At 53.2% G+C, this 56071-nt stretch carries 45 protein-coding genes and 2 pseudogenes; 17 read left to right on the forward strand and 30 right to left on the reverse strand.

Features of this window, described 5'->3' with window-relative positions; genetic code table 11:
* From D3D01_RS19705 to D3D01_RS19720, 3 genes are all read right to left on the reverse strand, one after another.
* A partial coding sequence (locus D3D01_RS19705; protein ID WP_199725495.1) for a PKD domain-containing protein occupies positions 1-1219 on the reverse strand: 1219 nt, incomplete at its 3' end.
* Between the two features lie 927 nt (positions 1220-2146).
* Complete coding sequence (locus D3D01_RS19715; RefSeq protein ID WP_199725497.1) at positions 2147-2776, reverse strand: hypothetical protein; 630 nt, start codon at positions 2774-2776, stop codon at positions 2147-2149.
* A complete protein-coding gene (locus D3D01_RS19720; RefSeq protein ID WP_121513447.1) occupies positions 2770-3267 on the reverse strand; it encodes a hypothetical protein in 498 nt (165 codons plus the stop codon). Before D3D01_RS19720 ends, D3D01_RS19715 begins: the two co-directional genes overlap by 7 nt.
* A 339-nt stretch (positions 3268-3606) precedes the next feature.
* Here D3D01_RS19720 and D3D01_RS19725 point away from each other — a divergent pair, with 339 nt between their 5' ends.
* Positions 3607-3879 carry a type IV pilin gene (locus D3D01_RS19725; RefSeq protein WP_394343410.1) on the forward strand — a complete coding sequence of 91 codons (273 nt, stop codon included), beginning with the start codon at positions 3607-3609 and terminating at the stop codon, positions 3877-3879.
* Between the two features lie 299 nt (positions 3880-4178).
* On the opposite strand, the pseudogene D3D01_RS19730 reads toward D3D01_RS19725, so the two are convergent.
* Both D3D01_RS19730 and D3D01_RS19735 read right to left on the reverse strand, forming a co-directional pair.
* Positions 4179-5140, reverse strand: a pseudogene (locus D3D01_RS19730) (transposase).
* A gap of 540 nt (positions 5141-5680) precedes the next feature.
* Positions 5681-6412, reverse strand: coding sequence for a type IV pilin (locus tag D3D01_RS19735; protein WP_199725501.1), 732 nt, complete (start codon positions 6410-6412; stop codon positions 5681-5683).
* 543 nt (positions 6413-6955) lie between these two features.
* Between D3D01_RS19735 and D3D01_RS19740 the strand changes: the two genes are divergently transcribed.
* Positions 6956-7201: a hypothetical protein gene (locus D3D01_RS19740; RefSeq protein ID WP_199725502.1), complete on the forward strand. Its 246-nt coding sequence runs from the start codon at positions 6956-6958 to the stop codon at positions 7199-7201.
* 253 nt (positions 7202-7454) lie between these two features.
* Positions 7455-8879 (forward strand): HAMP domain-containing sensor histidine kinase, encoded by a 1425-nt coding sequence (locus tag D3D01_RS19745; RefSeq protein ID WP_121513450.1) that lies wholly within the window; start codon positions 7455-7457, stop codon positions 8877-8879.
* A gap of 959 nt (positions 8880-9838) precedes the next feature.
* On the opposite strand, the gene D3D01_RS19755 is transcribed toward D3D01_RS19745, so the two are convergent.
* The 3 genes from D3D01_RS19755 to D3D01_RS19765 form a co-directional block, all read right to left on the reverse strand.
* Positions 9839-10729 carry an ABC transporter permease gene (locus D3D01_RS19755; protein WP_121513451.1) on the reverse strand — a complete coding sequence of 297 codons (891 nt, stop codon included), beginning with the start codon at positions 10727-10729 and terminating at the stop codon, positions 9839-9841.
* A complete protein-coding gene (locus D3D01_RS19760) occupies positions 10726-11763 on the reverse strand; it encodes an ATP-binding cassette domain-containing protein (protein WP_121513452.1) in 1038 nt (345 codons plus the stop codon). The genes D3D01_RS19755 and D3D01_RS19760 overlap by 4 nt, the downstream gene beginning before the upstream one ends.
* Before the next feature lie 109 nt (positions 11764-11872).
* Positions 11873-12280 carry a helix-turn-helix domain-containing protein gene (locus D3D01_RS19765; protein WP_121513453.1) on the reverse strand — a complete coding sequence of 136 codons (408 nt, stop codon included), beginning with the start codon at positions 12278-12280 and terminating at the stop codon, positions 11873-11875.
* Between the two features lie 117 nt (positions 12281-12397).
* Here D3D01_RS19765 and D3D01_RS19770 point away from each other — a divergent pair, with 117 nt between their 5' ends.
* The gene (locus tag D3D01_RS19770) at positions 12398-13054 is read left to right on the forward strand and encodes an NAD(P)-dependent oxidoreductase (protein WP_121513454.1); all 657 of its coding nucleotides are present in this window, start codon (positions 12398-12400) and stop codon (positions 13052-13054) included.
* A complete protein-coding gene (locus tag D3D01_RS19775) occupies positions 13051-13926 on the forward strand; it encodes an SDR family oxidoreductase (RefSeq protein ID WP_121513455.1) in 876 nt (291 codons plus the stop codon). The genes D3D01_RS19770 and D3D01_RS19775 overlap by 4 nt, the downstream gene beginning before the upstream one ends.
* A gap of 449 nt (positions 13927-14375) precedes the next feature.
* Here the strand turns inward: D3D01_RS19775 and D3D01_RS19780 are convergent, their stop codons facing one another.
* On the reverse strand, positions 14376-15542 hold the full coding sequence (locus tag D3D01_RS19780) for an ISH3 family transposase (RefSeq protein WP_121513456.1): 1167 nt from the start codon (positions 15540-15542) through the stop codon (positions 14376-14378).
* Between the two features lie 1821 nt (positions 15543-17363).
* On the opposite strand from D3D01_RS19780, the gene D3D01_RS19795 reads away from it, so the two are divergent.
* The gene (locus D3D01_RS19795; protein WP_121513459.1) at positions 17364-18593 is read left to right on the forward strand and encodes a Cdc6/Cdc18 family protein; all 1230 of its coding nucleotides are present in this window, start codon (positions 17364-17366) and stop codon (positions 18591-18593) included.
* A gap of 818 nt (positions 18594-19411) precedes the next feature.
* Here the strand turns inward: D3D01_RS19795 and D3D01_RS23800 are convergent.
* Positions 19412-19645 (reverse strand): hypothetical protein, encoded by a 234-nt coding sequence (locus tag D3D01_RS23800; RefSeq protein ID WP_158600518.1) that lies wholly within the window; start codon positions 19643-19645, stop codon positions 19412-19414.
* Between the two features lie 837 nt (positions 19646-20482).
* Here D3D01_RS23800 and D3D01_RS19810 point away from each other — a divergent pair.
* Complete coding sequence (locus tag D3D01_RS19810; protein WP_199725504.1) at positions 20483-20728, forward strand: class I SAM-dependent methyltransferase; 246 nt, start codon at positions 20483-20485, stop codon at positions 20726-20728.
* 145 nt (positions 20729-20873) lie between these two features.
* Here the strand turns inward: D3D01_RS19810 and D3D01_RS23550 are convergent, their stop codons facing one another.
* Positions 20874-22040: a hypothetical protein gene (locus D3D01_RS23550; RefSeq protein WP_147439955.1), complete on the reverse strand. Its 1167-nt coding sequence runs from the start codon at positions 22038-22040 to the stop codon at positions 20874-20876.
* 154 nt (positions 22041-22194) lie between these two features.
* Here D3D01_RS23550 and D3D01_RS19820 point away from each other — a divergent pair, with 154 nt between their 5' ends.
* Positions 22195-23985: a recombinase family protein gene (locus tag D3D01_RS19820; protein ID WP_121513463.1), complete on the forward strand. Its 1791-nt coding sequence runs from the start codon at positions 22195-22197 to the stop codon at positions 23983-23985.
* Positions 23986-23999: 14 nt separating this feature from the next.
* Here D3D01_RS19820 and D3D01_RS19825 read toward each other — a convergent pair whose 3' ends face one another.
* The 3 genes from D3D01_RS19825 to D3D01_RS19835 are packed head-to-tail and all read right to left on the reverse strand — an operon-like array spanning position 24000 to position 26821.
* Positions 24000-24767, reverse strand: coding sequence for a hypothetical protein (locus D3D01_RS19825; protein ID WP_158600520.1), 768 nt, complete (start codon positions 24765-24767; stop codon positions 24000-24002).
* Positions 24764-25708 carry a recombinase family protein gene (locus tag D3D01_RS19830; RefSeq protein ID WP_121513465.1) on the reverse strand — a complete coding sequence of 315 codons (945 nt, stop codon included), beginning with the start codon at positions 25706-25708 and terminating at the stop codon, positions 24764-24766. The genes D3D01_RS19825 and D3D01_RS19830 overlap by 4 nt, the downstream gene beginning before the upstream one ends.
* Entirely contained in the window at positions 25709-26821 is a 1113-nt protein-coding gene (locus D3D01_RS19835; protein WP_121513466.1) for a PD-(D/E)XK nuclease family protein, read from the reverse strand.
* Positions 26822-27435: 614 nt separating this feature from the next.
* Here D3D01_RS19835 and D3D01_RS19845 point away from each other — a divergent pair.
* The gene (locus D3D01_RS19845) at positions 27436-27681 is read left to right on the forward strand and encodes a winged helix-turn-helix domain-containing protein (RefSeq protein ID WP_199725506.1); all 246 of its coding nucleotides are present in this window, start codon (positions 27436-27438) and stop codon (positions 27679-27681) included.
* A gap of 377 nt (positions 27682-28058) precedes the next feature.
* On the opposite strand, the gene D3D01_RS19850 is transcribed toward D3D01_RS19845, so the two are convergent.
* From D3D01_RS19850 to D3D01_RS19860, 4 genes are all read right to left on the reverse strand, one after another.
* The gene (locus D3D01_RS19850) at positions 28059-29234 is read right to left on the reverse strand and encodes a Fic family protein (RefSeq protein ID WP_121513469.1); all 1176 of its coding nucleotides are present in this window, start codon (positions 29232-29234) and stop codon (positions 28059-28061) included.
* Between the two features lie 275 nt (positions 29235-29509).
* Positions 29510-29944: a hypothetical protein gene (locus D3D01_RS23555; protein ID WP_147439956.1), complete on the reverse strand. Its 435-nt coding sequence runs from the start codon at positions 29942-29944 to the stop codon at positions 29510-29512.
* Positions 29941-30750: a ParA family protein gene (locus D3D01_RS19855; RefSeq protein ID WP_304999833.1), complete on the reverse strand. Its 810-nt coding sequence runs from the start codon at positions 30748-30750 to the stop codon at positions 29941-29943. Before D3D01_RS19855 ends, D3D01_RS23555 begins: the two co-directional genes overlap by 4 nt.
* A gap of 331 nt (positions 30751-31081) precedes the next feature.
* The gene (locus D3D01_RS19860; protein WP_121513471.1) at positions 31082-32302 is read right to left on the reverse strand and encodes a phage integrase SAM-like domain-containing protein; all 1221 of its coding nucleotides are present in this window, start codon (positions 32300-32302) and stop codon (positions 31082-31084) included.
* 437 nt (positions 32303-32739) lie between these two features.
* On the opposite strand from D3D01_RS19860, the gene D3D01_RS19865 reads away from it, so the two are divergent.
* The 3 genes from D3D01_RS19865 to D3D01_RS24660 all read left to right on the forward strand — a co-directional run bounded on the left by D3D01_RS19865 (position 32740) and on the right by D3D01_RS24660 (position 38245).
* Complete coding sequence (locus D3D01_RS19865; protein ID WP_121513472.1) at positions 32740-33744, forward strand: Cdc6/Cdc18 family protein; 1005 nt, start codon at positions 32740-32742, stop codon at positions 33742-33744.
* A 570-nt stretch (positions 33745-34314) separates the two neighbouring features.
* A complete protein-coding gene (locus tag D3D01_RS19870; RefSeq protein ID WP_199725507.1) occupies positions 34315-37395 on the forward strand; it encodes an Eco57I restriction-modification methylase domain-containing protein in 3081 nt (1026 codons plus the stop codon).
* A gap of 202 nt (positions 37396-37597) precedes the next feature.
* Positions 37598-38245 carry a hypothetical protein gene (locus D3D01_RS24660; protein ID WP_121513474.1) on the forward strand — a complete coding sequence of 216 codons (648 nt, stop codon included), beginning with the start codon at positions 37598-37600 and terminating at the stop codon, positions 38243-38245.
* 17 nt (positions 38246-38262) lie between these two features.
* Here the strand turns inward: D3D01_RS24660 and D3D01_RS19880 are convergent, their stop codons facing one another.
* Positions 38263-38793 (reverse strand): hypothetical protein, encoded by a 531-nt coding sequence (locus D3D01_RS19880; RefSeq protein WP_121513475.1) that lies wholly within the window; start codon positions 38791-38793, stop codon positions 38263-38265.
* Between the two features lie 216 nt (positions 38794-39009).
* Between D3D01_RS19880 and D3D01_RS19885 the strand changes: the two genes are divergently transcribed.
* Positions 39010-40728 carry a transposase gene (locus D3D01_RS19885; RefSeq protein ID WP_121513476.1) on the forward strand — a complete coding sequence of 573 codons (1719 nt, stop codon included), beginning with the start codon at positions 39010-39012 and terminating at the stop codon, positions 40726-40728.
* Positions 40729-41118: 390 nt separating this feature from the next.
* Here D3D01_RS19885 and D3D01_RS19890 read toward each other — a convergent pair whose 3' ends face one another.
* From D3D01_RS19890 to D3D01_RS19915, 6 genes are all read right to left on the reverse strand, one after another.
* Positions 41119-42795, reverse strand: a complete 1677-nt coding sequence (locus D3D01_RS19890; RefSeq protein WP_121513477.1) for a transposase — start codon at positions 42793-42795, stop codon at positions 41119-41121.
* Positions 42796-42896: 101 nt separating this feature from the next.
* Complete coding sequence (locus tag D3D01_RS19895) at positions 42897-43103, reverse strand: zinc-binding dehydrogenase (protein WP_147439957.1); 207 nt, start codon at positions 43101-43103, stop codon at positions 42897-42899.
* Between the two features lie 20 nt (positions 43104-43123).
* A complete protein-coding gene (locus D3D01_RS19900) occupies positions 43124-43585 on the reverse strand; it encodes an ester cyclase (RefSeq protein ID WP_158600522.1) in 462 nt (153 codons plus the stop codon).
* 214 nt (positions 43586-43799) lie between these two features.
* On the reverse strand, positions 43800-44384 hold the full coding sequence (locus D3D01_RS19905; RefSeq protein ID WP_233563515.1) for a YdeI family protein: 585 nt from the start codon (positions 44382-44384) through the stop codon (positions 43800-43802).
* A 294-nt stretch (positions 44385-44678) separates the two neighbouring features.
* Entirely contained in the window at positions 44679-45413 is a 735-nt protein-coding gene (locus D3D01_RS19910) for a DUF4386 family protein (RefSeq protein WP_199725508.1), read from the reverse strand.
* 176 nt (positions 45414-45589) lie between these two features.
* Positions 45590-46138, reverse strand: coding sequence for a cupin domain-containing protein (locus tag D3D01_RS19915; protein WP_158600524.1), 549 nt, complete (start codon positions 46136-46138; stop codon positions 45590-45592).
* A 416-nt stretch (positions 46139-46554) separates the two neighbouring features.
* On the opposite strand from D3D01_RS19915, the gene D3D01_RS19920 reads away from it, so the two are divergent.
* The gene (locus tag D3D01_RS19920; RefSeq protein ID WP_121513481.1) at positions 46555-47232 is read left to right on the forward strand and encodes a LiaF domain-containing protein; all 678 of its coding nucleotides are present in this window, start codon (positions 46555-46557) and stop codon (positions 47230-47232) included.
* Positions 47233-48535: 1303 nt separating this feature from the next.
* Positions 48536-49252, forward strand: a complete 717-nt coding sequence (locus D3D01_RS19930) for a DUF4386 domain-containing protein (RefSeq protein ID WP_121513482.1) — start codon at positions 48536-48538, stop codon at positions 49250-49252.
* A gap of 35 nt (positions 49253-49287) precedes the next feature.
* Here D3D01_RS19930 and D3D01_RS19935 read toward each other — a convergent pair whose 3' ends face one another.
* The 3 genes from D3D01_RS19935 to D3D01_RS19945 form a co-directional block, all read right to left on the reverse strand.
* Positions 49288-49644: a hypothetical protein gene (locus tag D3D01_RS19935; protein WP_121513483.1), complete on the reverse strand. Its 357-nt coding sequence runs from the start codon at positions 49642-49644 to the stop codon at positions 49288-49290.
* Between the two features lie 137 nt (positions 49645-49781).
* Positions 49782-50336 (reverse strand): DUF4188 domain-containing protein, encoded by a 555-nt coding sequence (locus D3D01_RS19940; RefSeq protein WP_121513484.1) that lies wholly within the window; start codon positions 50334-50336, stop codon positions 49782-49784.
* A gap of 311 nt (positions 50337-50647) precedes the next feature.
* Entirely contained in the window at positions 50648-51667 is a 1020-nt protein-coding gene (locus tag D3D01_RS19945; RefSeq protein WP_233563517.1) for an NAD(P)-dependent alcohol dehydrogenase, read from the reverse strand.
* A 511-nt stretch (positions 51668-52178) separates the two neighbouring features.
* On the opposite strand from D3D01_RS19945, the gene D3D01_RS19950 reads away from it, so the two are divergent.
* Entirely contained in the window at positions 52179-52976 is a 798-nt protein-coding gene (locus D3D01_RS19950) for a DUF4386 domain-containing protein (protein ID WP_121513485.1), read from the forward strand.
* Between the two features lie 130 nt (positions 52977-53106).
* Here D3D01_RS19950 and D3D01_RS19955 read toward each other — a convergent pair.
* Positions 53107-53187 (reverse strand): annotated as a pseudogene (locus tag D3D01_RS19955) (IS6 family transposase); the annotation flags it as partial.
* Between the two features lie 408 nt (positions 53188-53595).
* On the opposite strand from D3D01_RS19955, the gene D3D01_RS19960 reads away from it, so the two are divergent.
* A complete protein-coding gene (locus D3D01_RS19960) occupies positions 53596-53952 on the forward strand; it encodes a YbjQ family protein (RefSeq protein WP_121513486.1) in 357 nt (118 codons plus the stop codon).
* Between the two features lie 263 nt (positions 53953-54215).
* On the opposite strand, the gene D3D01_RS19965 is transcribed toward D3D01_RS19960, so the two are convergent.
* The gene (locus D3D01_RS19965; protein ID WP_121513487.1) at positions 54216-55886 is read right to left on the reverse strand and encodes a transposase; all 1671 of its coding nucleotides are present in this window, start codon (positions 55884-55886) and stop codon (positions 54216-54218) included.
* Positions 55887-56071 lie beyond the last annotated feature (185 nt).

The following is a 56071-nucleotide window of genomic DNA, read 5'->3' on the forward strand; positions in this document are numbered from 1 at the left end:
CAACAACGTCCTCGAAGCGCGTTGAGTTTGTCCGACCTCCGATATTGTACTTGAGGCCAATACGGACACGCTTTCCGTTCATATTGACCGCCGTGCTGTCTTCGAAATCTCCAATCTCGATTGTTGCCGTTGATCCATCAGATAGTGTTGCGGAATCGTCGAGTTCAACGATTCGGCCACTATCATAAAGAGCGAAACTGTCGTCCAGCTCACCATCCTGATCGTCAGCATCGATATCGATTTCATTTCCACCATCGATACTGTCGATGCTATCATCAGCCGGATCGACGAGAACGTGCGTAATCTCGACTTCTCTCCCGACGTTGTTCGTGACGGTGAACGTAATCGTCGCGTCGTCACTCCCTACTGCAGTCATATCACGGTTATACTCCAGACCGCTAACATCGATGAACTGCGAGCGTGGCGTATTCGCGCTCTCGTCGTCCTCGACCGTGAGAGTGACATTATAGCCGCCGCCGTTCGAGAATGTATGTGTCGCCGTAGGGTCAGTCGTCACTTGATCGACCGCTCCATCACCGTCCCAGTCCCATCGGTACTCAGTCACGGAACCGTCAGGATCGAAAGAATCGTTGGCGTTGAACGTGACGGGCTGGCGAGACCACGGTGAAGCCGGTTCGAAGTCGAAACTCGCGACCGGCGGTCTGTTGCCGACGCCGCCAACGAGAGAAAGTGTATCACGGCTCACGTCTTCGCCGACACCGATACGACTACTAAGATCCTGACTAGCAACTTCACTGCCACCGGTGGTGTTGGTTGCGTTCGCACGAAGCTGGAATGTCCCCTCATCGGCCACAGCCAGTGAAACTTTGGACTCGTTACGGATCGGGACCCTGATCGTAATTTCGCTGTCAATCGATGTGAGCCTGAGACAGGTATCGACGCTTGCTGCGAGGCGGCCGCCGCTACAAACGCTCGCACCGTGGAGAAGAGAGATCGAGTAGCGGTCCCCCGTAACTCGGGACGGCTGGCTGACGCTTACCGTGGCTGCGCCACCCTGCTGTGCCAGCGTGTCGACACGGGTAACCTCGCTCGCAAGCCGATTCCCGATTGTCTCCAACTCTTCACGTGTGGCATCTCGCTGTTGATTTTCAAGCATATTTGCCGCGCCAACGGTCAATCCAGTTATCAACAGTGTGGTAATACCGAGCGTCAGCACGTACGAGAGGGCGTTAGTGATAGCGCGATCGTGTACGGCCATACTACTGCCCCCTGCTCGGATAGATAGTGACATTCTTGTCGCTCTCATATTGAACCTTAGATCCGACAACGCTGACAGTCGTGTTCGCATTCCAGACGACCGGTGCATGACACGGCTCCGTTCGTGAGGTGGTTGTTTTACAGGCTGGAACGCTCGCTGACGACGAGTTCGTCACGATAGCGTATTTCCCGACTGCATTGTCTCCGCCCGCAAAATTCACCTGTGAGACCGTGTTGAGTTCGCTTGTACCGTTGAACCGACAATTGTCGTCAGTCACTGACCGACCGCGTCGGAGGTCAAGGAACAGTCGGCCCCCACGGGGTTGACAGCGGACTGAGTCGCTTCCGGTTGGACTTGAGGTGTTGACCCAGAACTCTGTGTCGCTCACTTTGTCGATGGTCAAATTCACCGAGTCAGTCCCGTTTGATGCGCTGGCATGGAATGGGTCGTCTTGACTCTCTGTCGCGTTGAGATTCACAACGAACCATCCAAGCTCCCGCTGTGAGCCCCCGGTGACTGGAGTCCAATCCGGCGAGACATTCTCGAAAGTGCTGTCGCCGGTCTGAACTACACGGCTCCCAAATCGGCTTGATGTGTTTCGGTAGTTGACAGAGACAGATAACGAGCTAGAGGCCGCATACGACTCGCCTAACGCAGTACTGAGTCTGGTGACGTTATTGTTAGCGTATATCCCAATCTCGGTGGCGCTATGATTCCGTGTCTGGTGGTTCACGCGCAGGACAACAGTCCGGAGTGAACCCGTAACCTCATTGTCGATAATGCCTGGTGACCGACTCTGGCTTCCCGTCGTACCTGTCTGCGTGTTTTCGACGAAGAGTGTGGTGTTGACGACGACAGCGATACCAACGACAAGAAATGCCAGGACTATCGCCCCAACAAAAAGCAATTGTGCACGGTCTTGACGGGCTACCATACGGTGAGACGCACCTCCACAACGTTGTACACCGGTCCTTCAACCGCATTCGGAATCGGATAGTACGCCTCGCTATTAGGGTCGGTCCCGTATTCCCAGAGTTCGGCAGTACCGGTCTTACCGGATGTCAACGTCTGGTTGTCGTATAACGTCACCGTGTAACTCGCGGTCACAGCACCCTCTGCAGGCTGGCCCCGGTAGACCATCGGCACTCGGCCACGGTCATCAGTTGCGTTCACACCCAAATAGAGAACCTCGACATTGTAGAGTCGCGACCGCTGGCTGAACGTCGTATTGAGTATATCTCCGAATATTCCAGGCGGTACAGCAGTTCCGTAGCCGACGCTTGGGTTCTGTGCCCCCTCAAACGTCCGGCTTTCAGGGACCCAGTTGCGGGTGTAATAGGAGAGATCTGTCGTCTCGTTACTATGGACAATCACTAGCGTGTCGCTCGCCTGCGCCCGAAGATCTTTCCGGACATCGGGGTCGACACCGCTTGAGGTGGTCGGGGTGATGATGATTGACTGGAGAGCGAATAGGAGTGCTGTAACGACGATAACACTCCCTGCGATGGCTTCTAGACTGTAGGCCTGACCGCGGTCCGTACCCGACATCTTCACCATACCCTCACGATCAACTGACAGGCAGGGTCACAACTGCCGTCTCCAATCGTAATAAGCCGAACGGCCTTACCAAAGGTGCGCCCCGTAGCGTCACGCCCAGCAGTGAGGGTCACCCCATTATTTGTGACGACAGTACCGGACCCGCTGGGTTTTCTAATAGTGACGTTCACTGTGGAAGTCGTTGGGAGACGATATCGGTTCTGAAGGGTGTCAACATCACTTCCAGCCACTGCCTCTACCAGCGTCACATTTAGCCGGTTTCCGGGGCCAAGAGAGGTATTCGTTACAATTTGATCGGCAATCCGCTTGGCCTGTGCGTCCGTGTCCCCGCGTGTCCCGTCGTCAAACGTTGCCAACATTGTCGGGAGGCCACCCCCCACCACTGCGGCGACAGTCAAAAGGAAAACGCTCACACCAAAGACATAGTCCTGTAACGTCTGCCCCCTATTATCAGTGGCAAAGTCCTCAACAGCGTCTGTTCCAGTGGTCATGTTAAACGTTCTACCGTATGGCCTCCGCGGGTGGGAGCCATTACTTTCTTTTAGGTATCATAGCAGTATTTTTGATTCTTATGGTTCTAGAATCATTTTCGATAATTGGACTGATTTGTTGTCACTTATTATCACCACTTCATTGAGGCTAATAATTGAGTTTGAGGCCTAAGGCGCTAGTTCGGTTCAGACAAGCACCCTCATTAAATGATAACCAGACCGTGATTCTCTAAAGGGTGTAGTACATTATTAAAAAAGTAAGTGTCTCTCAAAGTCTCTCCCTCACTATTCGGGTTTAAAAATGAGCGAGGGGTGGCTCCAGTGATAGGGACAATTCTCATGGTTGCGGTAACGGTTATATTGGCGGCGATAATCGGTACGTTCGTACTCGGGTCCGCTGGTGATATCGCACAAGGCGGCCCGTTAGTAGACTTTCATAAGAGCCAAAACGGTACGACAGTCGTGCTCACCCATGCCGGTGGGGACACTTTCAACGGGGAAGACGTATACGTCGTATCCGAATCAGAAAGCTGGTTAGGCAACTATGCTGGCACAAACGGTCAGGCTTGCGACCCCTGGTTACCGTTTTGGTCGGAACAGCACGTCCCTTAGAGCCTAAACAAGCCAAAACAAGAGCTCAGGCCATACTGATCGAGAACGTCTAAGCTTCAAGACTGGATATCAAGTCTGTACAAATATCGGTTTCGCTGATGGATACACCCTCTCGGCGTTGTTTGGACGTTCCAGAAGTCGTCGGTTAGTAGGTCTGTTAGGCGATCTGAATCAATCTATTAGCGTCTCTCTCCAGTGTTTTATTCTTTCGGCATAGAGCATAGAGGACCATCTGCACCTCTCTGCTTAACCCACCCTCTTTATCGATCGTCGCTCTTGTAGCGTAGATTGTTGGTGAGTTAGAGTGCAGTTTTGAGGATGCTTTTGAGCGCTTCCTTTCCAGGTTTTCGATAGACACGACGACGAAGTTGGAACACTCTGAGATGCAGTGTTCGTTTGTCTTTTGAGATGCCTCGATGGGGTGAGAGCCAGGATCGCGCCAGCGGTCTATGGCTCTCGCAGGTATTGACGTGAACGTCTCCATCGGCGTATTCACCGTCGCCGTGTTGTTCGATGCGGTCTTCGACCCTGTACTCGATGTCTTTCGGGTCTTCGGTGTTTCGCGCATTGTACGGAGCGACCGGCACGACTTCTGCGGTCAGCAGGTGGTTGTGCCAGTCGAGCGTATCGTAGGCACTGTCACCGACCATCCACATTGGCTTGGCGACGGCGAGCGCGTCACATGTGGTGCGCATCGCCGTCTCTCTTGGCGCTTGCTTACTTCCTGTGAACCCCGCTGCTATCGGAATCTTTGATCCGGTCGAAACAATCGTGCAGCCGTATCCGTGGTAGTACTCTTCGGCGGTTGGATCATAGCACTTTGAGGCGTCTTGATCGGCGGGAAGTGCCCTCACATCGGTTGAATCAATGCAGTAGGTCAAGTCGAGCAGGCCGCGGCGGCCTGCTCGACGAGTCGGTGAAAAACTTCGTCAACGACGTGTCCAAGGTCGGTGGGGAATCGATCGACCGCGTCTCTCGACGGCGGTCGATCGAAGCCGCAACTCAGCCAGACAACCGTATTCCGAAGTTCTCGTTCAACAGGACGGATACCGTAGATGTCATGATAGTAGCTGTCGAGGAAGCCGCACACCATTTCCGGTGGCTTGTGCTCTCGTGTTCGCCCCGTCTCCGCCGGGGCGAACCCGTCGAACTCTTCGAGAAACTCGAAGGAGAGATGCTCAAACAGCGATAGCGTCTCGGTCTCCGCGACATTAAAGAACGTCTCTACCGAAGGATCATCTTGCAGGGTCGCTGAGGCCATACCATCTCAGCATTACCCTGCTCTTTGGTGTGGTAATCGTTCTATTACAACCTCAATACTCACAGTAATACCATTAGAGCGTAATTTTCGGTCGCAATTTGCCTTCACTCCACACCAGCACGCTGAAAGCCACCGATTCTATCATTGGTCATCGCAGGATTTGAGAGGGAGCAGCGACTCAACCGACGGAATTGTTCCTTCTAATACTCGTAGTTATAACCATGCGACTGAAAATTACCATTGGTGTTAGCTAAAGACGAATGGACGCAGTTACTCCCAGTTGGAAGCGGACTGTACTACTCTCCCATACCGGCCACTGCACGGCTCTTCCCGAACACACTGGGACAGGGATATCTCCCTGTCTGTTGGCAGCTCAGCCAGTGCAAAATATAGAGCATTCAGCACGGTACCCACGATATAGTGCTACTGCGTTTCTCCGTCTGCTTGCTGCTGTTGTTTGCTCATAGTTCAACGAGCAGCCCTCCTCCCCTAACTGGTTTAGTGAGGTTCTGAGGCCACGTACGGCACAGTGAGACGGGCTTAGCAGCCAGTAGGAGCCGAATCTCTTTCGGTTGGTGTTCCAGTATACTGGCTAGCAACGTCGGAACTCTTTGCGAGCACAATCTCGTCTTCGTTACCGAGAAACCAGATCTCGACAGAATCTCCCGGCTCTATTGGTCGGTCCCCGCTGTACTCAATTGGGTAGCGGTTCTCGGTAGAAAAGAACGGTTCACCGTTCGCGACGATACCGTTCCACCCTGATTCTACGTACCGGACACCAAATTGCTCGTTCGTTCCGGGGATAGTGTCAGCAGGATCAGTATCTCCACCCTCCTGACCCTCGTTGTGTACCATCCGGAACGTCAACACCCCACCAGCCTGAATCTCGCCGGTACAGACAGTACCAACATCACCAGAGTGGTACTGCTGGTCCGTGCTGTCGGTAAAACGCGAGGGGTTAACGAACCGCAATTGCCCACCGTATCCGTTATCACCTGTCCATTTGATCAGAATTGAACCGATTTGGTCGCTCTCAAAGATAGGACCCTGCTGATATACCAAATTTATGATGTCTACATCTGGGTTGTTCGCACCACCGCCACCATTCCAGGAACGGTACTCAGCCCCCAGCTCGATGGTAGCATCCTCAAAGACTCGGGGTTCGCCTGCTGCGTCCAACTGTTCGCCGATACCTAATACCATTACCGAGAGCATTGCCCCAACAATGACTGTAACGGCGACCATGAGAAGGATACCAACAAGCGATGCCACACCCCTAGTGCCGGTCACAAATTTAAATAAGGAATTCAGCCAGTTTAATTATTCCTACTTAGCGTCGATGAGGCAACGAAACGTCGCTCACCCTGTGGTCACTACCTATACCCCACGGCATCCCAGAGCAACAGAGATTGGTGCGCTCAAGATACTGTAGAGTAGAGTTTTCGATTTGTTTACCGCAAAATACGCACTCTGTATCTTGAACGGACATTAGAACATTTTCATGAGCTGGTAGAAATCCCACCAGTCAATTCGGATATTCACTGAGGGGATATGTCTGGGAAAGTCGTGAGAAACAAACGACGGTCAGAAGCCAAGCGGTTCTCGGCTAACCAACAGTCACGGTTATTGGCAAGCTATTGTTGGTTAGCGCTTTTCGCTACACTGTCGCCGTGGCATGCTGAGACTAAGCCTGCGACGGCGTCGGCTGCAACGTCAACCCTCCTAACGCTAACTCTCGTAGCTCCTCCGGCGGCACACCCTCACAGTCCCGGAGCACTACATCGAGCGTCCACGCGTCGTACTGATTCGCACTCGGTGCATGCAGATCACGACGTACAACTCATCACGGTCCTGATTTCCACGAAGACCTATCACGAAGCGGCTCTCACGCTCAGAGACGACGACTACGAGGGCGACCGACTCGGGGGCCGAAGTAATGTTCTCCGGTGGTCGCTGGCGACGCTCACCAGTGCTGCGGACGTTGACCACTACCTGACATCGCTCGTGGACGACCACACTGAGGCCGTAGCGAACCAAGAAATCGACTACATCTCCTCATAGACGATCACGTACAGGTGAACGATAGAGATAATTAGGTCGAATACTTCTGATTCCCGTCACAAGGGGCCTGACCGACTTAGAGGTTGTATGCAGTACGACCGATTGAATCCACTTGGTGTCTGTCAGATGCGCTGTGACCGATACAGAGGGTGCAGAGATACCGAAACTCTGTTGACAATAACGCCATCACGGTTGATATTTTGAGAGACAGTGATATATATCGATACTCTGGGTGTACAGATGAGTAGTACTCATGAGTCAGCACCAGCTGCTGTTTGTAACAACCACTGGCGACACGACTCCGGCCGTCGTGAGCGAGCTCGATAAGATACCGGCATTCACCATCGAGCAAGTGACTGATCCGGTCGACCTTCCAGCGGAGGAGACACCATCGTCAGTCGACTGTCTGCTGGTGTCGGATGTATTTGATATAGCGGATCTAAAAGAAGCAATCGGGATTGCTGGCAATCGGTGGGCAGACACACCGATCATACTCGTCATCGGTGAGGCTCGGTTACAGGCAGCAAGTGAGGAAGCACTCTCTCTGGTCGACGATTGTCTCTGTGATGGTGTTACGGCGGCAAATCAGTCGGTACTCAAACATCGGTTGCTCTCTACGATAGAAATGGCCAATACGCAGGCTCAACTCCACCGCCACCGAGACCTGTTACGGAGATCTCAGGCCCTTGCGGATATTGGAGCATGGGAATATGACCCTGAGAAAGAGGAGTTGCGATGGACGGAGCAAGTATACGAAATCCACGATCTTCCGCTGGAATATGAGCCGGTGGTTGATCAGGCACTCGGGTTCTACCATCCAAAAGATCTGCCAGAAATAGAAACCAAGCTCGAGACACTACTTGAGACGGGCGAGGCCTTTAGCCTGAGAATCCGGATTATCACCGCATCAGGAACCGTCAAGTGGGTCCGCGTATGTGGAGACGCAGAAGTGAGCGATGGACGAACACGGAAAGTGCGAGGCACTATTCAAGAGATAACCGACATCATTGAACAGCAAAACGAGACAGAGAAACTACGGGAGAATCTTGAAGAGGAGAAAGAGCACTTGGAGCGTCTTGCTCGCGTCCTTGCTCACGAACTTCGAAATCCGCTGACCGTGATTGATGGGCAACTCGAACTGTACCGCGAGCTGGGTGAACCATCCCATCTAGACGCTGTTGAACGGCATGTCAAGCGACTCGACAACATCATCGAGGACACACTGTGGTTGGTACGAGAAAACGACACTGTCTCAGAGATGTCGATGGTAGACGTTGCATCGGTGGCAGAAGACGCTTGGTTGGCTATTGGAGACGAGACGGTCTCACTCCGAACAGAATCGATAGAACGGATTCCTGCGAACGAATCACTGCTGCAGACAATGTTTGAAAAGCTGTTCAGTAATACACTTGACCACACTACAGCATCGCAACTGGAGGTCGGGCCTCTCTACATGGGCGACGGTCTCGATGGGTTCTACGTCGCTGACGATGGGGCTGGCTTCGATACAGCAGCGCAGGATGATATCTTCGAAATAGATATCAATAGCACCGACGGAAGCTCAGGTATCGGCCTTCCTGTCGTCAAAGAAATCGTTCAGCGTCATAGTTGGTCGATCACGCTGGCCGAGCATGATACTCAAGGAGTGCGCTTCGAAATAAACACCGGGATATTATAGCATGATTCAGAGTATAAGCGCAGCACAAAGAACCCGATGAAGCGATTCTGACGTAATTAGCACTACTTGGTATACAGTACATGGTACACAATGTCGTGATAGTAACTGTCTCCTCATCTTAACATCCGCATGAAGAAAGAGCAACGAGAAAAGGTCGTCAACGACATATTGGACGCTCTTTCGAATCCATATCGACGGCAGTTACTTGTAGCACTACTAGATCATAACCCGCAGGACGACAGTAACCGCGACCCGCTCGACATCCTATCAGAGTCAGATGAAGCAGATGTTCTGGAATCGGAGCTCGTGCATACCCACCTGCCGAAACTTGATGACATGGGCTACATCTCGTGGGACCGAGATAGTAATAATATCAGTAAAGGCCCTAACTGAGATGAAATTGCACCACTGATTAAACTGATGCATGATCATCAAGATGAACTCCCCAATGGGTAGCTTTGATTCTGTATGTAGCGGATGACCAGTTCGCAGGCCCACTGGCAGCTGGTGCATCCCAACCGTTCTGAAATCAACCCTGTGGAAAATATCCATTGCCTCCGTCTCTGCGTAATCGATTTCCGCTCGTGCGGCTCACGTTAATTAGAGGTGATGGCTCTCACCAAGAAACTGGTCGTGTCTCTTGCAGCGTTCTCGACTAAGCTATCTAACGATCCGTACAGGTGGCTCACTTACCCACCCAGGGACGACTTCTCAGAAGTCTATTACAAGCGCCCTGCAAGACATAGAGGATGTATTCAGCACGAGTCAGGAAGATAGTCTGAGCCCTGATAGATGGCCAGTATTCAATCTCTCGAATTCGGGTGTCTAGTGATTCGCGTACATCTACATAGGTCTCCGTCACGAAAACCAATCACCAATTGAGCCAACGAGTGCAGGATTCAATCGGTCGTTCCTCGGGCCGAGTCGTACTGAGTAGGGGTTGTCCCGTTTTTGCGATGTTATTTCACATCTGAACTCGACACACGGGACAGCAGATACACTGCGACACCACCGAAGAGGACAGCGAGAGCCACCAAGACGGCAACGCCGGGGACGACGCCGTTCAGGACACCATTGAACCACGCGACATCGACGACGGTCATCACGTCTCGACCGACCATGAGCGAGCGTGTCGCATCGACGCCGTAGGTCACGGGGTTGATGCGGGCGAACGTCTGAATCCAGTCCGGTAGCGCCGCCAGTGGGAGGAACGCACTCGATAGAAACAGCAGTGGGAACTGCAGTAGGTTCGCCCCGATAATCGTCGATTCCTGGTCTCTGGTGAGAATCGCCAGCGTGTTCGAGAAGGCGACGAACCACAGCGAGAAAAGAACGCCGATGGCCATAATCCCGATGGCACCGACGACCCCGGTGACGATTTCCGCGCCGAGGAGGACGCCGAGTCCCAAAATGATACCAATCTGGACCGCGATTCGGAACACCTCTGCGGCGGTCTTGCCGACGAAGACGGCCGTCCGGTTCATCGGCGTGACGAGCACTTTCTCGAACATCCCGCTCTCGATGTCGTTGACCAGTCCGACGCCGGAGGTGATAGCTGCGGCGAGTGCGACCTGGATGGCGATGGCGGGCACCAGAAACGTCTCGTAGTTGATCCCCGGGATTCCCTGATTGACAGCGCCTCCGGCCACGTTCCCGAACACCTCGGTAAACAACACCAGAAAGATGATTGGCTGGACGAGTGAGACGACCAGCACGAACGGGTTCCGGACGGCCTTGAGGTTCCAGCGCTTGAAGTTCACCCACACGTCGCCAACGAACGTGTTTCCGGAGCGAGCAGCCTCTCGTTTGACCGACGAGTCGCTCTGTCCGTCTGTACTTGGTGAACTCACTGTGACAACTCCGAGCGTCCGGTGTCCATCTCATCGGTGTCGAGTTCATCACCAGTGATAGCGAGGAATACGTCATCGAGCGTCGGAGCCCGGATGTTGAATCCGGTGACTGTCAACCCCGCGTCCCGAAGTGCGACCAGCAAGTCGGTCCCGTACTCCCGTGCCGTCTCGGCGGTCACACTGATGCCCGTCTCAGTCTCGGTCACCGTTGCATCCGCAAAGGCGTCGAACTCCCGTGCGATGGCTGCAGCGCGTGCTCGGGCGTCAGCGCCGTCCTCCAGCTCGATATCGAGAACCTCACCGCCGACTTCCCGTTTCAGGTCGGCAGGACTCCCGTCCGCGACGATAGTCCCGTCGAGAATAACGGCCAGTCGGTCACAGAGCTGGTCGGCCTCTTCGAGATACTGTGTCGTCAGGAAAATCGTCGTTCCGAGGTCGTTGATACGCTGGAAGTACTCCCACAGGCGGTTGCGGGCCTTCGGGTCGAGGCCGGTCGTCGGTTCGTCGAGAAAGACGAGCGGGGGGCGGTGGACCAGCGCGGTCGCGGCGTCAAGACGCTTTTTCATGCCGCCGGAGAACTCCTCGGAGCGCTTGTCGGCGACGTCCACGAGATCGACGAGACCGAGCAGTTCAGCAACGCGCTCGGCTCGTCCTCCTCGTGGAACGCCATACGCTTCACAGGCAAACCGAATGTTCTCCTCGGCAGTGAGTTCCGGGTCGATACTAGTCTCCTGTGCCATGTATCCGATGGTCTCCCGTATCTTCCGTGCCTCCGAACGAACGTCGAAGCCGTTGACCCGGACCTCGCCGCTGGTCGGGGAGAGGAGCGTCGCGAACACTTTGATTGTCGTCGTCTTCCCGGCCCCATTCGGGCCGAGAAAGCCGAAGAACTCTCCCTCCGGGACGGTCATATCCACTCCTTGCACCGCGGCAGTTCCGTCGGCGTAGATGAGTTCGAGCCCATCGACATCGATAGCCAGTCGCTCTCTGTCATCGGTTGCGCTACTCTCCGTGTCCGGACTGTAGCCGTCCATAGAGGGGTCGACCGTATCGTCCGGTGCCGATGGAGACATACCCCTACTACTGGCGATGTGGCATTATGTTTTCACCTTCGACAATTCGATGTAACTACAAAATCCGAAGTTAGACCTCGTAGTCGATTGCCCAGTGGTGGAGATGTGCGAACACGGGAAACAGTGACTCCGCCTTCTCCGTCGGCGTGTACTCGACGCGAGGCGGCACCTCGTCGAACGATTCACGGTCGAGCAGTCCTGCCGCCGTCAGTTCTTGCAACCGTGTCGAGAGCGTGTTCGGGGCGATGTCGAGTTCGGTCTCGAGGGCACTGAATCGGAGCGAGCCATCTGCAAAGGCGAACGCACTCAGCACGGCCATCGTGTGCCTCTTTCCGAGGAGGTCGAGGAGGTCCGCGACGGTCTGCTGGATGCGTTCTTGTTCGTCGGAATCAAACGATTCTCGGAGAGCGATAGCTTCCTCGCGGGACAACTTCGAAGGTAATTCTGGAATCTCGGGAGTCTCGTCAGTCTCTGCCATCGATACCTATAGAAGGTAGCTTTTCGATTTGTATCTTTGGTATAGAGGCGGTTTATCGCCCAATACTTCGTGTTTTTGAAGCTGTAAGTATATTACCATATGGCCGCTATACCCAGTATGCGAATCGTACTATTCGGTGCGACGGGCCGGACCGGACAGCCACTCATCGATCAGGCGCTCGAACGGGGACACGAAGTCGTCGCTTTCGTTCGGGATACTGCGGGACTTCCGCAAACGGTGCAAGAGGACAGTCACGTGACCGTGGTCGAAGGTGACGCTTACAACGGCGAAGACGTTGCGCGTGCCATCGGCGGCGATGGCAACCCCGTCGACACCGTTGTCAGTGTCCTCGGGCAGACATCGGATGGACCGGACGACCTCCTGACCGTTGCGGGCGGCCACGCGCTCGCAGCGATGGACGAGAATGGTGTCGAGCGACTCATAACGCTGGTCGGTGCAGGCGTCCGTGAAGACGGTGAGTCGGTGACCCTCAGTGGGAGAGTTATGGGCGCGTTGTTGAAACTGATGGCACGGTCGGTCCTCGAAGACGCCCGCGACCACGTCGAGATGGTCAGAGACAGCAACACCCGATGGACCGTGGTTCGTCCCCCGAGACTTACCGAAGATGCCCACACTGGTGAGTTCCGCCACGGGACAGATATCACACTCGGAATGCGTGATACTGCCGCCCGCGCGAACGTTGCCGAATTTATCCTCGACTGTCTCGAAGACAACCAGTACGTCCACGAGATGCCGAAAATCGCGGACCGATGACGCAGGTACTGGTCACCGGCGCAACCGGGACCGTCGGACGCCACGTCACGCGTGGAGTGACCGAGGGTGACGCTGCGGTTCGCGCCGGCGTGCGCTCGGTCGAGCGGGCGCGGGAGACACTGCCGGACGACGCCGAACTGGTCAGATTCGACTTCGAGAAGCCCGAATCCTGGGGGAGAGCCTTCGAGGATATCGACGCGCTGTTTCTGGTCCGGCCACCGGAGATGGCTCGTGTCCACCGCCACATCACGCCAGCAATCGACGCTGCTGAGCGAGTCGGGGTCGAGCACGTCGTCTTTCTCTCGGTACTCGGTGCGGAAAAGAACCCACTGTTGCCCCACCGCCGTATCGAACGCCATCTGCAGGAAACTGACCTGACCTACACCTTCCTCAGAGCCTCGTTCTTCATGCAGAACTTCTACGTGGTCCATCGGGCTGAGATTACCGAGCGGAACGAACTGTTCATGCCCGCTGGTGACGGGAAGACCAGTTTCGTCGACGCCAGAGATGTCGCCGCCGTCGGCGTCGAGGCGCTCGTCGATTCGACCCATCGGAACCGTGCCTACGCCGTAACCGGTCCCGAGGCACTAACGTACGACGACGCCGCAGCAATCTTTTCGGACGTGCTGGACCGGGATATCGAGTACGCGAATCCCGGACTCGTCGAGTTCGCCGTGACAGCGACCCGGCGTGGCGTGTCACTGCCGTTCGCACTCGTCCAAGCAGTCGTCTACACGACGGCACGACTCGGTCTAGCCAGTCGAGTCACTGACGCCGTTCAGCGAGTACTCGGTCGTCCTCCACAGTCGCTTACCGACTTCGTCCGTGACCACGCCGCAGAGTTCGACCACAACGTCACGAATCAGACCTAAGAGGATAGGGTAACTCCTCGTCCGCTAAACTGCGGCACCGACCCGGTGGAATGGACAATCGTCTGCCCTCGAATTCGGCCGCCTCACGCCCGAAAAGACATTTCGTTCGATAGGCGAGCGAACGCCTCAGCATCCGTAACGGATTTTTAGGGTTAAACTGCCCGACAGCGGCGGGTTAGGTCTGCCAATGAACGCAATAGAGTTGCTTTCCACTCGCCCGTTGAAAGGTTCCGGATCAGAGTAGTGCAGTCTGGCGATTCGCGTCCATCTACACTCAGTACCTCACAAAGCATCGCCAATTAACTTGACCAGAGTCACCTTTTCTGTTGAGATGAGTCGTCGATAGTGGTCGAAGAACGCTAATCGAAGGGGGAGCTGCCGCTGTCGGCGGCGATCAGCCGCCGACGCGGCAGCGTTGCCACTCAGAAGGTAGCGTCCTCGGTCGGCGATTACCGGTGGAACCGGTCGTCCGGTGGCCGGTTCGCGGGGACGGCCCGACGCACCGCGAGGGCCGTCCACGCTGCCCGACAGAGCATGTTAATGAACTCCTCAAACGACCAGGACCAGAGGCGACGCCCGCCATGGCGGGGCGTCGCCACATACTCCCAATGGAGATACCGCCACACATTCTGCAAGAGTAGACTAACAACGACGTACAGCAGCCGTACAACCGGATTCTGCGTTGTCGTCGTCACAATACTTTGTTCAGAGAGTCGGTAGCTGGCCTCGATACCGAAGCGTTTCGCGTAGTGGTATCGGGCATCTCGGGGTGTGTCAATGAACGGCGCGTCAGCGGCGTAGCCGTGACGCGCCACTCCGTGCTCGTCGTACCGCCCTTTTTGATAGGTACAGTCGATGTAGACGGGAAACTCGACGGTCCAGCTGTGACCGTCGAGTTTCCTCGTCAGGTCATGTTGGATTACACGGCTCCATCCTTCCGACAGTTCCTGCTTGATCGTCTTTCCCCATCGGACGATCGGCATCACGTACGCATAGTTGTGGGCTTGAAGCAGCGTGAGACACTTGCTATCGTAGAATTCTCGGTCAAGATAGACGGCCTTGACGCCGAGGTCAAGGCCGTCGAGCAGACCAAGAAACTCCGCGAGGACACTGCTGGCGGTGTCGCCGTCGACGAGACGGCGCACCGCCAGCGTGTAACGCTTATTCTTCACACGCGCGTAGAGTGTCGCATAGGCGTGAAATGCGGTGGTTCCACGCTTTGCTTCCGAGTGATAGAGGCCAGCTGTTTCGTCCTCGTCACCGTAGTAGGGCCGCAGGTGGAGGTCTGCGACGACCTCCACCTGCTTAGGGAGAACCTCTAGAATGTCTTTTTGGAGGAGTGCGTTCCCGACTTGTTCAACCGACGTTAGGTCGAACTTCTCGCGGAGGTGGTACAGAATCGTGTTTTGGTGAGGAGAGTCTTTACTGGTCTCACAGAGTTCAGATACCGAGGTCCCGTCGGCGCAAGCGCCGACGAGGACCTCGTAGATATCCTCAGATCCGATTTCAGCATTAGCGCCGAGACTGAGTGAAACTTCCTCGTCAAGCGTGTTGACGAGGAAGTTAAGGAGCTGGTCCTCCTGGATTTCACCGTCTGCTTGCTTGGTATTAGACACACCTTCAGCAAGCAGACCTCTCAACTAACCGGCTTTGTGAAGTACTGACACTAGCCTCAGCGGAGAAATACAATCGCCAATTGAGGCGTACTCGTCGCTTGTGTCGGGTGATTCATACCTTTCAACAACCTTCCGTAACGCTGTAAATGCTCCGTACTGCACACAGAGGATGAGTATAATACACGACTCTGTTTGTTTCGTGCCAAAAGAAGTGAACAATCCGCTCACTACAAATGCCTGTCTAACGTGAAGGCAAGCTAATGACTCTATTCTTGCATAGCGATCTCTATTCCTGAGTTTAAAATACGAAAATATCGAGCCCCGCACGCAGAGTGAACTCCTTGACAATTACCGGAGAATCGTCTTCCCTCTCCCCACTGGTTACAGTGAGATGATAGTCACCTGTTTCAGTGATACCAGTGGGAACCTCTGTCGACTGATCAGGTGCCACCGTTGTCTCTGTTTGTAAGAAATCAGCGCTGTCCCTCGTAAGTGTGATATCGACGGTCCGGGACACTCCGGTGTCGTTGTGGAGAACGATTTGATATCCTCGTAATCAGGTGTCCCGGTCGCTGATTCTGTCGGTGACTGCTCAGTTGGAGATTCTGTCGCTATCGATTCTGTTGGAGCAGTTGGTGCCGGGGATTCACTTGAGGTTGCTGTCGACGATAGTTCGGAGGGTGTCTCAGACGATGAGGGTGCCGGCGGAGCTTGACACCCTGCGGGAACCAGTGAGAGGGTGACAACCGAGAGATACTGTCGTCGCTTCATAATCCCAGCCAGATATGTCACCTGTAAATATCTTGTCTGTATTGAGCAGTGACACCGACTTCAATTAGACTGACCCGTCGTGCAAGAGTCGCGCGTTCCATCTTGCACGACGCTCAGAAAACCTACTACCACTGGTAGAACCAATGGCAGTCAATACGCATACCCACTGAGCAGCTGATTCGTCCCGACCGTTCTGAAATCAACTCTGGGGATTCTGAGACTTTTGGCTCCGTATCGACGTATTCGATTTGCGCTTGTGTGTTCCCCGCCAATCAGAAGTGACAGCTCTCAATCGAAATAGAATAACTGGTCGTGCTTCTCCCTGTAATCCGTACTAGCTTCAGAGCATACGGAGACACACACCCCGGGTGTCGAGTGTAAATCAACAGGATGGTGGGTACCCGATCAGAACACTGTAGTACGCCTAATGTTGTTAGCTACTGTTTTCGAGTGGTAGAGAGCCCTAAGATCTTTTTTCAGCTTTTCTTACTACTACTAGCTATATACTATTTATATATTTTATTGTATCAGCAATAAATAAATCATATAATGTGGTATGAGCGGGTCTAAGTCGGATATAGAAGCACTAGCAATATCATTTATAAGCAACTCTAGTACTCCAATGCATAGCTATCTCTGGACAACACATGAGTTGCACAGCAATCCCTACTGAGTCATCGATCTGTCCGCAGACAGTCTGTATACTCGTGTTAACCGTATTTCTCTCTACTCTATCTAACGGTAAGAAGGTCTTAGACAGTCAGCATGGACAGTTTACACTCGACACCCGGGGTGTGTGTCTTCAAAAACGTTCTTCACTAAACACCTAAAGAGACATAGTGACTACCAGTGTTACACTCGACACCCGGAGGGGTGTACTATTTTCTTCTCCTTGGAAATACACTATACTATTGATGCCGTATAGGCTCTACTAACAGTAGAATCAATCGTTTACACTCGACAGATGGTGTGTGATGGAGGCATAGTTTTATATACTACACCGACTGTCGTGTGTAATATGAGGTGGCTCCTCTGGGGTCATATATTCATATGAGTAACGAGAAACAGAGTTCCCTCGACTCAATTTGGGAAAGCGAGGATCCGATTTTCGCGGATAAAGAGCTTCTCGATATCGAACATATTCCGGATGAGGAGCGGATCATTGGCCGTGAAGATGAAATATCTAACCTGGCCAATAGCATTCATCCTGCAATCCGAGGTGGAAAGCCCAGAAACACGTTAATTTACGGAAAGACGGGAACTGGCAAGAGTCTCGTTGCCAAACACGTTACTCAAAGTGCTGAAGACTTCGCTCACGATGAGGGTACGAAACTTGATCGCGCATATATCGATTGTACTCAAGCAACAACAGAGACACAGGTGGTAATCAAACTCGGTCGGACATTCAACCGACCAGATGAAACAGATATCTCTGTACCACCTTCGGGATTATCGACGAATGCATACTATGATCGTCTTTGGGAGATACTTGATACTCTCCATGATGTCGTTATCATCATTCTCGACGAGGTTGACAAACTCCAGGAAAACAACGTGCTAATGCAACTCTCCCGAGCTGGTGAAGCCGGGAAGATCGACTCGTGTAAGGTTGGTATCCTCGCGATCAGCAACAAAATCTCGTTTAAAGATTCTCTCGATGAGCGAGTCCTCAGTAGTCTGCAAGAGCGTGAGTTTATTTTCCCTCCCTACGACGCAAACCAGCTCCGCGAAATTATGCGTCATCGCCAGGATGCATTTCGTGAAGGTGTCCTCACCGATGATGTGATTCCTCTGGCGTCTGCGTTCGCTGCACAAGAGCACGGTGACGCTCGAAAAGCACTAGATATTCTTCGAAATGCAGGCGAACTTGCAAAAGACGATAACAGTGATGTTGTGCAAGAAAACCATGTCCGAAATGCACGTGAGAAAGCGGATATCGATCGATTCTCTAAGCTTCTCCAAGATCAGCCTACACAATCGAAAGCAGCAGTGTACGCCCTTTCATTGATTGCAGAGGGGAGCAATCAGGAAGAGTTCCCTACTCGTAAAATCTATGAACGGTACGAGCAGCTCGCGGAGTCACTAGATATTAACCCTCTCTCACAAAGACGGATGTCTGATCGGCTGAATGAACAGGCGTTTCTAGATATCCTCGGCGTCACGGATAGGGTTGGACGCGGCCGTGGGAAAGGCATGACTAATTTTTACTACCTACTGGAGGAGCCTAAGGTCGTACAAAGTGCCATTGAATCTGATCAACGGTTTTCCCCCGATCAGTAATTCACGATTTTACACTCGACAGTCGGGGTGTCTCACTCGAACTTTCGGACTGATAGATCCCAAGAATATCTATATAAGGGTTTGAATGGTGTGATACGCGATTTAATGCCCATTTACACTCGACGCCCGGGGTGGTCCTCGATTCGGGTACGAGCGAGTGAGTGTGATATCCTCTGCACTGGAACGGGGTGGTTTCCTGCGTAGGAATACCGGCTAATCACTGGAAGTGGGTTTCGACTTGAACCCTCCGAGCGTCATTTGCTGTGGTAGACTCTGCTCATTCTCTGGCTGGCCAATCCGCCGAGTCAACCATTGATTGTCTCGTTATCGGGTCCTTCCACAGTTCTACATAAGAGCGTGCGAGATTAACCAACACTTCCTTTCCAATCCGCCCCTATGTTAGTTATTGGCATCGTTCTGTCACTCACTCTGGCTGGCCAATCCACCGAGTCAATCGTTGATTATCTCGTTATCGGGGTTTTCCACAATTCTACATAAGAGCGTATCTAGTTAACCAACATTTCTAATTTTTCGTGCCTGTCTGTTGGTTAAACACGCAGACGCAGACGAGACTTTGTCGCGAATCAACAACCCCGGCAATGACCCCTATTTCATTGAGTTGCTGGACCACGAGCAATCGGACTTGGTGAGGTCAGTTCGGGATAGCTGTCGTGGTTCCTCGTCGCTACTGCATCCGTGAGCAGCTGCCCAATCAACGAACGATCATTCCCGTCCCTAAATAGCGTCCTCGGCTCCAGGGAGATTGTAGCATCCTCTTTGAAGTCAAGAATATTATTAACATGGCTGATAGGATTGTGTTACTCGGTTTTACGGAGTTGGTCATCGACCTCGTAGAGCCAGCCACGGTCAAGAAGCCGATCGACCACGTATACTGCATCAGCCTGCTCCTCAATATCCTCAGACTCAGCGAGAAGGAACTCATGTGCTTCACTCTTGGAGAGCTCGTCAGTGCCTGTGGCGTACGCTCTCTCGAGTGTCTGGTAGGCACTCTGGATCCAATCTGGGAGAGGCGGTTGGCCAGTGTGTCTCATAGCCCTAGTAATTCAACTATACAGTATAATTGAGAGCCAGCAACTTTACTTCCCCGGCGGGTTGGATAGGTGACTCTGAACTCAAGACTGAGACACTCTGAGATGTTGATTACAGGGATAATCATGACCAGCCAGTATCTGTCCACACGTTCTTGGGGCCGCAATCGCGGGATAGCAGTGAATTACTTTGTCTACTTTTTTCTGGATCTAAGTAAACACTCGCTTCTGCGGGATGGGGCCTCCGCCTTCAAAAGGTTGTAGTATCCTTCGACGTATCGGTATAGTCCTTGCGCCACTTCCAGAATTGGTTAGTCGCTCCCCTCCGGAATCAGATTTTCAGTTTGTGTATAAAACTGCGGACCTCAGCTGTGACCCGATCCGGTGCTTCCGTTGGGCCTCCGTGACCGACGCCTGCAACCTCAACGAGTTGGCTGTCCGGCAGGGCGTCATCCACCGCAAGGATGCCGTCTTTGAGATGTGGTTGCCCTTGGGTGCCTGTCAGCAGGAGTGTTGGGACGTCAATAGCCAGTGTCTCGGGCAGACGGTACTGCTCGATAGCCCGGTTTATTCGAGCGATGTTTTCCGCTCAACTCAGGTTTTGAAGCAGATCTGATATATTATCAAAATCAAACAAATTTATTGGTATTTTTGCCCTGACATATAACCGTATTCAACGGAGAGCCAACTCTTGCACCCAATAAATTCCCACGACACGGCAGACCAGCAGCATCGAACACACAACGACAAAACCGATTAACAGCAATCGGTACGACGGTGTTCGAAATCGGCTGACGAGATCGCCGACGCATATGCAGATGTCGCTGGCAAACTCGCATGATGGCAACAACTCTTGGCTTTTCGCTGGTCGGTATCGCCGTCGCCTGTGGAACTGGGAAGAACTTCCGGTATTTGCCGTCGTCCAGCGAAGTCGTCGGGAGCGACATCAGCGACGAGATGCTCACCTACGCCCGCAATGAACTCGACAGGATCGAACTGGACGGCGCTGTCCATCAGATGGACGATCAGGCACTCGACTTCACCGACGACACCTTTGATACCTTCATTTCGTCATTCTCCACGTGAATTTTTCCCAATCCGATTACCGCGCTCTACGAGATGGAACGAGTCTGCACCTACTCTGTCTCTGCCTCGTTGTTCCCATCAACAACTCCCAACGAGGAAATGAACCGGGTTGTGAGAAGTTCTGAGATTCACTCTACGACACGCTCTAAAGAAAAACCATTGAGGCATGAAGCAGAGGGCGAATTTGTAAGTCTTGAGAAAAAACGTAACCGACCCCCTCACCGTGATCCGTAGTTACCCATCCACTTTTTTTCTTTTCCAAAAGTGGTCGATTTGCCCACCTCCCCGAGTTTTCTTTGTTACCAGCTAATTTCCGGAGTATATATTTTCCCTGTGTTCTATCTTTGCGGAAGTTAAGATCTGAGATCGGAATAGGGGTGTCGGCATTATATACGGAGTTGAATACATTAATACCCTCTTCACCCTGAAATTCTTCTTGCTTAAGCGCCTCTGTGTCCTCCTCTAGAACCTCAGCAAGGTTGTCTACATATTTCATTGGCTTTGAACTCACTAAATCATCCATTATTGATTGAAAAGAGTCTTCGGCCCTTTCTTTATTCCATTTAGACATTCTCAGACGGCTCCTCTCTATATCTGTTTCATTGATTAAGTGTGAAACAAGAATGTCAGTGGGAGTAATTCCAAAATCTTGAATCACGGACTCTGCTAATTTATCTAATTCTAATAAGTTTGATTCTCCCTTCGAATGCAAGTATTGATTAATTGGTGCAACTGTTGACCATGTCTCACACCGCTCAGTCAATTCTTTTAGAATCTCTTGAAGATTAGACAACTGCTCTTCTGTAGTACTATTAAGTGGCGAGTCCAGAGAATCGATCCTTGATGCGTATAGACCCATGAGCACGCCCCAGAGAATTTCAATTTTGTTTCCGCTTTTTGTCGGCTCACTCATATATTTTAAGCACCTCCCAATTTGAATACCAAACTCTCGCTGATACCTTTCTTTCTCTGATAAATTGTTTCTCCCAATCGATAAGGAGGGGCGTGCCTGGTATGATGTTGCAATAACATTCTCCCAAATCTCATCCCAGATCTGATCTCCATTGGGCCCAATACCCTCAGAAAATACGCTATGAGACCTAAACGCCTCTATATCTTCAAAAAGTTCCCCAAACCGCTCTGGTAGCATCTCAACTTTATTTTTCCTAATATTTTTTGGAGAACTCGGTGACTCAACATCCATTAAGTACAGCCACTGATTCGGTGTGAGTGCATAGTTTGGCGAGTCAGACGGACTTGAGCCATCTTTGTATCTTGGTGTCCCGATCTCGGCAATGATCTCGTTTGACATGCCCAAGATACCTAAGATCTACTGCCATGATAAATAAGTTTCGACTGTTTATTCCGCAACTCAGTTGTGTAAATTATTACACCCATATATTTCTTTGGGGTTGGGGCGCCCCCTCACTCTGAGGTTGGAGAGGGTAGACCCCCACTGTCACCGTATGCAGAGACGGACAAAATCAAAGATTGCTGGACGTTGGGAAGAGGGCGGTACGGTGAAAGACCAAACAAGTAGCAACGAAGATGGCAAGTGGGCTGACAACGGTTTTCCTAGGATCGGCGATGTTTCCGGGTTGGGAAAACTATGTAGGAGATTAATGCCAACCACTGATATCCTCAGCTTAGCTAGCCGTATAAAAAGTATATACAACTCTAATAAAAACCTCCTGGACAACACACCTACAGGTGAGTGGTCCAGGCACTACTTATCAAGTGCATATATCGCACGTGTAGCTGGCTTCGCGATGGCTGCAACCTGTCTGATTCTAACCCTTCAAATAGGGCCTGAAATCGGGAGAGGGGGTATAATTTTCAGTTTCCTGCCTCCTATTTCGATGAAAGACAAGAGGTGGGTACTCCTCGCACGTGTGAGTAGTGAAGATCAACTAGACAATACTAGCACGGACAAACAACTTTCTGATCTTCGGGAACGAGCTGAGAAATTGGATGGTAGAATTGTTGCCGAAATAGAACGCGCCGAATCTGGTGCCCAGATGGATCGTCAATCACTGAATGAGATATTGGAAATGGGCAAGAACGATGAGTTTGATATATTAGGAATATGGAAGTTAGATCGGTTGACCAGATCTGACCCATGGGAGAGCATCAACTACCTCCAGAAACTCCGTAAGCATGGCATCATCCTGTATTCTCACAACCATGGCTTCTTTGACTGGGAAGAACGGAAAGACTTCGAAATTCTGGTCCGGGAAGTATTATTCTCGAGAGAATGGTACTCCCGGATCAAAGAGAACGCTGAGGATGGCCAACTCAAATATCTCGAACAGGGGAAATACCCATTCGGGGAACCGCACTGGGGTTACACGACTGACGATGAGAAATATATCACTCTTACTGAGAGAGGGCAAAGTGTCATTCCCGACCTGTTCGACAACTACGTGGAAACAGAAAACAGGGCGAAAGCGAGACGTCAAGTGAACAATGAACATGGGCTAGAAGACGATCCGCTCACAGACAGCCAAACAAAGACAATTCTTGAGAGCCCGCTCTGCTTAGGACAACTGACGCTAAAAGGAAAAGTGGTCAACACGAGGGAAGAACTCCAGTGTGTTTCAAACGGGATATACAACCGGGCACAAGAGATTCTGGAGGATCGACGGCGTTCCTCGTCCGAGGGTGATGCAGTGCCTGAGCCGGTCGAACGAGCTGAAAAGAGGTTCGGACCCGAATTTGTCGGGAATCTCTTCGACACGCTGAACACGATTTGTCCTGAGTCTGGTTGTGATGGCGCATTAGAGGAGACAAATTCGACGACAACAGTGCGGAATCGCATCCTTGTTGAGTACACTTGTGAAGAGTGCGACTTCATTGGTCCACTCTTCGATCAACAAGAGATCGATAAACTGGATGCGACTATTCCACTCGCATGTCCATTCTGTGTTTCAGTTGATGATGTCTCAGGAGAGCGAGTATCCTCGTCTATACTTGAGTATCTCTATTCCTGTGCCCACTGCCAGAACAAGTTCGCGGTTGATGTCCCGCCAAACAAGTACCAACGGGCATTTGAGTGCCCGGAAGTCGCCTTCCGGTGGAATCCAAACAAGGATCAGGAGTCTGATGACGCCGATGAGGTTGATCCCGAGGATACTGCGTTTATTTGGGGGATGGGCATAATGTCCGATGGTGGTGATGATATCAGTTCTAACAGTAACAAAACAGATGACGATGATGACGACGACGAATCCGCATCGCCGATGTGTAGCATTGATTGAACTCTGTAATATTGTCAATCTGTAATTTCCTGAGTTTTCTTCCAGACTGTCTCCTTTGACACTCCACAAGCAGCCCCCGTCTCGGCTAACGTAACTGACTGGCTCTGTTCTTTGACTGCGAGATAGATCGAGGCCGCAGCGATGCTTGTCGGACTACCAGTTACTCCCGTTTCTGATGATAGCAACTTTCTGGCCCGTTGTTCCACTGCTTCGTCCAAACCGAGTTGACATCTCAGAAACGGGAGATATAATGCGGGTGGCGTGATTTCACTGTGAATGTTGTAGTCCGTTCTGAGCGCACGATATCCCGTTCGAAGTTGCTGTTCTGATATCTCGCACGTTTCAGCCACGATCCCAAGAGGCCGTGGAGACTTCTGTCGTCGAAAGCTCGCGTAGATGACTGCCGCTATTCCAACCGAAACACTGCGACCCTGAAAGTACCGGCCTTGCCAAGCTTCGGCAAGTATCTCGACTGTCTTGATACAGATGTCGGTGTCCCCTCCGAGAGTTCGAACGAAATCCTCTGCGGTCCCGATGATCTCAACCAGAATACGGTCTGACGAATCGCGAACGTCTACATGGTCCTTCCATTCTTCGGTAATGGTTTCAGATGCAGGAGATGACTGGGACCGGGAGTGTTCCTTCTCACGCCCGTCTACTATTTTCTCGGGACCGGTAACGACGAAGCTACATTCTGAACAGAGTAAATCGTCGTCGTTGATTGTTTCAACTGCCGAGGCTCCGCAAATCGGACACCTAGTCGATGAGACTGGATCTTTCAAGAGGAACCACCATCCCGATACGCCCGGTATTCGTCGACAATACGGCCTGCCTTCGACTCTTTCCGGGAACTATCCATCTCTGTCTGTGCATGTTTGAATCGGAATCTGGCTTTCGTCGCTTCCTCGAACACCCTGTCGGGCAGAATTCTGTACTCTTCGACGTTCGCTTCGAAGTCCGCGATCTGGTAATGCCCAATATACAGTTCGTTCCGCAGCACTTTGCCCACCGATTGACGACACCACGAATCACCGCGGTTGGTCGTCTTATTGCGTTGGTTGAGCAAGAAGGCCACCTGTGGCATCGAGTGCTCTTGGATATATAGGTCAAATATCAAACGGACTAACTCTCTTTCTTTCTCGTCAATGCGAAGAGTCCCGTCATCGTTTTTTGTGTACCCCAGTGGAGGATGGTCGTTTGGCCATTTCCGTTCGCGGGCGAGTCCGTACATACCCAATTTAACTCGCTGACTGGTCAGGTCGGACTCCAGCTCGGCGGCCGATGCGAGATTCCTGAAATTGAACCGACCAACCGGATTGGTCGTATCCAGGAATTCGGTGACGCTGTGAAGACCAACTCCCAGCTCGTCGAGTTCTTCCTCGGTTTTGACGAGATCAACGAGTGAGCGACAGAAACGATCCAGTTTCCAGAAAACGACGACATCGAAGAAGTTATTCCGGGCTTGCTTAAGCATCGACTGAAATTCGGGCCGTTCGGTATCACGACCAGACTCTGCCTCGTCAGAAAATACGAAAACGATGTCCCAGGAGGCGTTTTCGCAGAATTTCCAACATCGCCGCACCTGTTCGTCGATCGAATATCCGTACCGCTGACTATTCGACGAGGTTCGAGCGTAAATCGCTGCCTGCAAGTCTTCATCTGGTTTGGGTGTGTCTTCTCCATCAATCCCGCCACTTGTACGAGGGGGAGCAATATTCTCCATTTAGACCCCTCTGTCAGCACCTGCAGACAGACGTAACTCCGTGAGTGTCTCTGACTGTGCGCAGTGTGGGCACAGAGGGCGACGGTCTGGGCCGAGTTCTCCTGGAAGCTCTTTTCTCTCGAAGGATTTCAAACAGTTCGGACACTCCCACGATTGGACACCATATTCATCTACCAAGTCCGGGAATTTTTCTGCGAGTGTCGGTGTCAACGTCGCTCCATCATGCGCTTCAAGATACTCGCGAACCTTGTTTCGAGGATACGAGTTGACATTCTGAAGAAGGCCCAACGGGCCCATGTCCGCGTATGGTGTGTCTCCTTTTCCACAACGCTCACGATATGAGCAGTACTCACACTCCCAGTCGGCTTCTGGCTGAGCTGGTGGAAGTTCATCATCAAGACGATATTCCGTGTGCGCATTAACCCACGACAGTACCGTCTCGTTCCAAAATTCGGCGTCGAATTCCACGCGGAAGGCCTTCATTTCGAATGTCTCACGCGAGACGTAGATCAGAACGCCCTCAGTCAGGCTTCGATCATGCTTTTTTGAGAGTCCTGCTAGATACGCATGCAATTGAGCGCGATGACGTCTATCTGGTGAGTTCTTATATTCTATCGACGACGTGGTCTTCACTTCGGTCGGCAACAGTGGGTTGCTCTCTTCGTCGACGAGCACTGGGTCTGTTACGCCTTTGATTCGAAGGTCCTTGTCCTCCATCTCGACGTGGAAATCAATCCACATCGAGTTCTGCACGTAAGTCTGGTCAGTCCTGACGACGTCCTGCAAGAATGGAAGGATTACGTCTTCTTCGATGCGCCGTCCAGTCCAGAGAATACCTTCTGCATCGTCCTGCTCTTCAGGCGCATTCTCTTGTCTGTAGTAGACTTTCCGGTGACACTGGAGGAGTTTACTTGGGCTGTGGCGTTCTGCTGGTGGAATTGAGCTCGGACCATTGAAATACGGCTTGCCGTCACGAATATTCTGTCGGTACTCCCGATTCTGATACCACTCATCAAACTGCTCAGCTGTAATTTTCTCCAGCGGTTCATTGACGCATTTCTCTTCGCACTCCGTGAACACAGCATCCGACTGGGCTGGATTATCGGTCGCCATTCTGGTTCCAATTTGAGAGGTGCATCTATAGTCAATGGCCGATTGGAGAATGTACGGCTGCTTCTCACCCGTCTACATTACGTATAGAAGACTTCTATCGTCGGCTCAGTGATGTCTAGAAGTAATACTGCAAGTCTTAGTGCTGGTCCTGATCTGACCTCTTGTCGCTGGGGGTCATAGACAATGATGTTTGCGTTACTGAGAGTTGGCAGGTGAGTTTGAGACAGTGCATTATACACGTTCTTGTATTGTTTGCTCGTTGCGTGCACTGGCGCAGTTTCATTTTCTGTTCCGGCTACTTGTCGTGCGAGCCAACGTGTCGAGACAACATCTTCACTTAGACTGCTATCTAAAAGTCGGACAACTCGGCGTCGCCGCAAGGCTCGGAGTGCGTGCAGTAATGCCGATAATCTGGACTCGATTTCTGTCGCTGCATCTTGTACTGATTCAGTGTTATCCATGGCATGCCCTCAAATTGATGATATGATCCGGAGTAGCATTAGAACGTCGTTTAGGGTTGTATCAAACCCTATTCCGGGCTTGATTGGATGATAGTCAGCACCCATTTTTTATGTGGTATAGACTGAGCGGTTGTGCGCCCCCGTGTATCGTGGATGAACCAGACTGATGACCGCATCCTCTCTCTCTTGGAGGAATCTGGCCTTATGCTATCGCCAGCAGTCATCGCTGCAAACCTTGACTACACGCGTGGTTGGGTTTCCAAACGGCTTCGAAAACTTCTGGAAGCAGGATTAGTAAGGAAGTCCCAGTCATCGTATTATGAAATCACTGAACTGGGGGAGCAGTATCTTGCGGGTGAAATTGAAGCGCATGTGCTTGAGGACGCTATTCAGAGTTAGCCCAGAGGAGTCTCAATCGGTGTTCAAATTTTCCTAACCATCGAGCTGTCGATCGTCTCCACCGTGGCGGGAATTATTCGATGACATAGTCCTTGGACCGAGTCAGAGAGGGATAGAAGCAAATTAACCAACATTGAGCCGCTTGAACCCACCGTGTTGGTTAACATTCATCCAAACTCATTACCCCACCTGACGTAGGCCAAGCCATGACCCATAACACCCCAGACGGCACCATGAGCGGAGGCTGTGGTGCAACTGGAGATCCCAACACGGTTACCAGAAGCAGTCCCGTGATATTTCAGCGGAAATAGTGGTGTGTGAAATCACCACATGACACGGCCGGCAAGCCGAAGCCGAACACGGTGAGTCGACATGACTCAGTACGTCTCTGGCGGCCGTTCGAGGATCTCAAATATCTCTGTCGCCCGGAACTCACGGTTGCGTTGCTGTCCCGTCACTTCCTCAAGAACACCCTGCTCTTGGAGCGTCTCGATGGCCCGGTAGGCTGTCGAGTGTTCCACATTGAACTGTTCGGCGACCATACGGGCAGTCACATAGGGCTGTTCGAAGAGCCAACACGCCAGTTGGTCCGCCGTGTATGCAGAGTCACCGTACTCGGTCTCGTACTGCTGGCGTAGTGAATCGAGTCCGACTGTCCGAATAACGGATTCCTCTGCTTGGTGTCGCACGCCTGTAATGAAAAACGATAGCCACGACTCCCAGTCGCCGGTCTTTCGTACTTGGACCATCCGGTCGATATAGGTCTGCTTGTTACGATTGAAATACTCGCTCAGATAGAGCGTAGGCCGCTCTAGATAGCCGTTGTCGTGTAGTTGCAACGTAACGAGCAGTCGTCCTAACCGTCCATTGCCGTCGCCGTAGGGATGGATCGTCTCGAACTGATAGTGAAACAGTGCGATATCGGTCAGCGGGTGATAGCGACCTCCGGTTCGATAGTAGGTGAGCAATGCCTCCATGGCGCCATCCACTGCATCGGGTACCGGCGGCAGATAGTCGCCGATATGGTTGGGTGTCGTCTTGAACGCGCCAATGGTATCGGTATCGACGCGGTCGTCTGGCACCCCTGTCAGCAATTGCTCATGGAGTCTATGTAGCAAATCGATGGACAACTCCTCTTCCGAGTCGAGCGTATCTATCCCGTGCTCAAGGGCCCGTTCGTAATTGAGGACTTCATAGATGTCCTTCGTGGTATCCGTACTGGAAGACCAAGAATCCGGTGTGGAATCGGCGTCGACGGCCTGTGTCTCGTAGCTATACAGAGCGTTGAAGTCAATATCGGCTCCCTCGATTTCGGCCGATTCCATGGCCTCCTTTCGGAGCAAGGAAGTGTACAATACCGCTGGGAAATCGACCATGCGGCTGATGCCACTCAGTTGCCCCAGCCAGAAGGTCGCCTCCGAGAGCATCTCGTAGAAATCATCATCGAGGCTGAGTCCGCGAGACGGTGGTAACGGGTCCGGCTTGTAGTATGACCGGCGGCCGTAGGTGACCAACTGACCTGGGGCATCATCTCCTAATTCGTCGACCCACATGCAATGGTAGGTAGTATAGCGTCTCAGTATTTCAATTTACGGTCTCGAAATGCAAACACGGGTTAGAGTTGTCGGTTGTCTTTGCAGCAAGCCTGACCGAACGCAGGAACATATTCTATTACTAGGTGCCCAGTAGCGGAACTGCCTTGGTTTGTCGCAGTCACGACTTTTGCTGTCGGTCGACAATATGAGAGAAATATATGTCGACGCTGGTTCGGAGCAACTCCTGCGGTAACTGTGGTTTGGATATGAACCGCAGTGGATTGTGTATAAACTCAGTCCTCACGCTGACGTAGAACGATTTCCTCAAGTTCGTCATGATCCAGACCCGCTTTGATCAGACCCTCAAAAAAGTGCTTGTGCTTTTCAATCTCTTCTTTGCCTTCGATCATCAACTGGCCGTTGATTTTCCGGTACCGCTCGTTTACCTCCTCAACCAAATCTTCTGAAATGTAAATTGCAGTGTGGGGCCGAGAGCGCCTAGTATCGCCAGTGGATGAGTCAGAAGTGCTTGATGTCTTGCTCGCTGATTTGCTTCCCTCAGATTGTGACTCTACTGCCTCTTCCGTTTCAGTCTCTGTCGTATTTTCCAGATTATCTACATTATCCGAAGATGTTGCTTCATCGTCGGTGGGTGATTCCTTTCCTTCATCGCTACTCTCTGGCTTGTGCTCCTCAAACCTGTCCATCAGGGGATTATCGTCACTCATTCGTATTGCTCCAGGTGATCAGCGATACGGTCGTATGCTGTGATTACATCCTGTTGAGGGCCGTCATCCCAGGGATATCCGGCATCTTCAGGGTCGTACTCGAATATTGATGTCCGATATTCTATCGCGTGTTCGACGACATCGCGTTCGGGAACATCGAAGACATGGTCCTCACCGAAGGTCTCGAAGAACCACTCCTCGACCTCACGGGCTACATTGCCTTGGGACGGAACCTCATTGAGTACGGCCCCGAGCGTCGTGATACTATACTGGTCGAATTTCGCCTCGATTGTATCTATCTCCTCGAACAGAATTTCGAGACTGTCTCGCGCAATCGTATTGGGGTGACTCGGAAACAGCACATTTTCAGCTGCTATTAGAGCCCCGTCAGAAAGTGGACCGAGGTTTGGCGGACTGTCGATGACGATGAAGTCGTAATCTGTGTCCAGCCTATCTACGGCCTGTCGAAGAGATTCGTGACCACCAGCTTCTGAGTATAGGTATTTTTCGAGGTTGAAGTTCTTTAGGTGGCTTGGAACGATATCGAATTCTGCAGAGTCGATAATTAAGCGGTCTAGATCATCATACGTGAGGTCGCCCATATCGCTGAGGACGTCAAACAACGCAAACTCAGCAGACCGGTACTCCTCTCGAAGCCCCATTTTGAGTGTTGTACCCCCTTGTGGGTCGGCGTCAACGACGAGCACATCGTGGCCTCTGGCATTTAGTGCCCCTGCGGTATTGATACTGGTAGTCGACTTGCCAACGCCACCCTTCTGCATCGAAATTGCAACTCTAAATGTCATGGATTGTTCGCATTATGTGGGTTGTCCGTATTATTTGACTTATCCAACTCATCCGTGTTATCTACATTATCTCTGTGACAGCCAATCTTATAAAATTATGTCAGACACAGTATTTACGGAGTGTTCAACGTTCTAAGAGAACTTTGGAAATATGGATTATCCGGATAATACGTATGTGGGTGAGCACTGGAGAATAGGCAACATATGAATAACCTACATAACTCGGATTGCTTGGATAACTTGGATAATCCAAGTAATTCAGCTGAACCGTGTAATCACAGACTCACTGGGTTATATGGATGATTTCTTTGGGACATAGAGGGGGCAGGGTTTACTCTTCAGAATCTTGCTTATCGGATTGTGGAGCTTCTTCGAAGGCTTCAGCAGCGAGATCGGCGAGCTCTCCGGCTTCGATATGTGAGTAGTGCTCTCGAACAACCTGTTCAGAGTTATCGAGCAGCCGAGCAGCTTCGCCATGTCCGTATTTCCGGACCATCACTTCACCAGCGGCTCTACGAGCCCCATGCGGTGCGAGATATCCGTGGGTATCGTCGTCTAATTCGATGCCGGCCCGATCAGTGAGACGCTTCATAACGTCGCGACCGCCATGCGTCGTCATCGCGGAGGGTGCTACCCCGTGCTCGGTACAGAGTTCTATCATCGAGAGATTCCCTTCAGAGACCTTTTCAAGGCGTATTTCTTCTATTTCTTCGGTATCGTACCCTCTCTCCAATAAACTATTAGAGAAGTCCTGAACGAGCGTTGCATACGAGAGCGACGGGAAGACAGGCCAATCTTCAGATGGTGGGTCCAGAACCTGCTGCAACCGTTTCAAAGACGGGACAGCGGGTGCTGGAAGCGCTCGGTCATCCCAGCGTTGCTTCTTCGCGAGCACCTGAAGACTATTATCCGCAAGCGAGAGATCTGACCACCGGAGCCCATCACGACCTCTCCGGTCGTCGTCGGCGTCGGCTAGGATCTCAGCACCGCGAACTCCTGAAAAGCAGAGTAGATTGACCAATGCTCGGTTTCGGCAGGCTTTGATTGCCGCTTGCGGGTCATCACTGATAGCCTCAACTGCCCCGCGAGCCCGTTCGTCTACATGTGAAAGCAACTGTTCCCGGTGTTTAGGGGACCACGCCTGTTGCTCACCCGATTTTCGTCCCGTATCTTCAGGGAGTGGTTCCTTCGCACGCGTGCGCTGTGCAGGATTCGCTGGGAGGTGTCCTTCACGAGATGCCCATCCGAGGAAGCCTGATACGTGCGCGTAGTAGTTCTTGACAGTGCCTTCCGCCCAACCTTGCCGGGATAGGTATCGGGCGTACTCACGGAGGTCAGCGACAGACAGCTTCTCGAAGGTTGTAGGAGACCCAGGTCGGTCGGAGAGAAAATCCAGGAACCGATCGATTTCACGCTCCGCGTGTCGTCGATAGTTCCCACTCTCGCCGTCCCGCCCTTTTCCCTTGTCGAGCAGATAGTCCTCGACCACGGAGGCGATTGCGGTGGCATCCGTCTCAGTATCGTCGGAGCCCGTCTCTGGATCGGATGGCATCAGTACGTCACTCCAGGTAGGGCAGTAAAACGCTGTACTGGACCCGACAGAAGTGTTCGGGCGATTTGATGGGGTCTACCCGGGGTTCTGGGCCGAGACATCTTGTTCGCGTTGGGGGAGGGCGGCCAAATTGAAAAAAGTGCTTACGTTTATTGGAGTAAACGTAAGCACTTGAAGTCAGGCGAGAATCGTTCGAATTTGGCCACTTGAGGCCCTGGAATGGTCGTTTTGGAGGATAATATGATTTCGTATATCATATGTTGCTATATGTTTTCGGCTTTCGGGAAGTTCAGAGCTTCGGTAGGTGAATTTCTACAAATCAAAAGGTTTCTGATAAGTCTGTTCTGAGGGCGCTGAGGTGACGGTAGAGAGCGATTCTCGGAAGATTCGGAAACCGCACCCTTCCGTTTATCCGAATGGTTGCCGAATCACTCCATATGATTACCAACGCTCGCGTGTTACAGCCCGAGTTCATCCCTCGGGAGGTGAAACACCGGTCTGCCGAGGTGAGCCACCTCTCCGACACACTGCGTCCGATTATGACCGAGGGACGCCCGGAGCCATCGTTCCTGTACGGGCCGTCTGGGGCTGGGAAGACCTGCATCGCCAAATACACCGTCAAGCAACTCCGCGAGAACGTTGTCGACCTGAACTACCAATACGTTAACTGCTGGGAGGATTACAGCCGATTCAAGACGCTCTACCGGATTCTCGACGGAATCAACGAGACGTGGGACATCCACCGTCAGTCAACCCCGAAAGACGAACTGTTAGAGCGGCTACGCGAGTACGACGGCGCACACTACGTAGTGATTCTCGACGAGGTCGACCAGCTCCAAGATAAGAAAATCCTCTACGAACTCCATCGGATTCCTCATCTCACAATGATTCTCATTGCGAACCGCGAGGAAGACGTGTTCAGTTTGCTTGATGAACGGCTGTATAGCCGTCTCCAGAACTGCCCCCGTATTCGGTTCAACAACTACGACTTGGCTGAGTTGGTGTCGATCATCGAGGATCGGGCGCGGTGGGGACTCAGGCCAGACGCACTCGAGCAGGGCGAGATGGAACTGATTGCGGACCACGCTGCTGGCGATGCTCGTGCTGCTATCGGTATCCTTCGTAACGCGACCAGGATGGCATCCCAGCGAGAGTATGACCAAATCACAGCTGAATTAATTCGAGAGGCAGTTCCGGAAGCAAATTCGGAAATCCGACAGAAGACGACAGACAAGCTCACCGAGCACCAGCAGATTCTCTACGATATCATCACCGACAGTGGGAAAATCAGTGGTGGCGACCTCTACGAACAGTACTGTACTGAAGTCGACTCTGCAAAAACGCGACGAACTATGAGGAACTACCTTTCTAAGCTAGAACAATACAATCTCGTCGTCGCATCAGGAAATACAAAAGGACGGTCGTATAGCCCGCAAGCCTGACTGAAAACTCGCCTCCTAACGGAGAAGATGCAGTTGGTTATGTATGAGCTATTCATTCCCACGCTAATCGGTACAGTGATTCTATGGTACACGAGGAGTCCGTTTTTGATCCTTATCAGATGTGTTGAAGCATTCGTTTATTATTTAAGACAATATGATACTCCTTCGACATCCGGGACACAGAGGAGTTTTATCCCTTGATTGAGACGGCACGTATATAATCCAATGTCGGGATCTACACACTCTACAACAAAATCAGTTCTTTCAGATTTTATTACAGAGCTAAACACGCGGCTAAGTACAACGCATGACGTAGAAGACACGCTCGCCGGGAACAAATCTCTTACCAGTGCCGATCTAGGACAGCGGCCTGAAACATTCACTGAGAACCATCTCATCTACGAATTACTAGACGGACTTGGGCTTGAATACGAAGAACAACCGTACGGTGAAGCTGGTGACCGTGTCGTCTGGCCCGATTTTGCCCTTACCGGCCTATCCGTTGACGTAATCGGGGAGAATAAACCCGTCAACAATGTCGATGAAGCTGAAACAGAAATTAAGGACTATTTGGATCGGAAATCCATTGACGCCGACTACGGTATTATTACTGACGGTATCGAATGGAAGATTTACAAAATCGAGTTAGGCGGCGACATCACCGAATACCCGGAAGTAGCACACGTTAACCTTCGCCCTGTGCTTATTACGCTGGCCCGCGATGCCGGTATACTCGGCAGCGCCGCTATATCCGAACCCGCCAACGTAGATGATATCATCACCGAATTTGTGGATGTATTCGCGGTCGATAATCTCGAACCGCTGCTAGCAGATACTGCGCCGCGAGAAATCCGGGACGAGCGAAAACGGGATGTCGACGAGTTCTACGAACTCTACATCGAACTCTTGTTCGGAGAATCCGACGAGTACGATTACGACACGTCACTGATGGATGATATCCGGTCCCCAACCGGTACGCCGGAACGCGACGAACGGTTATTCGCTATCACGCTAATGAATCGTCTGCTGTTCGTCAAATTCCTCGAAACACGGGGAGTGCTCGAAGACGGATTCCTGCGTGAACGAGTCGGAGAATACGAAGAGCAACAATCAAAGTTCGCAGGTAATCTGTACGAATCACAAATCAAACCGCTGTTCTACAAACTGCTGAACGTCCCGAAAGGAGAGAGAGACCCGAAGTACCGTGACGAAGACACGTGGTTCAGCGACGTTGAATACCTGAACGGTGGATTGTTCCGGGAAAACGTTGAGCGAGAGTACGAATTCACGGTCGTTGACCGTATCTTGCCGACGGTCATCTCGGACTTGATTGAGGGCAGCGAATTGGAATTGAATGGTGAAGGGTTCGATCCACGGGTACTTGGATCGGTGTTCGAGAAGACGATTAATCACATCGAACAGGAGCGAACACAGAAAGACATCGGGGCATACTACACGCCGAACGATGTGACGGATTTAGTGATTCGACGGGCTGTCGATCCGAAAATCAAAGCGGAGCTTATCGATGCGTTTGTCGATGCGACTGTGAGCGATGACGAGGAAGCCGAGTTCATCCGCTCGAACATGCAGGAGAAAGAGTTGTCTGAGATTCTGCGGCGCATCGAGAACGGTGAAGGCCTGTACGGAACACCGGAAGCGATTGAAGCCGCGCTTGAGAACCTTAGCGACTTGACGCTGCTCGACCCAGCGTGTGGCAGTGGACACTTCCTCACGAGCGGGATGGACGAGATTTACCGCGCACAGGAATCACTGATGCGCGGGCTGAACCGTGGCGATGATCCAGACCCTGAGACCAAGTACGACAGGAAGAAACAACTCGCACTCCACACCGTGTACGGCGTGGACGTTGACCCGGTCGCCACAGAGATCGCAAAGCTCCGTATCTGGCTGAAAATCGTTGAAGGAAACAGCTGGCGGCCTGAATTCGGGAAGCTTCCAAACATCGACGTGAACATCAACGACGGGAACTCGCTCATTGGGCTTCCAATTAAAGGCTTGGTGGAGTCGATGGGGATCTGGTCGGAAAACGTAGAGCAGTACGCTCAGATGCGTAAACAGTACAAATTCGAAGATGAGGGCGACCCGCGAGACATTGATGCGTTTTATCAGGATGAGATTCAGCCGCAAGTCGACACAGCGTTCCTAGAGCGGTTGAATCACACCGTTGAGACGGACATTTCGGCGGTTGATGAGTGGAATCGCGTCGTTGGTACAATCGATGGGGGGACGCTGTACCCGGCGATTGAATCCATCCAAGTTCGCCGTGATGACCGAGACGCGTTCACCGACGATGACGAAGGCGTGTTGGAAGACGCCGGATTCAGTGTCTACAAGAAGTCTGGTCGGCTGGATGTGCAGAACGTTGAATCTGATTTGAAACGCCGGGACATCGACGGAACGGTCAAAGAGGTGCTTGGCGAGAAACTCCAAGATGTGCTTGACTTACACTTTGAATTTACCGAAGTGAATCGGCAGCCGCTCCAGATTGACATTGAGGACATTCTCGGCCGACCGTTCCACTGGCCTGTTGAATTCCCCGAAGTAGCCGAGAGCGACGGGACGGAACACACGATTCACTTCGATTTAATTCTCGGAAATCCGCCGTATGGTGACATTATGGGTGAGTCGGAAGATGTGTTGACGGCGACGTACACGATGGCTGATTCCGACATCGCTGCTCCGTTCGTCGAGCGACAACTGCAACTGTTAACGGATGATGGGTCGTTCGGGAACGTCACCACGGCGAAACTCCTCTACAAGGCACAAATGAGTGACATGCAGGACGTGTGGCGGGATTATCTGGATACTACTCGTGTCGCTGCGTTCGGGAAGCGCCCGTCGAAGGTCTTCAGCGGAGCCGAGGTTCGTGTTAGTATCATATCTGGGCAGAAGGACAAGGAGTCAGAGGGGAATATCCGGACGAGCGAGTTCATCCGGTTTGATAACGATATGGACCGGGACAGGCGGTTCCGCGACATCTCTGACCGGGCAATCGGAGGTTACACGCTCCGGAAAGGCGGAATTGGTGGTGACGGGAAACACATAGCGATTCCGAAGATCGGTCTGGAGCACGTTGAAACTGTGTTGCAGACGCTGAAGGACCAGCCAGACAAGAATTTGATTCAAAACCGGGAAGTGGATACCGACACTGGTCACGTGATTTGGCGGCGCGAGGGTGGTGACTACTTCGTGAATCCGATGCGAGAAGAGCTGTACTCTGCACGTGAGGTAAAACCGTTCTACTTCGAAACGGAGCTTGAAGCCCGTGCAGCGTTCCTCGGCATCTCGTCCTCGATATTCTACACATATTGGTGTGTGTATGGAGATATGTTCCACTTGAATCTCGGTGAGGTGCGTGCGTTCCCACTCCCGGACCTGGACGCATTAGAAGAGCGGAGCGATGAAATTGAAGATATTTCCGACCGGTTGTGGGAGACGATGCAGGATGGATTCGACCCGGACAGTGAGACGTTCAAGAATTACGAACGCCAGAAGCCGATTATTGAGGAAGCAGACGAGGTTCTCGGTGAGTTGTACGGGATGCCAGATGAGACGATTGAGTTTGTTCAGAACTACCATGCGGAGTACGGTCGGCACGGTCCGGAAGACGAAACCATTGACTCATACTGACGTGTCCAATACTTACTCATTTGCTGGGGCGGATTCACGGTGGCGGTAAAATACAATCGGTAGCTTCTCCCCCGTTTCAATGTCTTCGATACGGTATGAGCACATATCAGTTTCTTGCTTGGTTTCAATAATTAGATAGTCAGCGACCACTTTTCGGAAACCACCCGGTCAATTCTATATTCCTAATAGGGCACTTTCCTCTATGGGCGATTTGGAACCAGTTGCGTTCGACATCGAAACGAGTGGGTTTGACTCAGATTCGATCATCACTGTCGCTGGTCTGGCCCATCAGCTCGGTGAATTCCTCATTGTGAACACAGACGGACAACGTGTTGATCACACCGAACTCAATCAAGCGATGGAGGTCCACTCAGGACAACATCTCGACTTGGCTGTTTGTCATACTGAGCAGGACCTCTTGGAGGCACTTCGGAAAATAGGCGACAGACATCTTGACGGAGATAGACACTATCTCACAGCGTTCAATGGAGAGACGTGGAAAGGCGGCTTTGACCTCCCATTCCTTCGGACTGCGTGTGTGAGCAACGACGTTGCGTGGCCATTCCCCGACATGGCCTACGCAGATATGTTCGATATCGTTGACCGATTCAATACCGACGACGTCCGCGATCTCGTCGGTGTCTACGACCACCTCATCGGTGGCGAAACGTGCGACCCATTCGACGAGAGTAGCGAGGCCGTCGACGCCTTCGAGAGCAGAGACTGGGAGGCGCTGCTCTGTCACAATCTTGCAGATATTCGCCGTACTCGTGAGATTGCGGTACTAGCAGGTGAATACGTTGCTCAATCAGATTTCCGGATGAAGAATCTAAATCCACCAGACAGGTAGTGATTGGACGGAATTAACTAAGAGTCATCTTTATCTGAGTCTCGGCGGATAAGAGCGGCATGGAGATTGTCATGGCGTCGTTGTTCCCACATCTCATCTGGCGCTGTTTCACCCGAATGATGGTGGTCAGACATCCGTTTTAGTTCTTCGTCGGACAGGCGACGTTCTGGTCCAGAGTATGTTTTCAACAAGACCGTATCTCTGTTGACGTAATCGAGTAGCTGGTCCATTTTGTTATCGCGGTCGCGTTGGACCCGACGAAGTTCGCGGATTTTCTTTTCAAGATCGATATCCAAAACCCAGTCGTAGATGCGTTTTCCTGAATCGGTCAGAGTATATCGTTTCTGGGTTCCGTAATCTGTCGGTCGATGTGTTACTTCAATCAATTCATTTTGGACTGCTTCGTTCAAGCGGTTCGATACTGTTGACGAACTCGCCAGCACTGCTTCGTTGATATTCTGGTAGGTGGCACTCCCAGATCCGATCTCGACGATAACCTCAACGGCACCCTTCTTCCGAAGAAACTCGTCTATCTTGTCAAACCCCATTGGGATGACGTAGCTGACGAGGTAAGTTATAGTCCCAACCTATTCTTAGTTCAAATTAATTCCTAAATTGGATCTATTCACTCACCAAATCTATTCGCACATTATCTGACGCTGTACCTCTTATTATATCACTTCTCCTCTTTTCAGCCAGAGAATTCGGAAACCACACTCCGAGATATTTGATTCGAATTAAAGTAAAATTAGGTGAGTAAACAGATGGCTTCCAAAGATTCCCCGGCGGCGTCACAAGCGATTGTGATGAGCGCGAGCGCCGTCTGTGAGGAAGCAAATCACCTCTGGGGAGTCTTGAAGCACGTCTCGATTCCTACATCTATACTTACAGACCACCGCAAACAGGGCCGCTCAGATTTCACGACGGAAGCGATGGCCCGAGCGTTTCTCTACAAGGAAATCCGAGAGTTGTCGCAAAGTGAGTTAGCTGTTCGGTTGAAGAATCGGCCCTCGCTTCTCAAAGGATTCGGTCTCGAGTATCCACCGCGACAACAGACCATCTCGGACATCTGGAAGAAGTTCAGTCCAGATTCACGGCAAATCATACGGTCTGCCGCGACTGGAATCGCGCTTGAAGCCAATGAACAGGGGATTATTCCCGATGCGGTTGTTCCCAGTGACCCAAAAGACGAGGCCGACGAAAACGAGAGTGAGGCCGAATATACGAAACAGAAGGCCACTAGGACGATTCGACTCGCTCGAAAACACGCCTTCCCTGAATTTGAGAGTGGGCGAGCACTGAACATGACCTACGACGACGAGGCCATTCTCGATATGGTCGCACGTATCAGTGAACACAAGGGGAGTGCTCATTCCGAGGGAGAATATGGCTGGCTCACCGACGATGAGCTGACTGCCGATGGGTCGACAATCCTCCGCGTACTCAAGCAGTTTGCGACACCCACAGACGAGGATGCACAGCTCACGATTGACGACCTCCTCGACGATGATCGGATGCCAGCCATCGACCGAATGCGTGATGAGTTGATGAGCGCGTTCGATAGTGCATCAGAGAATATCATCAACTCGATTCGTGGAGATACCCCGTTCGATGACCGTGAGAAGGTCGCTGCTATCGATATCACGTATGAGCGAATCTGGACCTCGCCGTGGGAGGACAAGGAGCGAGGGATTATCAACACGGCCTTCCCGCGAATGGCGAGCGGCTACAAGAAGGACGACGAGTACAAACGCGGATTCAAGTACGCCACCATCACCCTGGTTGGTGATATGGCTCCGATCATCCTCGGTGTTGAGCCAGTCAAAGAAAATTCCAATTGGGAGAAAGACGATGCCTCATCTTATTCGAAAGCAAGCCTTGTTTCACGGCTGTTAGATAGCGCCCAGCAGTATGTGGACTTAGACGCGGTGATGTTCGACCGGGGTTTCTACAGCAAAGAGGTCTATGCAGCTGTCGAGGACCGGGGGCTGACGTACCTTTCGCCGGTTCCGAAATACACGGATGAACTGCAGTCCATCGACGATATCAAGACGACCGACGGGGTCGACGCTGGCGTTAAACACGATGTTCCGATGGGGGTAGATGGTAAGGTTCACCACACGGCAGAATTCATCTATGCCCCAGTCGATGATGACGACGCTGACGGTAATTATGGCGTCTATGTCACGAACCAAGATCATGTCGCCCCTGACGAGATCAATTCCGTCGTGAATCAGTACAGCCGTCGATGGGACATCGAGAACCAGTACAAGTCCATCGAGGCACTGCTGCCCCGAACCTCCTCGATGGATTATCGGGTTCGCTTTACTAACTTCGTGCTGACGGCGCTGCTCTATAACCTCTGGCGGTTGACGGACTATCTCATCAAAGTGGGGAAAGATAGAGAGATTCGCTCACCGCCAGAGATCGGCTTCCGAACCTTCGTCAGAGCGTTAGGTTCGTACCTCCGCGAAATCGGGTAGCCCGTAGATTTGATTCTTCAGCTTGCATATTCTTGAGCAGCAGCTATCGCGGTTTTCCGTTATTTTCCTAAAATGCAGTTAATTTATTAACACTATCTGGTGAGTTTCTGTATCCGTTTTTATTTCTGGGCTAAAACCATCTGACTAATTTGGACAAGTCGCTATTCTCGTTTGTAGCTCCCCCATCTACGAGAAATGTGGGAAGTTGAGACTACAACGGGTTTAGCGGGACTGTGATGCGTGGTTTCAGACGAATAGATGAGCAGAAACTGATTCAGATTGCTTTCTGACCGGGCATTATTGTTGGATGGACAACTAATTTGGAGTCCTTCCAAGACCGCGGGTAGTGTAGCCACTCGGACGCCGCGCTACCATGGGTAGAGATCCTCGCTATCCGATTCCGGTTTCCTTCTTCAACAGCGTAAGCGTGTTGTCGGCCGTCACGATCGGCGAATGTTCATATTCACCGGTCAACTCGACCTGTACCAGCAAATCGACTGCTCGCCAGATAGAGTACAGCAGACAGGCGAAGGCGAAGTAGAAGAAGCGAAGCCCAAAATCCTTCGATGTCGTCGCCGCCATGAACCGTTTTATCGACCTGTAGCCGCTCTCGATCTCCCACCGATACCCGTATTCAGTGAGGTGACCACTCCCGCAATTCGTCATGAACACCGAGTACTGCCGATGATCGTCGTGCTCGGAATCCTCTTTCTGACGGTAGATTAGCGTCGTCTCGTGCCACTCATTCTTGCCGAGGTGGAGCTTCCGGTCGGTCTCGTATCGGTCCTGGTCGCGCTGGAGCAATCGCTTCGCCTGCGCTTTCTCGCTGGTCTGCATCCGCTTGGGCGCGACGTAGGAGAGCCCGCGCTGGCTGATCATCTCCAGAACATGCTGGCTATCGAACTCTCGATCCATCAGCACGTTATCGACATGAACGAGGTTCTCAGCCGAATCAAGCAAGTCCTCGACGATTTCCAGTCGTGTCTCCCCCATCCGGACGGGGCGCGCATCAAGCACAAGTGGAACAGCGTTCCCGACGAACTGGACTGTCGCCCACTGATAGGCATACTCGTCGGTGTTCTCTTTCGTCCCGATAATTTCGTCCTCGTGGCCTGTCCTATCGCCCGTGAAGGGGTCGTCCTCGGTGATGTCGATCGCGACGATCCCTGCGCGGAAGAACTCCTCAGTCTCTGCGACCTCGTCGATGAGCTGCCGAACCGCTTGGCGGTACATCTCGCGAATCTCCGGGATAGAGAGGTCTCGGATGTGGTCGCGATGAGCGTGCCCAAGGGGTGTCCGCTCTCGTGTTGACTCGTGAATGAAACTGCGAGCACCCTCGTTGGCGGCTAGATTCTCACGGAGTCCCAGGTAGGTCTGTAAGCCCCAGTAAGCGTTCTCGTGAATCTCACAACCGTCTCCGCGATCTAACGAGAACGCTGGGAAGACAGCTCGACTAACGTGCTCAGTAATCGTCCCAGCGTTGTCGAGGATAGCCCGGTTGTCTGGACCTGATTCGTCAGCGTTGTCGCTTCGAGGCGGGAGGCTTCGTTCCGGTTCGCGCGGGACAGCGACACCCGCATCCTCCGCCTTGATGAGAATCGTTCGAGCCGCCTTCCGGACCGTCTCACGCAGCTCTCGCGTGAAGCGCTCGTTCCAACTGCGCCAGAGTGTCGATTGATCGGGCACCGTCCCCAACTCTAGACGTCCGCAGAGTTCGGGGTGGCTATCGAGGTACTCGAGGAGTGCTGTCTCGTGCTCCCACCCGTGGAGTTCCTTCAGGACGAACATACGAAAGAGGGTGTCCATCTCGTAGCGTGTCGAGCGTGCATAGCGGTCGTGCGCATCGAGTCTGAAATACGCCAGCGGGAGTGCACAGGCGAATTCCTCAACAGAGTCATGAGCATCGTGTTTGAACCAAGCCTGTGAAACTGTCCGAATATCTGACGCCAGTCCGTCAGGCGAATCTCGCTCATACAACGGCGTCGAATCGTACACTGGCCAGTTAGTGTGTGGTCGTTGGGCAATCCGTCGAAAGACATCTCGACGAGATTCCTGAGTTGGTGGCATTACCAGTCGCTGGAAACGACATCTCCAATAAGTGAGTCGTACCTCTTTGGAACAAAGACAGAAGTGCCGAATCTCAGATTCCCTCCCCGGGGCCGCACAGTTCAGATGGTCTCTTCCGATGTGATTACGACCTTTCCCTTCGCGCGACCGTCCTCGACATATCGGATAGCCTCGGGAACTTCACGCAGTTCGTATCGTCTATCGATAACGGGGGTGAGGTCACCGGATTCAAGCAGCTCTGTCACGAACGCCAGATCCTCACGGTCGGCCGTTAGATTGAACGCTCCGAATTTTCGGTTGCCAGTCATCGAGAGCACTGGACCGAGGATCAGTTCTCTGCCGGCATCTTCGGGGCGAACAGATCCTCCGGGATCACTCCGATCTGCGTGAGCATTGGAATCATGCCGGTCTCCTGCCACGTTTCGGCGATCTTGCCGTCCTTGAAGCGGTTGATTTCGATTCCGGTAATGGTCACCTCCTCATCTGTCGGCTTGATGGACCCCATCTCGCCGACGAGCTTTCCGGTCTGGCTCCAGCGGAGGACAACGAACTCCCCCGCCGGGAGCAGCTGGTCGAGCTCCACAGGACCATCGAAGAATCCGTGCCACATCTCGGCCATCAGTCGGTACCCATCGGGGCCACTGGCCCACTCGGTACCCTGCGGCATCGACCGGTCGTGAAGGACGTAGTCCTTGGCTACGAGTTCGTCTGTCGCCTGGTAGTTGTGGTCCTGCCAGACTTCCTTGAATAGTCGTCGGGCGCTCGTCTCGTTGTTTTCGTTATTACTCATGGTGTTGGTCCACAGTTCCATAGGGGCCCTGAGGGGTTAAACATTAGTATATTGATATTAGAGGAGCTGGAAGGGACAGAGCAGAGCGGTCACTACAGGGCGCGTACTGCACGAACATTCTCGATGAGCAATACCGTAACTTCGTCGGCGATGTGACGGGAGAGAACTCGAAAAGCGAGTTTTCTTGAGAACTGTTACCTCTGAAACGGCCACATCACAGCCGTCGCTTGTTGTTTTCGTCGTATGCTCGGAGATCCTGCGCCGCGAGTTCGACTGTTCGTTTGATGCGCTTTTGCTTGGTCTCGTCCGTCTTAGCCTCCTCAACGGCCGTGATGAATGCGTGCTGGTCCGTGTTCGAGCAGTCCTGGAAGTTCTCCCAAGCGGTCTCGTTCTCACGCAGCGCCGCCTCAAGTTCGGCCGGAATTTCTTGATCGTCGCCGAGCCGATAGGCAGCCGCCCACTCGCCCGACTCCTTCGCCGCGTCGACGAGTTCCATTCCGGCCAGGGTCATCTTCCCCGCCTTGATCATCGCTGCGACCCGCTCCTTGTTCGCCTTCGACCACTTGCTGTCGGAGCTTCTGGGCGTAAACCGACGGGTGTACGTCTCGTCGTCGATGCCCTTGACCAGACCGTCGATCCATCCGAAGCAGAGCGCTTCCTCAACCGACTCCCCATACCCGATACCAGATCTCTCGGCGTCGGTCTTGTAGTAGCCGACCCACAGATCTTTTTTCGTGTCGTGGTGCCCTTCCAACCAGGTGCGGAACTCGTTACGAGAGTCGAAGAATAGTGGGTCCATGGATCACCAAAGACCCTGCGCGTCTATAACCCTAGTCGGCCTTGTTGAAATCCTCGGTTGTTGATAGTTCGTCGGAGCCGTGTTGAATATAGAGTATGGGCCCTGTTTAGACGCAGCAGGAATCGGTTCTCACACTGTGTGCTCGATGTATGAAACCGTACCGTGAGGTGCTCACTATCGAATTTCGTTCAGCCGTAATAGCTCCTGACTCCACCATTCGAATGCGTCTAAACAAGGCTTAGAGTATGTATTCAGCGCCTCGTCCGTGTTGGTCTCACACCACAATCGGTCGACTCACTCCTCACGAAGGTATGCGGACGCCTCACGGCGTCCCGCGCGTAACAGGAGGACGCCGAGAGCGACAAACCAGACAATCTGGGTAAGCCCGAAGATGGCACCGCCGATCTCACCGAGTGCTGGAATCGCCGAGAGGATGCCTGCCGTACCGACCACGAGACCGACGTAGTTCACCGCCCGGTGTAGTGCCCGTGCCCGTAGTGCGACCACGCTCACGAGGAGGGTCCAGATACCGCCGATGATCTCGTTGCCGCCACCGAGCCCGTCGATGACGGGACTGACCGCTAGCCAGACCGTCGTCGCTTGGGTCGGGTCCGTGCCGTACAGATCTACGACAACGCCCGTAGCGATGTTGGCGACCATTCCACTGGCGATGACGAGCCCGGCCCAGATCAGTCCGAACGCGGTCGTTGCCCCCATCAGCATCGGTGCGTTGTTCTTAAGGCGCGCGTGAAGTGCCAAGACGAGCGCTACCAGAACGACGCCGAAGACCACGTAGATGAGTAGGTTCATCGCGTACAGACTCGTCTGGTTCGCCACGAACAGTTCGACTTGCTGGAGTGGCCCGGTACCGTTCGTAAAGTCGAGAACCACGAGGAAGTACATAATGCCGGCCACGTAGATTGCCGCCTCGGTGAGCGCTGCCAAACCACCGACCCGCAGGTAGTTCCACCGACTCACATCGGCCGGCCGCTCAATACTCTCGACTGCTTGGTTAGTAGACGATGCCATTTTGTATCACTGGGTATATAATAGCTATCTGAGGAAATAAGGGTGCCGCAGGTGCCGCTACTCGTTAATCAGACTGTCCTCATCCCTGTACAGACGACTCAGACGAGCTCGCCGTCTCGCCCGACAGTCGAGAAACAAGATCGTCCACAGCACACCGGGTGTATCTGGGCTGTGGACTACCTGATCGGATTCTGACCGAGCACTGTCGAGATCCTGGCGAGCACGCTCAAGAGGGGGCGCTGCAGCCACCAGGGGACCACCGTGAGACGCACGTCCGCCCGGTAGTGGGATAGCACCGCCGCCACCGCGAGTAAGTCCGGCTCCCCGCCTGCACTGGCTTCATAGAGCGCCCGAATCGCGGCTTCGAATTCGCCTGGCGGGCGTAGCATCGTCCGAACGACAAGCGTGTCGGTGCCGCTGTTCCGGATACTATGGGCCTCGCCAATCTCGATAGTCAGCGACTCGCCAGGAAGCAAAGTGTGGATTTCGCCGCGTACCGTTACGCTTGCTCGACCCGTTACGACTTCCGAGTGAGCCTCCGCCCTCGGGTGAAGACGGGCGGGCCCACTGTCTATTCCCGGTGGAAGAACACCTTCCATCAGCAAGTACGCGCCTTGTTCGTCGACACTGTTTTCAAGGAACGTAATAGACGCGCCTGTCGACACATCCTCAATGGTATTTGGATATCCAAGTAGATCATCGCTCCTAGATCCATCTGGTGCCATCGACCGTTGTGTATCTGCCCGAGATTCCATCCGACCTAGTAGCACTCCGGCAACCCTAACCATTCCGCACATTCTGTCCCATACGTACTCCTTTCAGCCCGTTTGATTTGGACGAGTATCTCATGAGCGTATTAACAAGTACCAAGATCGGCGATGGTAGCAACAAATCTCTAACTGACGGTTATGTATATCTAATACAACTGCCAGTTGACGCAACCGATTATCTCGTCTCACATCCTTCGTCTACAGCTATCCTTAGCAGAAATACACGAGGGTGTCATAGAAAGCGTCACACACGACGACGCAGGGAGTGGAGACTGTGACTACGAGTAGCCCTCCAATTTGGTCGGCACAGCAGCAGTTAGAAAATATAAATTAAGATACAACTTTAAACTGTTGGAAGGCCTCTGCTGGGTATGGCATATACACGAGTTTCCTCTCAGGCGCTCCTCGGCGGCGGCATTGCCCTCCTGGGAGCGGTATTGCTGTTGTACACAACTCAGATATTCGACACGCGGTTCGTCCTCGATTACGTGCCTTCGCTGTTTGTCTTCATCGGATTATACGCGTTGGTCATCAGCCGTTTGCGGAACGTCGTGGGACCGTTGCTGATCATCCTCGCTGCGGGGGCGTGGCAGCTGGTGGCACTTGATTACCTAACAGCAGGCGAAGTGGCGTCGTTCTGGCCCGCCGTGCTCGTCGTCTTCGGACTCTCAGTGGTCGCGGGACGCTTCCGCCGACGAACGGCTGTGGTGGACAACGCCCAGATCGACCTGCTCGCCCTGTTCGGTGCGAACGAGCGGCGGGCGACGGTCCGCGAGTTCGTCGGTGGCGATTTGACGGCGTTGTTCGGCAGTGTCGAACTTGACCTCCGGGACACCGAGGTGGCGACGCCGCCCGCACGTATCAACGCGACTGCCCTGTTCGGTGCGGTCGATATCACTGTCCCACGCGAGTGGAACGTCCACATGGATGTCCTCCCCGTACTGGGCGCGGCAGAGGACGACCGCCTGCGCCACGAAGAAGAACACGAAGAGATCGACCTTGTCGTGACCGGTTTCACGGCGTTCGGTGCCGTAAGCGTCACCGATTGATGCCAGACTCGACCTGCTTCTTGATGTGGTAACCGTTCTATGACACCCTAGACATACACAGTTGATTGGACTGCGATTCTCGTCATATCGCCACCCCAGTATCTGGTGTCGCTGAGTCAGGATTCCAAGAGGTACACGGCTCTGTCGAAATCCTCAGCAAGTGATATATTCTGACCCAGTCTCGGTCAGTACAGACGGTGGATTTATCACCTGCAACAGCCAGACGATGATGGATGAGTGAGGATAGTGAATCAGGAGTAAGCGGGAAAGGAATGGGGGCAGGATTGGCGATTGGGATCGCAACTGGCGTCGCTATTGGTGCTGCTACTGATAATCTCGGACTGTGGATTGCACTCGGCGTTGCACTTGGTGCCGCAATTGGGGCTGGTTTGAGTAATCGGGAATAGGGGGGATGATCTCTAATTGGTGGATTCGCAACGAGTAGTGAACAGCCGATTCATTCCCCACGCTCCTGAAAAACAATCGCCTTGTGAACTTTCTATGACACCCTAATCGCGGCTCGAACTCCTTGGGCCGGTACGTGCGGGGCTGTCCTGTCTGGGCGGATTTCGCCCTCACGCTGGCGATATCCTGGAGGTCCCGGTTCCCAATCACGTTCGGGATTGTCGAGGACGGTCTGTCCAGACTGGGGTTGCTCACTCTCAGCGTCCACGGTCCACCACTCGCGGGAACACTGGTGACTACGCTCGTCGATCGGTCTCCGCCAGTAACGTGACGGTTTCTTGCCCGAACCGTATCTCTACCTGCATTCGTATTTCGACGCACGACGGTAAGCGGCCGTCGACCATCTTCTGGCAGGAAGTCAGCGCGGTGAATGGAAAGAGTGGCTTCTGTGTTTCCTGCGTGGAGTGCAGTCGCAGGCAGATGAGGCTCACCAGCGTGCAACCCTGTTGGTCGACCTTCGTGAGGGCTTATAGACAACGCTACCAGAGCGAGCGGTCTGAGAACATCCTCAAACCGGTGATGTGGCTTTTCGAAGATCTGTACCTCGAACCGGAATACGGCAGCCGAGTGGTTGGCTGTCGAATTCAGTACGGCCAACCGACTGATCGTACAGCCTGAACATAACGGAATTCTTGAAGAGCTTACCGGCATCGAGCGCAACCGGTTCTACCGGGCGAACGAAGTCTTCAAGATACTCGACAATCCGATCGACCAACGCTGAACCACCGAGCAAACGGTATTGAGGCGTCTGTATCGAGCGATCCAGTATCGACTATTGAGTAAATTATGTAGGCATAAGGCAATTCTAACTATCCCATCAGCGCAAGATTACTATCACATGGCCAACGCAAAAACCACCGCGCGCCTCACCGGCGCCGCCTACCTCGTCCTCGCCATCGCGGGCGTGGTGGGATTCCTCGTCGTTCGAGCCGAGATTTTCGTGGCGGGCGACGCCGCCGCGACCTACACCAACTACATCGAAAACCCCAGCCTCGTGCGCCTGGGTCTCGTGGCGATGTTGACTGTGGCCCTCGCGCAAGCGGTCACTGCCCTCGGATTCTACAAGCTCTTCAAGGACGTAAGCCCCACGTCGGCCTTCGCCATCGCCGCGTTCGGCATCGTCAACTCCGTAATAATCCTCGTGGGTACTGCGTTCGGTGCTGCCGCCCACTACTACGCAGTGGGTGGTGGCGTTGCCCCTGGGGGAGACCAGGCTGCAACCGTACAGATGCTCGCCGCGCTCGACGGCTTCGCCTGGAGCGTGGGCGACTTGTTCTTCGGGCTCTGGCTCATCCCCATGGGGTTCGCTGTCGCGAAGTCCGGGTACTTTCACAGAGGCACCATCCTCAAGTGGATCCTCGTCGCAGGCGGTGTCGGCTACATCCTCACTTCGTTCGTGAGCTACGGGTTCGCGGACGCTCCCGAACTGCTCGTAGAAAATCTCACCATCTTCGCTGATGTCGGCGAGCTTTGGATTATCCTCGCGCTCATCGTCGTCGGCGTCCGCGAGGGTGCCGAGGAGCAAGAAGCCGCTCAACGTGGCGCCACCGCCTAGGAGCCCCCGCAGTCTCCTGTGAGAGGGTGGGCCCGTTACTTGGAGCCTGCGATCCGAGTGATCCCCCAGGCACCGATAACTGCGAGAGCATATGCGCTTGCGAACAGCAGTACGTCGCCGCGAGCGTTTAGAATCGCAGGGATCGATTCCGGCGAAACTCCCACAAGTGAGAGCGCCCACTCGACACCGAGGGAGATACCGATTGCAGGAATAGAGAGGATGCCCAGCGGGAGTAACAGAAGCTGAACGAACTCGGGAAGCGTCCGAACCCATGCGACGGCTGGTCTAGGGGAGGGATCGATCATCGCCGCGAGCACGACCCACCCCAGGATCTGCACGACGAAGATTATGAGCACGTACCTATTGACGAACGTCGAGAAGCGAGAGTCCATACGATAGTTGAAGGCGTCCAGTATGTTAATACGTTGTCTTGTTTGAGAGTGTTATAGAACTCATCAAGTTACATCGAGCAGAACGATCAAAAGGCAGCGTTCAGAGATACACGAATGTTGTTTTCCCAAGCCGATCGCTACAAGGGGCCTGTATTTGTTGACGAGTTCTCGTCACTGATCGGGGTGCCGTCCTCTGCTACCGGCGCATCGCGGCCGTCAGTCCGACCAAGCCGGCCTGCGGCTGTCTCGTCGGTACCTGAGGCCGGAACCAACTCAGCTGCGTCGCCCAATCCGTATTCAGGCATGTTCACGTAGATCGCCTCGTACTCGCCCTCTCTTACCAGAAACGTCTCGTGCCACACTCCCACATCGCCATCGCCAGCCCGGTTCTGATTGAAGTCCTGCCATGCGTCCAGATGGCCCATCTCGGAGTCACGGGCGTACTCCCGGAGGTGGTCGAACGACCGCCAGTACTGAACGATGACGTGGTTCCTGATACCGGGACTCACTTCGTACCCGAGTAATCCGCTCTCCTCTGTTTCTTCCAACTCTTTTGTCAAGCGGGACCCGGCGAGGGCGGCCGGGAGCCACTTATGTGGCTTCCAGAACTTGTTGATGCGAATACCGATCCGAAACACGACGAACTCCCCGTCGATCTGGCCGGCCATCCGCTCGGAAATGATTTTACTCATTGAGTCTCACCTCTCATCAAATATAGCTATACTAACATAAAACAGTACTGTGAAACCCACTCATCTACCGTTTTGTGTCCGACGCTCTCGCGAGATATGCACGCTATATGCAGCAGAGCCTCTTTTACCTACTCGGCGAGCGTGTCATAGAACTCGTCTCATAGCTTGAACTTCTCTCAACCGGGATCGTCTCCCCGCTCGTAGTTGGTGATTGCAACGACGAGTCGGAGACACAGTCGAAGGAACGATAGATGTCGGATGGTGTGCGTCTGATTTACGCTGTCCGAACTAAATCCGAGAGCGCCAGATTGCTACCCTGACGTGATCACGATTTTCCCTTTAGCATGTCCGTCCTCAAGATACCGGATGGCTTCGGGAACCTCGGTGAGCGGGTACGTTCTATCGATAATCGGTGTGACCTTTTCGGATTCAATGAGATCCTTGAGGACGAGTAGATCTTCGTGATTCTCCGAGGAGATGAATGTGCCGAGCTTCTGGCTCACGAACGGGGATAGCACGAGAGCTCGGAGCTGGCGATCGACGCCTCCGAGCCACCGCCCGCCCGATTCACCGCCGACGATGACAAGGGTCCCCTGTGGAACGAGGGCACGTCGGAGACGCGCCAACGACGAGTTCCCACCGATGTCGAGAATCAGGTCATAGTGCTGTTTTCTCTCGGCGAAGTCGTCCCGAGTGTAATCGATAACGTGATCCGCGCCGATCGATTGGACCAGGTCCATCTTCGCGGTGCTGCACACGCCGGTGACGTGCGCGTCGAACGCCTTGGCAATCTGCACGGCAAATGTGCCCACGCCGCCCGACGCGCCGATGATTAACACTTTCTGCCCCGGTTCGATCCGTCCGTGGTCGCGCAGGCCTTGCAAGGCGGTCAAGCCGGAGATGGCGACTGCCGCCGCTTGCTTGAAGCTGAGGTTCGCCGGCTTGTGTGCGAGCTTGTCTTCATGTGCGCGTGCGTAGTCGGCGTACGAACCCGTACCGATTCCGAACACTTCATCGCCAGACTGGAATCTGGTTACATTCTTGCCGACCGCCTCCACGACTCCTGCGACATCCATGCCTAGGACAGGATTCTTGGGCGCGCGGATCCCGTAGCCTACGAGACGTATCGGGTACGGCAGGCCCATCATGAGATGCCAGACTCCCCGATCCACGCCAGCTGCGTGAACTCGTACCAGCACCTCATCATCCTCGATCACTGGCTTGCCGATCGACTTGAATTCGAGAACGTCGGGACCCCCATATTTCGAATACACGACCGCGCTCATCCCGTCCTCGTCCGAATTCGATGTCGTTGTGATTGTTTCTGCCATCAGGTGTACCTCGTGAAATCCTGACTGATCGATACCGAGTACCGGATGGCGGGGTGAAAAACTTCGCCGACCGGTCAATGGGGAACGTCTGTAAGGACTGCTAGGTAAATAGGCACGCAATCGACATAAGCATTCGTGATAGCTAGTCGCTCGATTGAATGATAGTAATCACAGGATATCGATATATTGAATGTCTGATGACTTCCGACAAAGTCAGTATTCAGTTCACCACAAGTCAGCAACTCGTTTGGACAGACCGTGAGTCCATCCGCTCCGTTACGACGTAGATGATGCTAAGCGTTCCACCGGTTCCGGCCGACACCGGAACCCGAGGGGTGTCCCCCGCTCTCAGCTGTTCGGTACGGCAACGTCCGGCCGGGCTGTATCGTACCACCGCCTACAGTTCGAGGGGAGCCGTTCACACCGCTCGTGACGTGGGTTCTTTTCGGGTAGCGGACGTTCTCGGACGCTCTAAAGCAGCTTTATGCTGGTTCGACACCTCTAGAGACGAATGGCTGGAGCAGCTGTTACCCCAGATCAGGAGCGGAGCGTCGAGTATCATCGACCGTCCACAACCGAGACGTCCGTCGGGCGAGCGAGCGTGATCGCTGGACTCGCCCTCCTACTGATGACCCCCCTCGCTGTGTTCGCTAATTTCGTGGTGTTGGACGGGCTCGTCACGCCGGGGGATACGACCGGAACGGCGACCGCTATCTTGGGTTCCGAAGGCACGTTCCGACTCGGCATCGCGAGCCTCTTCGCGGTCGCCGTACTCGACTTGATTGTCGCGTGGGCGTTGTATACTGCATTCAAACCGGTACACGCTGGCATCGCACTCCTCTCTGGGTGGCTCAGAGCCGTCTTTGCTGGCATCTTCGTCGTCGCGATCAGTCAGCTCATGAGTGTCCCGCAGATTCTGGGTGTGACCGGGACTGGATTCACCACGGAGCAACAGTCCACGCAAGCACTGCTTAGCATCGAGGCGTTCTACAACATCTGGGATGGCGCACTGATTCTGGTCGGCCTCCATCTGGTGTTGGTCGGTTATCTGCTGTACAAGTCTGCGGCTGTCCAGTCGTACCCCTCGGGCTACGTGCCGAAGGTATTAGGACTGCTCCTCGCTCTCGCTGGCATCGGCTACGTGGTGGATAGTTTCGGACGGGTGCTGTTCGCTGGCTACACCTTCGAACTCGCTGTGTTCACGTTCGGGGGTGAGCTGTTGCTGATCCTCTGGCTGCTCGTCTACGGCCGCCGAATCAGTTCGGCCGAAGACGGCGTGGACGAGGAGTCGGCCCCCGTGATGACCTGAGACCGGAGCTGACCGCAGAAAGAGAGATACGAGGCCGTAACGCAGGAGTCTCGTTCACCGGGTTCAATCCGTTGAGGCGAGAGAGGTCGTCCGGTCGCAATCGCCCGATGAATATTCATCACGGTACTGGCTAGTTCTGCACCTCCTCGACCGGCGTCTTTCCATCGAGGGCCTGATGCGGTCTGTGACAGTTGTAGTACTGCATAAATTGTTGCCGCCCTGGAACACCACTACCGGCGGTGCAGTTGCATCCCCAGCAGTCAGGACGTGCGTTCGGCCTGCTCTGGTCTCGATCCACCGGTCGGTAACGGGGAACTCGAGGAGTACGCTGATGGCGTCGTCGTAGAGGTCTCCGAACCGAGACACCCTGGCAGGTCGAATACCGCCGTCGACCGAGCCAGCAGATTGCTCGGAAACCTCCGTGGTATCAGTGGCAGTGGGTTCGCAACCAGAGCGAGGTCGTGTATTCATACTAGTGGCACGTCGGGTGACGCAATATAGTTGCGTGGCCAGTGGTTCGGATAGCGACCTTCCCGCCTCTATCGAAGCCGTATCCGCGCTACGTGAACGAATGGGTCACTACTGGTTTATCACTTCTGCCCCCTTCTTAGCGGTAGATATGTCCTCAGAAGCCGTTTTGACAGATGTAGAGCAGTCACTTGTCGCCACCGTCACGACCGAGACGGTCCCTGGCCACGAGATCGTGGAGGTGCTCGGTATCGCCCGAGGTAACACCGTCCGTGCACGGAATGTGGGACGCGACATTACCCAAGGGATTCGCAACCTCGCCGGTGGTGAGCTCAAGGCCTACTCGACGTTGCTCTCTGATGCCCGGGATCAGGCGATCGAGCGGATGAAAGCGGACGCAATCGAGATGGGAGCGGACGCCGTCGTGAACGTCCGGATGGAAACGTCCGAGGTTACCCAGGGTGCGTCGGAAGTGATCGCCTACGGCACAGCTGTCAAACTCGCCTGAAGACTGCCTGTCGCTCTGCCACGGCACGATCAATATACATTGAGCGCACCGGTCTCAACTTCTGGGCTTTCGGGAAGTTGAGACTACAGCGGGTTTAGCGGGCCTATGATGCGTGGTTTCGGCTGTTTCAGTGATCGGGAACTGGCTCAGATTGCTCTCCAAACGGCTATTCCTATTGAAATTTCAACCACATGCGCGAATTTCGACGGCTTCCGACAGCGTTGCCACTTAGACGCCGCGCTACCACGGGTAGAGCCCCCACACTATCCGATTCCCGTTTCCTTCTTCAACAGCGTCAGCGTATTGTCGGCTGTTACGATGGGCGAATGCTCGTATTCACCACTCAATTCGACCTGTACCAGTAAATCGACTGCTCGCCAAATCGAGTACAGTAGACACGCGAAATAAAAGAACCGTAACCCGAAATTCTTTGATGTCGTTGCGGCCATGAATTGCTTAATCGACCTGTAGCCACTCTCGATCTCCCAGCGATACCCATACTCGGTAAGATAGGCGCTGCTGGTGTTTGTCATGAATACCGAGTATTGCCGGTGGTCGTCGTGCTCAGAGTCTTCTTGCCGACGGTAGATCAGCGTCGTCTCGTGCCACTCGTTCTTCCCAAGATGGAGTTTCCGATCAGTCTCGTATCGGTCTTGACCCCGCTGGAGCAATCGCTTGGCTTGGGCTTTCTCACTGGTCTGCATCCGTTTCGGGACGACATACGACAGTCCACGCTGGCTGAGCAGCTCTAGAATATGCTGACTGTCGAACTCCCGATCCATCAGCACATTATCGACGTGAACCAACTTCTCGGCAGAGTTGAGCAGGTCCTCGACTATCTCTTTGCGAGTCTCGCCTTTCCGAACCGGACGTGCGTCTAACACGATTGGGACGGCATTGCCGACTAATTGGACCGTCGCCCACTGATAGGCGTACTCATCGGTCTTCTCCTTGGTCCCAATAATCTCGTCTTCGTGCCCGGTTCTGTCGCCTGTGAACGGGTCTGATTCAGTAATATCGATAGCAACAATCCCTGCTCGAAAGAATTCCTCAGTCTCTGCCACTTCACCCAGTAATCGATTTACGGCTCGTCGGTACATCTCCCGAATCTGTTCAATCGACAGGTCGCGGATGTGCTCGCGATGGGCGTGGCCCAACGGCGTTCGATCCCGGGTTGATTCGTAGACAAAACTCCGGGCTCCTTCGTTAGCAGCCAACCGTTCCCGAAGTCCGAGATATGTTTGTAAGTCCCAGTAGGCGTTCTCGTGGATCTCACAGTTATCGTCGCGATTCAGTGAGAATGCCGGGAAAACGACGTGGCCGATGTGGTCCGTAACCGATGCCGCTTCGTCAAGGAGTGCTTGATTGTCTGGATCTGATTCCTCTTGTTCATCGCTGTGAAATGGAAGCTGACGTTCTGGCTCGCGTGGGACAGCAACGCCCGCGTTCTGGGCTTTGATGAGAATCGTCCGAGCGGCTGCCTCGACTGTTTCACGAAGTTCGGCGGTGAACCGATTATGCCAGCTGCGCCACAGCGTCGACTGGTCTGGGACCGTCTCTATGCCTAGTTGCTCACAGAGTTCTGGTCTGTGCGTGAGGTACGTGAGGAGTGCCGTTTCGTGGGTCCAGCCGTGAAGTTCTTTGAGCAGAAACAGTCGGAACAGTTGGGCCATCTCGTATCGGGTAGCTCCCGAATACCGGTCATGTTGCCCAAACTCGACATACGCTACTGGGTAGTGAGATACGAACTCATCGACGGAGTGGTGGTCCTCATGGTCGAACCATGTGGAGGCAACGGTTCGGATGTCTTCTTCCAGGCCGGCGAGAGAACTTCGGTCATAGAGTGGCGTCGAATCATACGCTGGCCATTCAGCGTATGACTGCTGTGCGATCCGTCGAAATACACTGCGTTGAGAATCACAACTCGCAACCACGCGATAGACTGGCCACGATACCCCAAAAAGTCGTCTGACTGGTGATAAAACCCGAAGGGAACTACCAGTCAATGCCCGGTGGCGGCATGACGGTTGACGGTGGCAGTAATCGCGTAGCGAAACGCAACTGTGAAAGGCTACGCAGAGAGCAGACAGTCCTCGACATACCGCTGAAACTCGTCTCT

Source organism: Haloarcula sp. Atlit-7R, assembly GCF_003666065.1.
In the GTDB taxonomy this organism is placed as follows: Archaea; Halobacteriota; Halobacteria; order Halobacteriales; family Haloarculaceae; genus Haloarcula; species Haloarcula taiwanensis.

What these genes read in the sequence shown, in the direction of transcription:
- D3D01_RS19820 (WP_121513463.1), top strand. Translation starts at nt 22,195, where the DNA reads ATGCAGAGACGGACAAAATCAAAGATTGCTGGACGTTGGGAAGAGGGC.
- D3D01_RS19845 (WP_199725506.1), top strand. Translation starts at nt 27,436, where the DNA reads ATGAACCAGACTGATGACCGCATCCTCTCTCTCTTGGAGGAATCTGGC.
- D3D01_RS19850 (WP_121513469.1), bottom strand. Translation starts at nt 29,234, where the DNA reads ATGTGGGTCGACGAATTAGGAGATGATGCCCCAGGTCAGTTGGTCACC.
- D3D01_RS19915 (WP_158600524.1), bottom strand. Translation starts at nt 46,138, where the DNA reads ATGGCACCAGATGGATCTAGGAGCGATGATCTACTTGGATATCCAAAT.
- D3D01_RS19900 (WP_158600522.1), bottom strand. Translation starts at nt 43,585, where the DNA reads ATGAGTAATAACGAAAACAACGAGACGAGCGCCCGACGACTATTCAAG.
- D3D01_RS19770 (WP_121513454.1), top strand. Translation starts at nt 12,398, where the DNA reads ATGCGAATCGTACTATTCGGTGCGACGGGCCGGACCGGACAGCCACTC.
- D3D01_RS19910 (WP_199725508.1), bottom strand. Translation starts at nt 45,413, where the DNA reads ATGGCATCGTCTACTAACCAAGCAGTCGAGAGTATTGAGCGGCCGGCC.
- D3D01_RS19895 (WP_147439957.1), bottom strand. Translation starts at nt 43,103, where the DNA reads ATGACTGGCAACCGAAAATTCGGAGCGTTCAATCTAACGGCCGACCGT.
- D3D01_RS19810 (WP_199725504.1), top strand. Translation starts at nt 20,483, where the DNA reads ATGGCAACAACTCTTGGCTTTTCGCTGGTCGGTATCGCCGTCGCCTGT.
- D3D01_RS19725 (WP_394343410.1), top strand. Translation starts at nt 3,607, where the DNA reads ATGGTTGCGGTAACGGTTATATTGGCGGCGATAATCGGTACGTTCGTA.
- D3D01_RS19905 (WP_233563515.1), bottom strand. Translation starts at nt 44,384, where the DNA reads ATGGACCCACTATTCTTCGACTCTCGTAACGAGTTCCGCACCTGGTTG.
- D3D01_RS19745 (WP_121513450.1), top strand. Translation starts at nt 7,455, where the DNA reads ATGAGTCAGCACCAGCTGCTGTTTGTAACAACCACTGGCGACACGACT.
- D3D01_RS19945 (WP_233563517.1), bottom strand. Translation starts at nt 51,667, where the DNA reads ATGGCAGAAACAATCACAACGACATCGAATTCGGACGAGGACGGGATG.
- D3D01_RS19920 (WP_121513481.1), top strand. Translation starts at nt 46,555, where the DNA reads ATGGCATATACACGAGTTTCCTCTCAGGCGCTCCTCGGCGGCGGCATT.
- D3D01_RS19830 (WP_121513465.1), bottom strand. Translation starts at nt 25,708, where the DNA reads ATGGAGAATATTGCTCCCCCTCGTACAAGTGGCGGGATTGATGGAGAA.
- D3D01_RS19950 (WP_121513485.1), top strand. Translation starts at nt 52,179, where the DNA reads ATGGCTGGAGCAGCTGTTACCCCAGATCAGGAGCGGAGCGTCGAGTAT.
- D3D01_RS19835 (WP_121513466.1), bottom strand. Translation starts at nt 26,821, where the DNA reads ATGGCGACCGATAATCCAGCCCAGTCGGATGCTGTGTTCACGGAGTGC.
- D3D01_RS19930 (WP_121513482.1), top strand. Translation starts at nt 48,536, where the DNA reads ATGGCCAACGCAAAAACCACCGCGCGCCTCACCGGCGCCGCCTACCTC.
- D3D01_RS19765 (WP_121513453.1), bottom strand. Translation starts at nt 12,280, where the DNA reads ATGGCAGAGACTGACGAGACTCCCGAGATTCCAGAATTACCTTCGAAG.
- D3D01_RS19760 (WP_121513452.1), bottom strand. Translation starts at nt 11,763, where the DNA reads ATGGACGGCTACAGTCCGGACACGGAGAGTAGCGCAACCGATGACAGA.
- D3D01_RS19775 (WP_121513455.1), top strand. Translation starts at nt 13,051, where the DNA reads ATGACGCAGGTACTGGTCACCGGCGCAACCGGGACCGTCGGACGCCAC.
- D3D01_RS19940 (WP_121513484.1), bottom strand. Translation starts at nt 50,336, where the DNA reads ATGAGTAAAATCATTTCCGAGCGGATGGCCGGCCAGATCGACGGGGAG.
- D3D01_RS24660 (WP_121513474.1), top strand. Translation starts at nt 37,598, where the DNA reads ATGGGCGATTTGGAACCAGTTGCGTTCGACATCGAAACGAGTGGGTTT.
- D3D01_RS19885 (WP_121513476.1), top strand. Translation starts at nt 39,010, where the DNA reads ATGGCTTCCAAAGATTCCCCGGCGGCGTCACAAGCGATTGTGATGAGC.
- D3D01_RS19715 (WP_199725497.1), bottom strand. Translation starts at nt 2,776, where the DNA reads ATGGTGAAGATGTCGGGTACGGACCGCGGTCAGGCCTACAGTCTAGAA.
- D3D01_RS19855 (WP_304999833.1), bottom strand. Translation starts at nt 30,750, where the DNA reads ATGACATTTAGAGTTGCAATTTCGATGCAGAAGGGTGGCGTTGGCAAG.
- D3D01_RS23800 (WP_158600518.1), bottom strand. Translation starts at nt 19,645, where the DNA reads ATGAGACACACTGGCCAACCGCCTCTCCCAGATTGGATCCAGAGTGCC.
- D3D01_RS23555 (WP_147439956.1), bottom strand. Translation starts at nt 29,944, where the DNA reads ATGAGTGACGATAATCCCCTGATGGACAGGTTTGAGGAGCACAAGCCA.
- D3D01_RS19795 (WP_121513459.1), top strand. Translation starts at nt 17,364, where the DNA reads ATGAGTAACGAGAAACAGAGTTCCCTCGACTCAATTTGGGAAAGCGAG.
- D3D01_RS19865 (WP_121513472.1), top strand. Translation starts at nt 32,740, where the DNA reads ATGATTACCAACGCTCGCGTGTTACAGCCCGAGTTCATCCCTCGGGAG.
- D3D01_RS19960 (WP_121513486.1), top strand. Translation starts at nt 53,596, where the DNA reads ATGTCCTCAGAAGCCGTTTTGACAGATGTAGAGCAGTCACTTGTCGCC.
- D3D01_RS19890 (WP_121513477.1), bottom strand. Translation starts at nt 42,795, where the DNA reads ATGCCACCAACTCAGGAATCTCGTCGAGATGTCTTTCGACGGATTGCC.
- D3D01_RS23550 (WP_147439955.1), bottom strand. Translation starts at nt 22,040, where the DNA reads ATGTCAAACGAGATCATTGCCGAGATCGGGACACCAAGATACAAAGAT.
- D3D01_RS19860 (WP_121513471.1), bottom strand. Translation starts at nt 32,302, where the DNA reads ATGCCATCCGATCCAGAGACGGGCTCCGACGATACTGAGACGGATGCC.
- D3D01_RS19720 (WP_121513447.1), bottom strand. Translation starts at nt 3,267, where the DNA reads ATGACCACTGGAACAGACGCTGTTGAGGACTTTGCCACTGATAATAGG.
- D3D01_RS19935 (WP_121513483.1), bottom strand. Translation starts at nt 49,644, where the DNA reads ATGGACTCTCGCTTCTCGACGTTCGTCAATAGGTACGTGCTCATAATC.
- D3D01_RS19880 (WP_121513475.1), bottom strand. Translation starts at nt 38,793, where the DNA reads ATGGGGTTTGACAAGATAGACGAGTTTCTTCGGAAGAAGGGTGCCGTT.